General features: G+C 45.8%; 30 protein-coding genes (1 of these 30 cut by a window edge). 29 read left to right on the forward strand and 1 reads right to left on the reverse strand.

Annotated elements, in window-relative coordinates; translation table 11 throughout:
* From ACKTT9_RS07930 to ACKTT9_RS07955, 6 genes are all read left to right on the forward strand, one after another.
* Positions 1–805: the 3' portion of an ABC transporter substrate-binding protein gene (locus ACKTT9_RS07930; RefSeq protein ID WP_407871115.1), read on the forward strand. It extends 524 nt beyond the left edge of the window; the window shows 805 of its 1,329 coding nt (coding positions 525–1,329); the start codon falls outside the window, past its left edge; it ends in the stop codon at positions 803–805.
* A 79-nt stretch (positions 806–884) separates the two neighbouring features.
* A complete protein-coding gene (locus ACKTT9_RS07935; RefSeq protein WP_407871116.1) occupies positions 885–1,772 on the forward strand; it encodes a carbohydrate ABC transporter permease in 888 nt (295 codons plus the stop codon).
* Positions 1,773–2,612: a carbohydrate ABC transporter permease gene (locus ACKTT9_RS07940; protein ID WP_127457608.1), complete on the forward strand. Its 840-nt coding sequence runs from the start codon at positions 1,773–1,775 to the stop codon at positions 2,610–2,612.
* Between the two features lie 9 nt (positions 2,613–2,621).
* Positions 2,622–3,326: a copper homeostasis protein CutC gene (locus ACKTT9_RS07945; RefSeq protein WP_407872988.1), complete on the forward strand. Its 705-nt coding sequence runs from the start codon at positions 2,622–2,624 to the stop codon at positions 3,324–3,326.
* Positions 3,327–3,336: 10 nt separating this feature from the next.
* Complete coding sequence (locus ACKTT9_RS07950) at positions 3,337–4,326, forward strand: ROK family protein (RefSeq protein WP_407871117.1); 990 nt, start codon at positions 3,337–3,339, stop codon at positions 4,324–4,326.
* Between the two features lie 52 nt (positions 4,327–4,378).
* Complete coding sequence (locus tag ACKTT9_RS07955) at positions 4,379–5,113, forward strand: glucosamine-6-phosphate deaminase (RefSeq protein ID WP_407871118.1); 735 nt, start codon at positions 4,379–4,381, stop codon at positions 5,111–5,113.
* 90 nt (positions 5,114–5,203) lie between these two features.
* On the opposite strand, the gene ACKTT9_RS07960 is transcribed toward ACKTT9_RS07955, so the two are convergent.
* Positions 5,204–6,880, reverse strand: coding sequence for a hypothetical protein (locus tag ACKTT9_RS07960; protein WP_407871119.1), 1,677 nt, complete (start codon positions 6,878–6,880; stop codon positions 5,204–5,206).
* A 491-nt stretch (positions 6,881–7,371) separates the two neighbouring features.
* Here ACKTT9_RS07960 and ACKTT9_RS07965 point away from each other — a divergent pair, with 491 nt between their 5' ends.
* The 23 genes from ACKTT9_RS07965 (at position 7,372) to ACKTT9_RS08075 (ending at position 44,965) form a co-directional block, all read left to right on the forward strand.
* Complete coding sequence (locus tag ACKTT9_RS07965; RefSeq protein WP_407871120.1) at positions 7,372–10,929, forward strand: S-layer homology domain-containing protein; 3,558 nt, start codon at positions 7,372–7,374, stop codon at positions 10,927–10,929.
* Positions 10,930–11,231: 302 nt separating this feature from the next.
* Positions 11,232–13,013 carry a histidine kinase gene (locus ACKTT9_RS07970; protein WP_407871121.1) on the forward strand — a complete coding sequence of 594 codons (1,782 nt, stop codon included), beginning with the start codon at positions 11,232–11,234 and terminating at the stop codon, positions 13,011–13,013.
* Between the two features lie 40 nt (positions 13,014–13,053).
* Positions 13,054–14,640 carry a response regulator gene (locus ACKTT9_RS07975; protein WP_407871122.1) on the forward strand — a complete coding sequence of 529 codons (1,587 nt, stop codon included), beginning with the start codon at positions 13,054–13,056 and terminating at the stop codon, positions 14,638–14,640.
* A 171-nt stretch (positions 14,641–14,811) separates the two neighbouring features.
* Positions 14,812–15,717 carry an ABC transporter permease gene (locus ACKTT9_RS07980; protein ID WP_407871123.1) on the forward strand — a complete coding sequence of 302 codons (906 nt, stop codon included), beginning with the start codon at positions 14,812–14,814 and terminating at the stop codon, positions 15,715–15,717.
* A 2-nt stretch (positions 15,718–15,719) separates the two neighbouring features.
* On the forward strand, positions 15,720–16,589 hold the full coding sequence (locus tag ACKTT9_RS07985) for a carbohydrate ABC transporter permease (RefSeq protein WP_407871124.1): 870 nt from the start codon (positions 15,720–15,722) through the stop codon (positions 16,587–16,589).
* 67 nt (positions 16,590–16,656) lie between these two features.
* Positions 16,657–18,243, forward strand: coding sequence for an ABC transporter substrate-binding protein (locus tag ACKTT9_RS07990; protein WP_407871125.1), 1,587 nt, complete (start codon positions 16,657–16,659; stop codon positions 18,241–18,243).
* A 122-nt stretch (positions 18,244–18,365) separates the two neighbouring features.
* The gene (locus tag ACKTT9_RS07995) at positions 18,366–20,399 is read left to right on the forward strand and encodes a beta-galactosidase (RefSeq protein WP_407871126.1); all 2,034 of its coding nucleotides are present in this window, start codon (positions 18,366–18,368) and stop codon (positions 20,397–20,399) included.
* Positions 20,386–22,455 (forward strand): beta-galactosidase, encoded by a 2,070-nt coding sequence (locus ACKTT9_RS08000; protein WP_407871127.1) that lies wholly within the window; start codon positions 20,386–20,388, stop codon positions 22,453–22,455. The genes ACKTT9_RS07995 and ACKTT9_RS08000 overlap by 14 nt, the downstream gene beginning before the upstream one ends.
* 21 nt (positions 22,456–22,476) lie before the next feature.
* On the forward strand, positions 22,477–24,600 hold the full coding sequence (locus tag ACKTT9_RS08005; RefSeq protein ID WP_407871128.1) for a glycoside hydrolase family 65: 2,124 nt from the start codon (positions 22,477–22,479) through the stop codon (positions 24,598–24,600).
* A 32-nt stretch (positions 24,601–24,632) separates the two neighbouring features.
* Complete coding sequence (locus tag ACKTT9_RS08010) at positions 24,633–27,524, forward strand: family 78 glycoside hydrolase catalytic domain (RefSeq protein WP_407871129.1); 2,892 nt, start codon at positions 24,633–24,635, stop codon at positions 27,522–27,524.
* 228 nt (positions 27,525–27,752) lie between these two features.
* Complete coding sequence (locus ACKTT9_RS08015) at positions 27,753–29,357, forward strand: ABC transporter substrate-binding protein (RefSeq protein ID WP_407871130.1); 1,605 nt, start codon at positions 27,753–27,755, stop codon at positions 29,355–29,357.
* A gap of 184 nt (positions 29,358–29,541) precedes the next feature.
* Positions 29,542–30,363 carry a DUF6492 family protein gene (locus ACKTT9_RS08020; RefSeq protein WP_407871131.1) on the forward strand — a complete coding sequence of 274 codons (822 nt, stop codon included), beginning with the start codon at positions 29,542–29,544 and terminating at the stop codon, positions 30,361–30,363.
* A complete protein-coding gene (locus tag ACKTT9_RS08025) occupies positions 30,360–31,475 on the forward strand; it encodes a glycosyltransferase family 4 protein (protein ID WP_407871132.1) in 1,116 nt (371 codons plus the stop codon). The genes ACKTT9_RS08020 and ACKTT9_RS08025 overlap by 4 nt, the downstream gene beginning before the upstream one ends.
* A 37-nt stretch (positions 31,476–31,512) precedes the next feature.
* Complete coding sequence (locus ACKTT9_RS08030) at positions 31,513–32,853, forward strand: sugar phosphate nucleotidyltransferase (RefSeq protein ID WP_407871133.1); 1,341 nt, start codon at positions 31,513–31,515, stop codon at positions 32,851–32,853.
* A gap of 255 nt (positions 32,854–33,108) precedes the next feature.
* Positions 33,109–36,120, forward strand: a complete 3,012-nt coding sequence (locus tag ACKTT9_RS08035) for a glycoside hydrolase family 2 TIM barrel-domain containing protein (protein WP_407871134.1) — start codon at positions 33,109–33,111, stop codon at positions 36,118–36,120.
* 157 nt (positions 36,121–36,277) lie between these two features.
* Entirely contained in the window at positions 36,278–37,948 is a 1,671-nt protein-coding gene (locus ACKTT9_RS08040; protein WP_407871135.1) for a histidine kinase, read from the forward strand.
* On the forward strand, positions 37,930–39,120 hold the full coding sequence (locus ACKTT9_RS08045) for a response regulator (RefSeq protein ID WP_407871136.1): 1,191 nt from the start codon (positions 37,930–37,932) through the stop codon (positions 39,118–39,120). The genes ACKTT9_RS08040 and ACKTT9_RS08045 overlap by 19 nt, the downstream gene beginning before the upstream one ends.
* Before the next feature lie 154 nt (positions 39,121–39,274).
* Positions 39,275–40,612 (forward strand): ABC transporter substrate-binding protein, encoded by a 1,338-nt coding sequence (locus ACKTT9_RS08050; protein WP_407871137.1) that lies wholly within the window; start codon positions 39,275–39,277, stop codon positions 40,610–40,612.
* A gap of 100 nt (positions 40,613–40,712) precedes the next feature.
* On the forward strand, positions 40,713–41,594 hold the full coding sequence (locus tag ACKTT9_RS08055; protein ID WP_407871138.1) for a carbohydrate ABC transporter permease: 882 nt from the start codon (positions 40,713–40,715) through the stop codon (positions 41,592–41,594).
* Positions 41,595–41,613: 19 nt separating this feature from the next.
* On the forward strand, positions 41,614–42,486 hold the full coding sequence (locus tag ACKTT9_RS08060) for a carbohydrate ABC transporter permease (RefSeq protein WP_407871139.1): 873 nt from the start codon (positions 41,614–41,616) through the stop codon (positions 42,484–42,486).
* Between the two features lie 25 nt (positions 42,487–42,511).
* Positions 42,512–43,138, forward strand: a complete 627-nt coding sequence (locus tag ACKTT9_RS08065) for a bifunctional 4-hydroxy-2-oxoglutarate aldolase/2-dehydro-3-deoxy-phosphogluconate aldolase (protein WP_407871140.1) — start codon at positions 42,512–42,514, stop codon at positions 43,136–43,138.
* A 16-nt stretch (positions 43,139–43,154) separates the two neighbouring features.
* Positions 43,155–44,303 (forward strand): galactonate dehydratase, encoded by a 1,149-nt coding sequence (gene dgoD, locus ACKTT9_RS08070; RefSeq protein ID WP_407871141.1) that lies wholly within the window; start codon positions 43,155–43,157, stop codon positions 44,301–44,303.
* Between the two features lie 359 nt (positions 44,304–44,662).
* Positions 44,663–44,965 (forward strand): iron-sulfur cluster assembly accessory protein, encoded by a 303-nt coding sequence (locus tag ACKTT9_RS08075; protein ID WP_407871142.1) that lies wholly within the window; start codon positions 44,663–44,665, stop codon positions 44,963–44,965.
* The last annotated feature ends 111 nt before the right edge of the window (positions 44,966–45,076 follow it).

Consider the following 45,076-nt stretch of genomic DNA (forward strand, 5'->3'; position numbering starts at 1 on the left):
GAAAATCGATACCTGGGACGATTACTTCAAGCTTTCTCAACAGCTAACGGATGCTTCCAAAGGGCACTATGGCATTTCATTCCGTGGCGGCGCAAACGGTATTCTACGAGCAATGGAATACGTGATGGCGGCGACGCACAGCGAGAGTTGGTTCGATAAAGACGGCAAATCGATTCTTTACAAACCGGAAGGGCAAGCGGCATTCAAGAAGTTTTATGACATTTATTTAAACGGTAATTCCCCTAAAGAGTCGATCAACTGGGGCTTTAATGAAATGGTGCAGGGCTTCTTAAATGGGCAGACGGCCATCCTGAATCAAACCCCTGAAGTCATTATTACAGCTCAAAAGAACATGAAGGAAGGCACATGGAACGTCGTTCCGATGCCGAAATCCGATGACGGCAAACGTTATATTTTCTGGGGGTACACAGCTGCCTACGCGATGGCTGCCAACTCCGAACACAAAGATGCAGCCTGGAAGTTTATCCAGTTCTTAAGCTCCCCAGAGATCAATTTGCAATATAGCATTAAAAATTCAAGCATTCCGATTTATAAGGACAATTTGAAAGATCCATTCTTCAGCAAAGGTCCAATTGCCGGATATGCGGGTGCTATGGCGGATTCTAACATTGTATTTGCCGGACCGCCAAGCCATCTGACCAAGCTGGGGCAATTCTCAGGTACATTCGCTGTCCAAGAAACCCAGAAATATTTGAGTAAAACACAATCCCTCGAGGATACCATTAAGCATTTGGCTGATTTCCTGACTAAGGAGCAGCAGGATTATTTGAAAACCAATAAATAATAACATCTAGAAGCAGACAACCGGGGCGGAGTTCTGTACCGGTTGTCTTTTCCTTATCCGATAGGGAGGTGAAGCGGCTTTGAAATTGAGATTGAAACGATGGGAACCTTACTTGCTTATTGCTCCAGCTATCCTGATCCTGTTAGCTTTTTTTGCATATCCGCTGCTCCAAGGCTTGAAATTGGCCTTTATGCACTATATCTTGTTTGAGCCGAACGACATTCGTTTTTCCGGTTTGGAGAACTTTAAAGCCATATTTATGGACAACAATATCGTTCGAATTTTGTGGAATTCCTTGTTGTGGGTCGTGCTGACAGTCGGTCTGCAATTCGTTCTCGGATTTATGCTGGCACAGGCTTTGAATACGAAGTTTAAAGGGAAAAACATCTACCAATCGGTTGTATTTCTACCTTGGGCGGTGTCTGCTTTTTTAATCGGCATGATTTTCAAGTGGATGTTCAGTGAGCAAAACGGTTTGATTAACTATTTGTTAATAAAGCTGGGAATCATCGAAAAAGGCATTTCGTTTTTGGCGCTTCCTGGCATTTCGATATTTCCTATCATTATCGCGATGGTTTGGTATGGCGTACCGTTCTTTGGAATCATGCTGCTGGCCGCTTTGCAATCGGTGCCGAAGGATATTTACGAATCCGCAGATATCGATGGTGCCGGCAGATGGACGAAACTATTTTTCGTGACCATTCCGTTTATTAAATCGACGATCATCCTTACCGTTTTGCTCCGGGTTATTTGGGTGTTCAACTCAGCGGACCTTATTTATATCATGACAAATGGGGGACCAGCTAACACCTCGCATAATCTGTCATCGTACATATTCAATCAGATTTCCTATACGACGGATTTCGGGCAAGCGTCCGCTCTTGGCGTACTCATGTTGATTATCCTAATTCTCTATACGTTAATTTTCCTTCGTGCAACCAAATATGACGATGCAGGTGATTTTTAAATGACTTCCTTCGGACGAAAAACGGCTCCTGAATTAGTTCGATTTGTTGTACTGTTGCTTTTTGGGTTAGGTACGCTGCTTCCTTTTTATTGGATTTTGGTGACTTCTTTAAAAACAAGGCAAGAAATATATAGCGGACAATTGACTTTGTGGCCCAAGGCACTGACATGGGTGAATTATGTGGATACGCTGCAAAATACAAATTTCCCCCGCTATTTGTTGAACAGCTTTACAGTCAGCATGAGTAGTTCAATTCTGGTTCTGCTTGCTTCCATCTTGGGAGGATACAGTTTGGCCAGATATCAATTTAAGGGTAAAAAATTTGTGCTCGTCTCCTTTTTGGCTACCCAAATGGTGCCGGTCATGGTCATCCTGGTGCCTTTGTTTATTACTTTTGGCCAAATTCATTTATTAAATAAGCTGCCTGCATTAATTATTACTTATACAGCGATGAATATCCCGTTTTGCTTGATTACGATGTCCAGTTTCTTTCAGCGTATTCCAGTTTCTTTGGAAGAAGCGGCCATGATTGACGGCTGCAACAAATTCCAGACCATGTCTAGAGTTGTGCTGCCGATGATGCAGCCAGGTATTGTAGCGACATTTGTATTTGCTTTTATTGGTTCTTGGAACGATTTGTTCTTTGGGGTTATGTTCACAAACAGCGAATCTGCCAAGACGGTTCCTGTCGGTCTCAGCAGTTTTGTTCAGAAATTCGATATCAATTGGGGGCAAATGAGTGCGGCAGGCATCATATCACTCATTCCTGTCGTTATTATGTTTGCCATCGTGCAAAAATATATCGTTGCGGGTTTAACGCAAGGAGCTGTGAAAGGTTAGGTGAAACATATGCTGCTCGAAGTTATCGCTACAAGTGTGAGGGACGTTATTGCGGCTGAACAGAGTGGTGCCGATCGGATCGAACTCATCACCGGCATATTGGAAGGCGGACTAACGCCAAGTTACGGACTAATCGAAGCGGCGGTTCAGGCTACCAAGCTGCCCGTTCAGGTGATGATCCGACCTCACAGCTATTCTTTCTTCTATGATCGTCTGGATGTTGCCGCCATGATGACGGACATCCGTATGGTCAAAAAAATTGGGGCTGCTGGCGTGGTGCTAGGTGCGCTGACTCCAGACCGGCGGCCGGATGTTGAAGTGTTGGCGAGATTGTTGGAAGAGGCGGAGGGGCTCTCCGTTACCTTTCATCGTGCGTTCGACGAAGTTCGGGATGTTCAGGAAGCGTTAGATGAGCTGGAGAAGTTCAAGCAAATCGATCGTATCCTTACCTCGGGCGGTAAACCCAATGTTCTGGATGCCGTTCAGGAGATGAAGCATCTGGTCGCTTGGAGTCACAAGACGTCCATTCAGATTTTAGCGGGAAGCGGGCTTACGATTGCGTCCTTGCCTGCATTTGTAGCCGAAACAGGCGTTCAAGAAGTACATTTCGGAAAAGGTGTACGAGTGAATGGCGATCCGCTTGGCCCGATTGATCCCGTTCGGATTCAACAGATGAAAGAACATAGGTACGAGTCTACCAAGACAGATGTATGAAGGAGCAGCTATGACAATTGACGGGTACTTTTTAGGGATAGATATTGGTGGAACCAAAATGTTGGCAGCCTTGGTGGACGCTCAAGGGCGTGTAGTAATCAAAGATCAACAGCCTACTTTAGCCGCTGAAGGTGAGCAAGAAGTTATTAGAAGGCTGATTCTTATGATTGAGTCGTTGCTGTCTTCTGTACCCAATCTTCATGCTCGCAGCATTTTGAGTCTAGGTATCGCAACTGCGGGTATACTTGATATGGATACGGGAACGATTGTTCTTTCAACAAATTTAGGTTGGAAACATGTTGCCTTAGGGCCGATATTGGAACGAAAATTCGGTTTTCCAGTCCGCTTAATCAATGATGCAAGTGCAGCAGCGTTGGGTGAGTGGATCGTTGGTGCAGGCAAAGGAACTGAGGACTGTTTGTATGTAACCGTGTCCACGGGAATAGGGGGCGGTGTCATAAGCGGTGGCCACATGCTGCTCGGTGCTTCGAATAATGCAGCGGAGATCGGCCACATCAGCATTGATCGGAGAGGGCCAACATGCAAGTGCGGGAATAAAGGGTGTGTAGAAATGTACGCCTCAGGCAATTCAATAGCCCGCATAGCCGTTGAAGATATCGTTGCCGGCAAGCCGCAAACCGCGCCTCTATTGGGCTTGGCTGGACATGATCCGAACAAGGTTACTGCGAAGCTTGTGGCAGAAGCTGCCTCAAGCGGTGACCCTTATGCCATCTCCTTACTGAAAGAGGCGGGGGAAGCGCTTGGGACCGCGATGGTGACGTTCATTCATTTGTTCAATCCGGAAATCATCATTTTCGGTGGCGGCGTGTCCCTAAGTGGGGATGTGCTTTTCGAGCCGATGTGGAACACGATTCAAAAACTTGGAATCGAAGATATGGTAAAGGATGTAAAAATGGCCCGCTCATCTCTAGGTGTAGATGCAGGGGCAGTCGGCGCCGCATTATTATGGAAGTATGAAAATCAGGCCGTTACCATTTAAAATGATAATATTGGAATTGTTTACGAGATAACTGTTGGAGAGGAGAATTCGATTGAAAATTGAAGTGTTACCGGCGGAAGAAATTAAAACTAGAGTTGCGGACCTGCTATCGGAACAGATTAAGTGCAATCCCAAATCGGTGCTTGGCATGACCACGGGCTCATCACCTTTAAAGTATGGGATCTATCAAGAGTGGATCCGGCGGGAGGGAGCTGGTGAGCTTTCCTTTCATGAAGCAAAATTCATTAACCCTGATGAACTGGTCGGCATTCCGGCTGATCATCCGGAGAGTTATCGAACCTATATGCAAGAGCATTTGTTTAGTCAGCTTCAGACGCTTCAATACGAGCCGCAAATTCCAGATGGCAGTTCAACGGATCTGAAGGCTGAATGCCTTAGATTTGATCAATTGTTAGCTGATCAAGGTTACGTGGATTGGCAGCTTATGGGGCTAGGCTTAAACGGACATATTGCTTTTATCGAACCAAGCAATCATATACCGGCGAAAACGTATGTTTCACAACTTTTTGTAGAGAACAGACCTGTTCACTCGCCGCATTTTCGTTCCGAAGATGAGGTACCCAAGCAATCGATAACAATCGGTTTGGAGGCCGTTATGAAAGCGCGGAACATCGTTCTGGTTGCTACAGGCGACAATAAAGCCGACATGGTGGCAAAAGCTTTTGCTGGGCCGATAACAACTAGCGTCCCAGCGTCATTTTTACAGCTGCATGCGAGTGCGACGATTATTCTCGATCCTGCGGCTGCTTCGAAACTGTCGTTGTAACTAACCCTTGCTTTTAAGTGCCGTGAAAATTGCGGTTTTTTTAATAAAATTATACTTTGGGGGTAAGCAGAGCTTACCCCTTTTTTTAATTTACTCGATCAGATCCTCCATATGCCGTGTAACACCATTATAAGTAGCGTAGCCATAACTTTGCGGCTTACCATCTGCTGCAGTGCCAAACAACAGCTTGAGCGGGGAAGCTCCAATCATGGATGAGAAGGTAGCTCTTAAGTTCATTTCACCGGGATTTGCACCAGTCAATTGAAGGTTTGTTTCATAGGTAGTTTCGCCCAGATAATTATAATTTAACTTCTCAGAACCATTGTAGAAATTCACACCGTCATTACTATAGTTGACGTACAGCGCCTCCGATTTGCCTGAGTAATAAGGCGTCGTCGTTGAAATGTAGTCGATGTATCCCGATTTTTTTCCGGCGATTTTGCCATGTACATCAGGAGAAGTATTGGAAGATAACTTCGTTAAATCTTTTGTGGCATAAGCGATATCATCGGAAGTTTCTTTAATGGGTACAGTTTTACGCGGTTTATAATCAAGCAGATTCACTTTCTGAAGTCGCTTATGCAAGTCATCGTCAAAGCCTCTAAACCCCTCGATCCACATCGCGCGTTTGCCATCTGGATGCCAGGACATGGGAGAATGATAAACCCAATTTGGATCTGTCGAAAGCTGTATGCCTTGATACCCAGGCTCGTTCATAGAACGGTTAATGTCGATCAATGCCGGACCAATGTCACCACTGCGGAAAGTACGTACGCCAGCTACAGAATAATAATAAAGCATGGCATTAATGCCGCCACCAACAAATATAGGTCTAGGCATGATTCCGAAAATGGCCGGGTCGGTATGCATGGAAAACCGTGTACTCATCACCATCCCCAGTTGCTCATCAGGGGAGAATATGGTGGTTTCATCATAGCCAGGCGTACGTGTGATTTGCGTTATCTTGTTAGAGGTCAAATCCTCTACAACGGAATCGGTCGTTACGTTATCTTTGGCTCCAACAACGGAGATGGCGCTGCCTCCATGGATAAACTGCTTCACCTCTCCACCACGACCTGAGGTAGGCGGGATTATATAGCCCGGGTTACTCGGATCATTTGTAAAAGGTTCGGTTGTGCTGATAAGCTGGACTTTCTCGAGCACATAACTATCCGTTTTACGTGACAGGACACCTACAGCTTGGCCGCCGCCATTATTGGTGGTGAACATCGACCAAGCCATATGTTTATTGTCAGGGGCAATGATGATTTCTGACCAACGCGTGGTTATTGCAGGATTATTGTCATCCAAGCCCACAGGATAGACGATTGGAACTACGTTTGTGCTTTTGCATTTATCCAGATTGGGCATGCATTCAAAGACATAATCGCCGAGCAAAATGCGTTTGTTGTCCTGAAAGGGCATATACCGGATGCCACCTGTTTTTTCTTTTAAAGGAATGACGCCAGAGAAGATGACTTTGAAGTCCGAACCATCATCATTGAGTGTAGCGAAGTTGAAAAAGTTGGTGGTAGTGAGATCATTCGCTGTCGAATAAGAAATAAATACTTTTCCCGAATAGGTGTATGTAGCATCATGTAAGATAACATAATCTGGAAGCGGAATCGTGCTTACCTTTACTCGGCCAATGCCATCACTATGCTTGTCGCTGTTCTTGTCTGAAGATGCGTTCGCAGCGAATGTCGGTGTTGCCATGGACAAGAAGAGGCTCAGCATAAGTAGAACTGAAATGATTCTATTTTTCATAATCGTCCTCAAACCTCCTATATGCATCCTAATTTTGTAACCGCTTTCTAAATGGTGTGTGAAAAGCAAATGTTCTTAGGTTTAACTTATTCAATATCACCACCTATGCTCATCTTATTAGGATTGGGATGTTATGAAACTCTAAGATGGTATACTCTTGGAAAAATATATAACGTTAAATCTGAATGCTCAATGGGTCTAATTTAAGCTTCATCAGGGTCATTTTTAAGGTGCTGTAAACTTGGCGGCACGGTTCTATCGTTTTGGAGATAGTTCTTAAAAATGACCTAGTTGAAACTTAAAATTGCCCACTATAAGTAATTTATGACAAAAGATATAATCAAAAACTGAAAGCGCATACAAAACATGTCATTAGTTAGGAGGATTACATTATCTGAAAGTTTCAACTGATTCACTGCGGATACGCAGGGGGAGAAACTGAACGCAGACTCACTACTATCATTTCAGGTACATAAGGAGGTAAACATCAAGTGTTTACAAATAAAAGAGGTTTATTAGGTAAGGCGCTTAGCTTCATGCTCTGCTTCTCTTTACTAGGCATCTATCCAATAAACCCGCAAGAGGCTCACGCAGCTTCAAATGCAATGGTGTCCGTGGATTTAGCTGCTTCACAAGGTGAACTTGTTAGAAGTGAACAGTATAACAATATATCAGACCATGGCATCTATGCGGATCAAAGGAATGAAGATGCACAGTTTTACAATGAACAGGGTCTTCATGGAAAAGTATACAGAGTGTGGATTCACGAGTATGAAGTATACGATAAAGATAGCGGGACATATGATTACAGCAAATATATGGATTACTTATCGGATATGAGCAAAATTTCCGATTCTCTTATGCTTAATATTCCTGGAGAGGTCATGACACACAAGTTAGGTGCACCGATATCAGGCCTAACGGGATGGGGTTATACACCTGAGCAGGTTAAGCCTGTTATAAAGAGAATGATTAAAGATTTGAAACAAATGTATCCGAAAATAAAGTACATAGAAGTGCTAAACGAGCCTAATGATCCTACCTGGACAGCTAATGGTGTTAATAAAGATAATAATTACAGTTACTATAAGGTTTACTACGAGGCAGTAAATGAAATCAATGCAGAACTGAATCCGACAATTCCTTTGCTGGTAGGTGGTCCTACCCTGTATTTTCTCGATACAACCTGGCTAGGGGCATTTCTGGACGGATATAAGAATGATCCTTCTCCAGCAAAGAGACTTGATTTCATCTCCTATCACGCCTATCTAGGTCCAAGCAGCTCTGGTTTTGTATTGTATAAGGATAATCCGAGTGTGGTAGCTGACCAACGCTCTCAAATAGAAGCCCTATTAAATGAGCGGGGCCTCGACTCCCATATACCATCTTATATAACAGAATCAGGTTTGTATCCCGGGCCTCTAGCGGATGATTTTACTAGCATTCAAACCGATCAATTGAGGCAAGCGGCAGGGGTGGCTTCTCTGCAGTATTGGTTTTTGAACAGTGCTAATAATGTACCGTTTTTCTGGGCATTGCGTCATCAGACAAATGGAAGAAAAGATCAATTGGTTTCTAGAAATGCAAGTAATCAAAGTATGCCATATACAGATAAATTTACGCCTTTCGGAAATATGGTGGAAATGAGATCAAAGATGAAGACAACCAGGGTATCGGCGACCTCGGATTCGATCACGAATGGTAAAGGTGTGTATGTGCTGGCATCCAAAGATAATTCTGGCGCATCTATTATGGTTTGGAACTATCAAGGAGTAGGCACCACGGATTATCAAACTGCCATTCAGGCAACCAATTTGCCGCCAATTTTCAACGGTAAAAATGTAAGGGTAAAAACATATAAAATTAACGCGACAACAAGTAATTATTTCTCAAGTCTAGAAAACAGCAATCTTCAAATGGTTGAGGACAAGATTGTTCCTCATACGGGGGCATATAACACGTCCGTAACCCTTGAATCGAATAGTTTGCAGCTTATCGTGTTGGAGCCAGTCGATAAAAACGTGTTTTTAACAAATACGTTCGACGAAGAGGTTACAGGAGCAAATCCTAGTTGGACAGTGAATGAGCCAGTGGATACGACCGTTTCAATCGCAAATGTACCAGATACCGTCAATAGAAGCGTCTATTTATATGATAACTCAACATCTAATTACGCTGAGATCTCTAAAGAGTTTACAAGTTATAATTCAACGTTGAATGCCGAATGGCGCTTTAAAGGAGAAATGAACCTATCGAATGATAGATTCCAGCTCAAGGGTGGGTCTACAGTGGCGACAGATGTGTACGTAAACGAATCTGGCAGTCTGGTCGCGAATGGCATGGTTATTCAGAATGTAAGCCTGGGTGCGTGGTATACGGTAAAACTGGTAGCTGATCCATCTGCGCAAAAGTATGACCTATATATTAACGATGCATTAAAGGCATCGGGACTTCCATTTTCAGCTTCAGTACCGAGTTTGAATACGATTAGTTTCCGAACAGGTGAAGCTAGTAAAAACGCATTATATATCGATGATGTAACCGTTTATGACACTGCTCCGCCGACATGGTCAAGCAACAAATCACTAGCTTTTACGGCACGTAGTCATAACTCCGTCAGCCTGTCTTGGAGCGGTGCAGACAATACGACCGTAGCCTATAATGTGTACAATGGCTCCACCTTAGCTAGCACCGTTGTAGGTGCGACTTACTCGACCATTACGGGGCTAAGTTCCGGTGTAAATTATCAATTTAGTGTTCAAGCGGTTGATGCTTTTGGAAACGTGAGCACGAACGGTCCGTCGATTGCTGTATCCACGACCTCTTCCGGCAGCAGCTCTGGTGGCGGTACTGCACCAGCTAGTGGAAGCAATTCCAGCACAAAGCTCATGGTTGGCACGGATGGCAAGGTGGACGATAATGCACTTAGATCTGCTCTTTCTTCCTTGAAAAATGTTGAAGTAAAGGTGAATGGCGAAAATGTGATTTTACCGGCATCGGGTCTCATCGAGGCTTCAAAACAGAAGGGCACTTCCGTTACGATTACTTCGGCGAATGGTTCATATGTAATGCCGCTGTCTGTCTTGAAACTCGACGAATTAGCCAAGACGCTGGGTGTAAACATAAGCGAACTTTCCATTAAGGTAACGATTAAGCAGGTATCTGCAGATTCAGCCAAAAAGATTGTCGACACAGCCGCTAATATGGGGGCAACTGTTCTAGTTGACGCTGTTGAGTTCAGTGTGACTGTTCAAAGTAAAGACGGAAAGTCTATGGACGTCAATTTCGGTTCCACTTACGTATCCCGTTCTATAGACGTGAAGAAGCCGGTCGACCCGAGGAAAGTAACGGGCGCACTTTACAATGAGGCCACGAAGAAATTAACTTTCGTACCTTCTACTTTCGAATCGAAAGATGGCCATACGGTGGCTACTCTGAAGCGTAACGGGAACAGCATCTATACTGTGGTTGAATCGGATAAGAGCTTTGAAGACATTTCTAACCACTGGGCTCAAGTCGATATCGAACTGTTGGCTAACAAGCTTGTAGTAGATGGGATAACCGAGAATAAGTTCGATGCTGACCGCAACATCAGCAGAGCCGAGTTTGCTGCACTTATGGTTCGCTCTCTTGGACTCAGTACTGTGAAATCCACTTCTTCGTTCGTAGATGTAAAAGATGATGTTTGGTATGCTGACGCAGTTTCCACTGCTTCCGCAGCTGGCATTATTAATGGCTACGAAAACAATACGTTCCTTCCGAATGCTCCAATTAATCGTGAAGAATTAGCTGCTATGGCCGTTCGTGCAATGAACTACATTGGCGTCAACGCCAATGTAACGGCTTCAGAACAAGCCAGTCTGCTAGGCCAATTCAAGGATTCCGGCAAAATCGTTTGGGCACAAAAGGAAGTCGCTGCAGCCATTCATGCCAAGTTAATTAATGGTCTGGACGATGGGTTGCTCGGTTCTGATGGCCAAGCAACTCGCGCTCAAACGGCTGCCATCTTGAAGCGATTCTTGACGGCAGTCAATTTTATAAATGAGTAGTATCAATTCCTTGTGGTAGTAACCAGCAGGACGGACACGTCAGTGACCATCCTGCTGGTTTTTTGGTGATTGGATAAAATCACTTAAAAATGACCTAGTATAATCTTAAAAATGACCCTTTTAGTTCATAATGTACTTAACGTATAGTGATTGAAAGCGGATACTTAAGCTTACCCAATATATTCCTTCCCGATTACTTTGGTAGCGTCGATGCATCACGGCATGTACAATGGATGGAAACGACGTTGAACGAGGAAGTGCCAGATATGGAGAGCAGCTCATGGAAAAGAAGGGCAGTTTTAATGATAAGAAATATGAAGTTGCAAAACAAATTAATGGCCGGCTACCTTCTTGCCTGCATTATTCCGCTGTTGGTTGTAAGCGTGATCATATTTCATCAATCGACAGCAGGGTTGGAGAATTCCTCCCAAGATTTTGCTAATCTTTACACTTCACAGATACGGACTTCTTTGAATGAATTTGTCAAAGAATATGACACAGTCACGAAGTCAGTACTTGTTGAGAACGAATTTATTTATAAAATCGGAGAAAAGCGAAATAGAACCATGGATGAATTGGTTTCCCAAAAGGTTGCAATCCAGAGGTTACTGATGAGGGTTACGCTGCTTAAACCGGAGATTGGCACGGTGATGTTGGTCAGCCGCGATAACAGTGTCTACCAATATACGACTGCGACGAGCACGGTGGATGAGAACGTATTATTGTCGCAGGATTGGTATAAGAGGATCCGCAGCACAGACGATACTTTTTTTATTACGGGGTTACATGATCGTTCCTATTATGATGATAAAGGGAAGGGGGCGATCGTGACGGTGGGAAGAGTGCTTTTCAGTTCGGACGGGGCATATTCGGGAATGCTTCTCATCGACCTGGATCCATTCACGCTGCTTCAGCTCGATAATGCCTTCGTCTTAGCCAGGGACAAGTATGGCATGCGTGTCATTTTGAGCAATCGCCAAGGGGAAATTGTCTATCATTCCGATGCAGCAAGCGGCCGTATGACGTGGGCACAGGTGCTGGCATCAGGTTCGGAATACTTGAAGGAAGATAACAGTAATGAACGGATTACATTATTAGGAAGCACCCAGTCGAATAATCTGTTTATCCGAACCGAGATTCCACGGGAGAGGTTACTGCTTGAGATCAATAAGATCAAGGGAGTGACGGTCATCGTGATCTTGACGAGCTGTCTAATCATTACTTTCATCTCGCTTGGTTTAAGTTATACAATAACCAAACCTATTAAGGCTCTCCGCAGGAGCATGAAGCAGGCGGAAACAGGACAATATTTGCCCATAGAGAAAGAGCAGGCGAATGATGAGATTGGCAGTCTGGTGCACAGTTATAATAAAATGATTGTCACGATTCGAACTCTGATCGAAGATGTATATATCGCAGAGATCAAGCATCGTAAGGCCAAGTTCCTAGCGTTGCAGAATCAGATCAATCCGCACATGCTCTACAATACATTAGAGTCAATTCGAATGAAGGCGCTAGTGAAAGAAGAAGATGAAATCGCGGGCATGATCAAGATTTTGGCGAGAATGTTCCGGCTTACTTTAGGCAAGGACGGCAAACAACATTCGATTAAACACGAAATCGACTATACCATTAATTATTTGCAGCTGCAGAATATACGCTTTGACAACAGTTTCCAGCTTGATGTTCGTATACCTGAAGAGATGCAGACATGCAGCATCCTTCCTCTCATTTTTCAACCTATTGTGGAGAATAGTATTATTCATGGCTTTAAAGGTTATGAAGGAAATATGCATATCGTGATTGAAGGCACATGGACGGCGGATGGCGAGATTTTGATCCGAATTATGGATGACGGAATGGGTATTTCTCAGGACAAGCAGGAGACACTGTCAGCAATCCTAGAGGATGCGGCGTCGGACAAGTATAAGTTGGACGAGTTGGACGCGTCAGAAGGTGGAGGACTGGGTGTGAAAAATATTGCAGAACGCATCAAGCTCCAATATGGGGACCTCTATTATCTAACGATTCAATCAGATGAAAGCAGAGGAACAACGGTCGAAATTCTCATTCCCAAATACTAAGGTTGTGTTGTTAGCTTGCATGAAGGGGGAGGCTTCTAGGATGAAAATTGTTGTGGTTGATGACGAGAAAGGTATTGTTGACGGTCTCCAAAAAATGATAAGCCGCTATATCCCAGAATGCGAGATTACGGGAGCGGCTTACAATGGTATAGAAGGCCTTAAGCTCATACTAGAGCGTCAACCGGATATTGTCCTTACCGATATTCGCATGCCTCAAGCAGATGGATTATACATGATCCAGAAGCTGCAAGAGAATGGCTGCCAGGCCAAATTCATTTTATTAAGCGGGTATGCGGACTTTGAATATGCCCGAAGAGGTATGCAACTGGGCGTGAAATTTTATCTCAATAAACCGGTGGAAGAAGAGGAACTCAGGGAATGCGTCTGTAAGGTTATGGACGTGATTCAGGAGGAACGGACGAAGCTGCAAGAGGTAAATGAGCTGAAGCAAGAAGTGAACAGCCGTATGATGGAAAGCGCTTTGCGAGACATCATCGATGGAGGCAGTGACAGTACAGTATATGTGGATGAGCTGCTTCATATGGCTCGCATTCCGGCGGATCGTACGCAGGTTATTTGCGCTTTGTTGGAATTTGAAAGCAGTCTGGGTACTCTGTTTGAAAACGGGCTTGACCCCATTTTCCAACATATTGACCGCACACTGGGACTATATAAAGGGGTCTACCGTTTCCGATATTTAGGCTCGCAAGTGGCTGTCATCATTACTCATGATAGCACCATCGAGTATGAGGAGTTAGTCCGGGCCATTCAGCGTCTTAAAGATGCCATATTTCGTGACTTGAAATTGTCCGTAACCGTAGGAATTGGTACCGTGAAAGATCAGCTCGTGCTGGGAATTAGCGCTTCTTTTGAGGAAGCCCGCAGCTCCCTTAGTTACAAGATTGTTAAAGGAACGGGCGTTGTGATTGCCTACCCGCACATCATGGCGCAGCCAGGCAAGCGCCAATCCGTACCAGAAGATATGATTAACAAGTTAGAAGCGGGACTTGATAATATGGATAAAGAAGCTTGTTTCGGTACAATCCGCGAGATCTTTCAGTGGCTGAAAGAAGGACGTGAGCTGAGTCCCGTTGACCTCCAACTCCAGTGTTTAAACATTCTATTATCCAGTGCGCGCAAACTATCCTTGGATCAGTTGCAGCAAAATGACTTTCTGGGACGCCACATCCTTTCCCTCGAGGGTCTCTCTCGAAATCGAACATTGGAGCGTATGGAAGACTGGATGGTTCAAGTGATCAAAGGCATTATTGACTTTAAGTTAGAGCATAATATGTCGAAGAAAAAGGATATTATCGCCGAGATTAAGGACTACGTATCGACGCACTACGCGGAAGCGATCAGTTTAGCGGAGCTGTCCTCTCGTTTTTTTATCAATCCCTATTATTTGAGCCAACTCTTTAAGCAAAAGACGGGAGATGCCTATCTGACTTTTCTTGCACAGACGAGGATTAACAAGTCTAAGGAATTGCTGGAAAAGACGGATTTAAAGGTGTATGAAATCTGTCAAATGGTCGGTTATTCCGATTCGCAGCACTTTGCCAAGGTGTTTGAAAAATTTACGGGTTGCAAGCCTAGCGAATACCGCAAGAATCCCCCAACTGTTTAATTGTTAAAAGTCCTTTCGCCGTTTCTAGGGTGGAAGGATTTTTATTGTTATCTATAAAATGACCTTGTTAAATCTTAAAAACGTCCCTTTGAGCGGCAAGCGCCTGAAGTGTACACTAATGGAAGCGAATACAACGAAAGACAACAACTAGACGCTGAAAGGAGAGTTAACATGAGAAGTCGCTATGTTGAACGAATGAAGGTGTTTTGGCCGCTCTATGTGATGGCCATTCCGGGGATGATCTTTCTTCTCATTTTTAAGTACATCCCCTTACTAGGCTCTATGATTGCTTTTAAGGATTATTCGGTGTTCAAAGGGTTTATCGACAGTCCTTGGGTGGGCTTAAAGCATTTTGAGAAACTCTTCCATTATCCGGATTTTGTCCGTGTGTTTAGCAACACATTGATCTTGGGCTTTTTGAAAATTGTGCTGGTCTTCCCCATTCCGATTCTTTTGGCACTGATGATGAACGAAGTTCGGAAATCCGCGCTGAAAAAAGGGGTTCAAACCGCACTTTATATCCCTCACTTTTTATCGTGGGTGATTGTGTCCGGTATTGTGTTTGACATCTTCTCACTTAGCGGGTTGTTTAACATCGTCTTGGGCTGGTTTGGCCATGATCCGATTCTGGCCATGCAAGATAGCGCTTACTTCCGTCCGGTGTATGTACTCACTGCCATTTGGCGGGATGCTGGCTGGGGAACAGTCGTCTATATGGCCGCGATCAGCGGCATCGACCCGCAATTATATGAATCAGCTATGATGGATGGTGCCTCGCGCTTCAAACAGATTCGACATATTACGTTTCCGTTGCTTCTGCCCACGGTACTGGTGTTGTTTTTGCTGGAAATCGGCAACTTCCTGGACTTAGGCTTCGATCAAGTGTTTAATCTCTTGACGCCGATGACATACAGCGTAGGGGATATCCTCGATACGTATGTGTACCGAACAGGTATTCAGCAGGCGCAGTACAGTTTTGCAACCGCAGTTGGTTTGTTCCAGTCGGTGATTGGTTTCGTTCTGGTGTATATCTTTAATCGGATGTCCAAGAAAATTTCGGATGGGGGGTTGTGGTAAACATGTTTGAATCCAGGGGAGAAAAAGCTTTCGTAGCAGGCATCACAACCCTTCTTCTGCTATTATCATTCATTGCACTTGTGCCGCTGTTATCCGTCCTCTCCATTTCGTTCAGCTCGAAGAGTGCAGTTGTGCAAAATTTGGTGTCCATCTGGCCGAAGCAGATCACATTGGATTCCTGGAGCTATATTCTAGAACGTCCTGATTTGTGGAAATCATTTTTTCTCACGCTAGGCTCAACCGTAATTGGTACCGCAATGGCACTTTTAATAACAGCTTTACTTGCCTATCCGCTTTCTAAGAAGGAGTTCCGGTGGGGTTCTGTGATCATGGTAGGTGTGGTCATTGCGATGATTTTCAAAGCGCCGATCATTCCTTACTTTCTTACTGTACGCGGGATAGGTTTATATAATAATCCGTTGGTTCTGATCGTACCTCATATTCTGAACCCATTTAATCTGATCATCATGAGATCCTTTTTCAAAGAGTTCCCGAAGGAACTCGAGGAAGCGGCTTTCTTGGAAGGAAGCGGCTACTTCCGAATGCTGTTTCAATTTGTCCTTCCATTGTCCAAGGCCGTCCTTGCTACACTAGCCTTGTTCTACGCAGTAGTCATTTGGAACCAATTCCAGACCCCGTTGTTATTTCTCCAGAATACGGACTGGTTCCCGCTGCAGATGAAAATTCGCCAGTTCATCACGGATGATAACACGATTTTGCCTGGAGCAGCTTCCATGGTTGATTTTAACTTCAACGAAAGAACGTTACGATCCGCAACGGTCATCTTCGCCATCATTCCAATCATTGCGGTGTATCCGTTCTTGCAAAAGTATTTCGTCAAAGGAGCCATGATCGGTTCTGTGAAAGGATAATTTCTTTCGGTTTTAAGAAATAATGAGTTTAAGCATAAAAAGGTGACTTCAAGGGGGAAACATGGCAATGGTTATCAAAAAAATAGGGGTGCTGGTAGTAACAGGCGCCTTAACCGTTTCAGTAATGGCAGGCTGCAGCAGCAATACGGACAAATCCGCTGCTTCTTCAGAGCCAGTTACAGGAACAAACGCATCGTCAAAGGCTGATGGCATCGTTGATCTTGAGGTATGGGATGGCAACACGGGCTTTAAACCAATTACCAAAGGCAGCAAGCTTTATGATTTTTATAAGGAAAAGCTGGGCGTTGGCGTTATTCAACCATATGTAGAATGGAACGGAGGCACCAATTATCTGAACCAGCTGAATCTGAAGATTGCAGCGAACGAAATGCCAGACATGTTCCAGCCTGTGCAGGGCATCGAAGACAGCTTGGCTAAAAACGGCGCGATCGCCGATTTAACAGATCTTTTACCCAAGTATGCACCTAATGTCATGCAGGTTATTCCGAAAGAAGTGTGGGACGTGGTTAAAGCCAATGATCCTACCGGACAAGGAAGAATTTATTATACCCCAGGCATATTGGATTATGGCAGAGAAACCGGTTTAATTCGTAAGGATTGGCTGGACAAGCTGGGGCTGCCAATGCCGAAGACGCAAGATGATTATGTGAAGGTGCTTGAGGCTTTCCGAGATAAGGATCCGAACGGCAACGGACAAAAAGATGAGCTTCCGACCGGTGGCCGTGAGCAAGCAGCATGGATGGATCATCTATTCGCCATGTACGGTGTAGCGATGTTCGAAGGCAAGCCGGATTGGGATGTGTACGATGGCAAGCTGACGTACTCCGCCGTAACACCCAATATGAAGGCAGCTCTGGAGTTCATAGCTAAGCTATATAAAGACGGTTTGATGGATAAAGAGTCGCTTTTGAACAATAAGGCGAAATGGGAAGGCAAAAATGACTCCAATGTTGTCGGGAATTACTTTCACTGGGAAGAGTCGGTCTTCGAGCGTCTAGAGAATATTAATAAAAATAAAGGTGTGAAAGGTGACTACTCCGTCCTCCCAATTCCAGAGGTGCCAGGCTTTAAGGGCTTCTATACGGTGAAGAAGATGCAGCCTCCTGCTTGGGTTGTGAAGAACAACAAAGATCAGACGAAACTCATGGCCTCGCTGAAGCTGTTGAACAATATGTACGACAAAAAGATCTGGAATACATTATTCCTTGGCGTTGAAGGCATGCACTATACCATGAAGGATGGTAAAGCCACGAGGCTGCCGGAAGACAAAAGTACACAGGAGAATTTAGCCATCAACCCGTATCTATATGTGGCTACCGCAGATTTCTCAGCGGAATTATATAAGAGCACGACATCGGAAGACAGGAAATGGGCTGTGGATCAAGGGATCCGCAATATCACAGAAGCTCAGAAATATGTCAAAGTCATTGCCGGTGACGGTATGCCGGCGAGCGTCTATGATGGCTTTGCTGATATCAACAATCGTACGCTTTATGTGGAATATGCCACCAAGATTATTCTTGGCCAGTACCCGATTAGCAAATTTGATGAATTCGTAGACAAGTGGAACAAATCAGGTGGGGATGAAGTCACGAAGCGCGCTAATGAGTGGTATGCGAAGGTGAAGAAATAATTATTGGAACAGGAATATAAGTTATGTTCGGAGCAGCTGGTATATCAAGCTGCTCCGCTTATTTTCCATTTTTTACGAAGTAAGTGGAAGTGGATAACAAACTTTTTTGAGGTGAAAATAACATGATTTATGTAGGAACGAATTACCATCCACACGATTGGCCACGCGAAAGATGGCCGGAGGATATCCGCTTGATGAAGAAAGCGGGATTTAATCTCGTACGTCTCGGGCATCTATGCTGGGACAGCTTCGAGCCTTCGGAGGGGAACTATGACTTCGCTTGGTTCGATGAGGTCATGGGTTTGTTCGCAGAAGCAGGCTTTAAAGTCGTGCTCGATATTGCAACCCGGCCGGCACCGACTTGGCTTCATAAGAAATATCCGGCAATTCAGCTCGCTGACCGGAATCGGAATCCGCTTCTGGCCGTGCACCGATATATGGAGGATGTGGGTCATCCGGCCTTTCAGGAATACGCCTACCGGTTCGCTGAAACGCTGACCAAGCGATATGCTGAGCATCCAGCGCTGCACGCGTTTGGCTTGTGCAACGAGGTGGGCAGCGGGATCCCGACTTTCTCGGATGAAGCGTGCCAGCGGTATAGACAGTGGTTGAAGGTCAAGTACGGCAGCGTGGAAGAATTGAATACGGCCTGGGCTGCACAAAGATGGTCACGTAAGCTTAACAGCTTCGAGGATGCGGAGTTCCCGGTCGCTGGGGATATCAACGGAGCTCCGGAAAGAATGCTGGATATGCGGAGGTTTTTCTCGGATGAGCAGCTTGCCTATCTGTACGGTTTAAGCGAAATCGTTCGGAAGAATGCCCCGAACGCACGTGAAACGACGAATCATTGGGGAGAAAATCCAGTGCTCGGCTTCGACTATTTGAAAGGCTATCATCAAATTTTTGATTTGCCAGGAGTTGGATTCTACCCAGGCGTGAACCCGGAGGACAGAAATGCGCTGTTCGGCGCTTGCCTTCATATGAATCACCGCATCAGTGAGAAGGATGAGCCGATTTGGTGTTTGGAATTCCAGACCGGCTCCTTCGGTGCCTATGCACCTCCCAAAGGTGCTCTTCGCATGTATGCGTATTTATCCTTATTATTCCGCTCGGAAGCCATATGCGCTTGGACATGGAGATCGATGTTGGGCGGGGAAGAGCAGTATCTATTTGGGCTGCTGGATCACGACGGTCGGCCTGGAAGAAAACTGGATGAATTCCGCCAATTTGCACTTGAGATGGAGAAGCTGCAATCGATCGGACTACCGTATCTTCCTAAGCCTGAGATTGCGCTTGCTTATTCCTTCGAATCGTTCAAAGTAGCCGAGAATCAAAAGGGATATTACAAAACGCCGTATCTTGAGCAAATGATGCAGACATTTATAGCGCTTGGCGAGGATAATGTGGATTGTAATATCGTGAACTTGCGCCAGATCGAGAAGGACTACAAGCTGTTGCTAGTTCCTGGCCACTGTATCATGGACGAAGCCTCCGCTCAGACGATCAGGGAATTCGTCCAGAACGGAGGAACGGTGATTATGACAGCCTATTCGGCCAAAGTCGATGAGCACAATACGGTTTTTGGCACGACGATGCCTGGCAGACTGAGTGATGTGTTCGGTATTCGCGCTAATGCGTTCGAGCGCCCCGTCTATCATTATTCAGATTCCAATGAGGGTGGACTGCAAAAGCAGAAAATGAATCTTCGGCGTGAAACACCGAAAATTCAGATACAAGATCGTATGTTAGATTTCCCGATTGATTACTACGAAATTCTAGAGCTTTCAACGGCAGAGGTTTTGGCTACTTTCACCAACCTGGAGAGTGAGCTTCCTGCGGTCAGCATCAATGCCTTCGGCAAAGGGCAAGCCGTTTATGTGGCTGTACCCGCTCAAGTGGATCTTATGCAAGCGATACTGAACCATTTTTACACACAGCTTGATGTTAAAAAGGGACCAGAAACACCGCGAGGCGTAACCGCGCGTCAAGTCGGTGATAGTGTCTTATATGTAAACACGACATCTTCGGAGCAGTCGATCTCCCTTGCCGGAGAGGGAGTGAGCCTGCTATCGGGACTTAAGTACGAGACTTCGCTGCAGTTGGAGCCGTATGGGGCAGAAGTCATTGTGAGGGAGAATACGCATGATGGTGCATAGAGGGCAAGGGCAAGAATGGAGAACTGAGCAATTTCGACTTGGTGTATGCTACTATCCGGAGCAATGGCCGGAACAACTCTGGGAAGACGACTATCGCCGTATGAAGGCTCTCGGCTTCTCGATCGTCCGTGTAGCCGAGTTTGCCTGGTCAATCTTCGAACCGGAGGAAGGGCGTTTCGAGTTTGACTTGTTCGATCGGGCGATCGATCTTGCACACAGATATGGCTTGCTCGTCATTATGAGCACACCGACCGCGACCCCGCCAGCCTGGCTGACAGCCAAGTACCCGGAAGTATTGAACGCCAAACAGGACGGAACCGTGTACCAACATGGTCAGCGCCGCCATTTCAACTATAACGCGCCGGTCTATCGCGAGTTGTGTGCGAGGATCGTTACGCAATTGGCGGAGCATTACAAAGACCATCCAGCCGTCGTCGGTTGGCAGATCGATAATGAACTGAACTGTGAGGTCAACACCTTTTACTCAAAAGCTGATCACGAAGCATTCCGCGTCTGGTTGCAGAAGAAGTATGGCAATTTGGATGGCTTAAATCAAGCGTGGGGCGCGGTGTTTTGGAATCAGACCTACAGCGATTGGTCACAGGTTCATTTGACCAGGACGACGCCTACCAATTCGCCGAACCCGCATCAGGCGCTCGATGAGAAACGATTTTTTTCAGATAGTGCGATCTCCTACGCCAAGTTTCAATCGGAAATTCTGCGAGAGAAAGCGCCGAACCATTGGGTCACGACGAACGGTATGTTCGGGCACTTAGACAGTCACCAAATGATGGACGATACGTTGGATGTGTTCGCATATGACTCCTATCCGAACTTCAGCACTATCTTGCCTGATCAAGGTGATCGACCGCTGCTGGACCGCAAGTGGAGCCTGAATCTCAGTGCGGCCCGCGATGTTTCGCCGAATTTCATCGTCATGGAGCAGCAGTCCGGTCCAGGCGGTTGGGTGAACCGCATCGAAATGCCATCGCCGAAACCAGGACAGATGCGGCTCTGGACGTATCAATCGATTGCACATGGAGCGGATATGCTGCTTTATTTCCGCTGGCGGACAGCGACCATGGGAACGGAGATTTACTGGCATGGATTAAACGATTACCATAATCGGCCGAATCGCCGCATCGAGGAAGCTGGCCGTATTGGCGAAGAGCTGAAGCGGATCGGCAAGCATCTGCTGGGCGCTACGTACCAAGCAGAAGTCGCGATACTGAAAGATTACGACAATGAATGGGACGGAGAATTGGATGTTTGGCACGGACCGCTGATGGGGAAAAGCATCATCGGATGGTTCAAGGCGCTGCAGCGCCACCATATCCCTGCGGATACGAAGTATATGCGTTCAACGACGACTTTGGAGGATTTGGCCAAGTATCGTGTGCTGATCTATCCACATCCGGCCATTATGCCGGAGTCAATTGCGGAGCTGCTGAGAAGCTACGTCGACAGTGGAGGGACACTTATTCTCGGTTGCAGAAGTGGCTACAAAGATGCGACAGGCCAGTGCTATATGCAGCCGTTCCCAGGACCGCTGGCCGACTTGTGCGGCATTGAGGTGGAGGATTTTACACGGATCGGGCCGCTGCAACAGGCTCCTGACATCCGTTGGTTCAACGATGAGGTCGTTCAGGGAGATGCTTTTGTAGACATTCTACGCGTCACGTCAGATAACGCGGAGGTCTTGGCCTTATATGCCTCCGATTATTATAGAGATAAACCGGCTATGGTACGGAACTTGTTCGGAAAAGGCACTGCCTATTATTACGGCAGTGTATTTACTGAAGCGGTAGCAGGCAAACTCATTGTTGAGATGGGCTTAATGTCCCCGGCTGCGAAATGGGCCGAGCTGCCTGAAGATGTAGAGCTGGCGATTCGCGCAAATGCCAGCACACAAAAGAGCTATGCAATTCTGATGAACTATGCGCACGAAGCGCGAGAAGTTACCCTTTTTTCACGGAAACGAGATCTGCTTACAGATACCGTCCTTCACGGCATCGTCACGATGAAGCCCTTTGAGGTGTACGTAATTGAAATCTAACTGTGGATGGAGTGGAAAACGTTGGTTCATAAAAATGAAGCTGGAAATGCTAATTTCCTGGACGTAAACAGGCAATCGATCAATCGAGAAGCGTTAGTGCGCCGCCACAACCCAGTCGTTAAGGGTTTCGACAAATTCTCCTCGCTAACGGTGGGAAACGGGAATTATGCGTTCACCGTTGACGCAACGGGTCTGCAAACCTTTCCAGAGATCTACGAGAATGGCGGTGTTGGACTTGGTCACCTGTCCAATTGGGGCTGGCATACCTCTCCCAATCCAATGGGCTACGAGGTGGAGAAGTTTCCGAAAACCTCTTACACGACGTTAAGTGGGAGGGAAATCGGATTTCCCTATATGCCGCGCGAGGAGAGCAGCGAGGAATACAGATGGCTGCGGATGAACCCTCACCGCCTGCATTTAGGGGCAATCCAATTCCTCCTAACTCTCCCTTCGGGCGAACCAGCTGGACCGGAGCAATTACAGGAAATTGAACAAGAACTAGACCTGTGGACGGGTGTGATCTCCAGTAACTTCACCTTATCAGGAACAACGGCCAAAGTGGTGACCTGCTGCCATCCGTTGGAAGACATCCTCGCTATTCGGGTGAAATCCAGCCTGCTTGTGTCAGGTGAGCTTAAACTGGCCTTGCGGTTTCCTTACGGTTCTGCCACCTTTGGCGGATCAGGCGCAGTATGGGACTGTGCGGAAGCACACCGGAGCGAAATCATGGAATCAACGGATCGCTTTGTCCGCTTTAGTCGAACATTAGATCAAGATACCTATGCTGTCACGGCTGCCTGGTCAAATGGCACACTTGAAGGAGATTCGTCTGACCCTCATCTTTTTGTCCTTACTTTAGATAAAGATGAGATCGAATTTGTGATTCGTTTCTCTAAAGAAGAAACAGCCGCTACTCTTCCTGTCTTCGAAGAAGTTCTAACACGTACGACGAATCATTGGCCTGCTTTTTGGAGTAGCGGCGCTGCGGTAGAACTGGCTGGGAGTCAGGATAGCCGTGCCCATGAGCTGGAACGTCGCATCGTGCTCTCGCAATATTTGACGGCCGTGCAGTCGTCTGGATCACTTCCACCTCAAGAGACCGGGCTGACGATGAATAGCTGGGCTGGCAAATTCCATCTCGAGATGCATTGGTGGCATTCTGTTCATTTTGCGCTATGGAACCGTCCGGAACTGCTGTCGAATAGCTTGGGCTTTTATCAAGATTTACTTCCCAAAGCGCAAGAATTGGCGCAGTCGCAAGGCTTCGAGGGGGCACGTTGGCCTAAATGTGTCACAGAAGAAGGCGTCAACGCACCTTGCTTTATCGAACCATTTCTTATCTGGCAACAGCCGCACCCGATCTACTTTGCTGAGCTGCTATACTCGATTGACAAGAATCATGAAACGCTGAAACGGTATAGTGAGATTGTCTTTCAAAGTGCAGCATTTATGGCTTCCTTCGCAGAATGGGATGATAAGACCAAGTGTTATGTTTTGGGTCCGCCCCTTGCTCCGGCGCAGGAAATTTTTGATCATGCCATGACGATGAACCCTACTTTCGAGCTTGCTTACTGGGCTTTCGGCTTATCGACAGCGATCCGTTGGAGGGAAAGACTCGGCTTAACACGCATGGAACAATGGGATCATGTGCTGGAACACTTGTCTCCGCTGCCTGTTTCGGACGGGCTGTATGTGGCCGCCGAAACGGTTCTCGATACATTCAGCGGCCGCACTGGCATCGACGATCATCCGACCATGCTAGCACCTCTAGGCATTTTGCCTGGTTTAATGACAGATACAGAAACGATGCGGCGAACATTTCACAAAGTCTTACGTGTGTGGGAGTGGAAGGACACATGGGGCTGGGACTATCCGATGATGGCAATGACAGCTGCTAGGCTCGGTGAAGGGCATCTTGCCGTTGACTTGCTCCTGATTAATCGGACGAAGAATACCTATTTGCCAAACGGACATAACTTTCAGACCCCTAGACTGCCACTCTATCTGCCAGGCAATGGAGGCCTGTTGACGGCCGTTGCCATGATGGCTGGCGGTTGGTTGAATGGTCCCGATACAGCCGCCCCCGGTTTCCCACAGGATGGGACTTGGACCGTTCGTTGTGAAGGAATAAATCAAATGCTTTAAGTTGACTTTTACATTGGAGAGAGGTGATTACTGTGATCGAGCTACCCTGGAAAGCGAAATGGATCTGGGGCGGAAATAAGGAAAGTCCGCGCAACGAGTGGAGATGTTTCCGCACGACGTTCGACATGGCGGAGAACGACATCATCACAGAGGCGGAGCTTCGTATTAGCGCGGATTCGCGTTATGTGGCTTATGTGAATGGTGTGCGAGTCGGTCGTGGTCCTGTTCGCTCCTGGCCAGCCAAGCAGTTTTATGATACACATCGGATCGGGCATCTGTTGAAGCCAGAAGGTTTGAATACGCTCGCGGTATTTGTGATGCATTACGGTGTGTCCAATTTTTATTATGTGCGAGGCTTGGGAGGGTTGCTTGCGGAGGTTACAATCGGAGGTAAGACGCTTGCAGCGACGGATGAATCTTGGCGGACGGTGAAATTGGCCGCACAATTGTCGTCTTCGCCAAGGCTTTCTGGCCAGCAGGCGTTCTCTGAAGTTTACGATGCAAGAAAATGGGACGAAGGTTGGACTGAGCTGGGATTCGACGATTCATCTTGGTGTTTAGCCCGCGTAGTTGGGCCAGTTGGATCTGGCCCGTGGAAAACGCTAGTGCCCCGAGACATCCCTTTCCTCACGGAGGAGAAGTTGTATCCATCTCGAATTGAGTCGCTGCAGCGTGTCATTCCGCCTGCCTGGACAGCAACAATCGATCTCCGCTATGCGATGTGTCCGAGTTCGGCTGATCATGCTAATCAAGTACATTATCTTGGTTACCTTGCGACAATACTCGTTATGCCAGAAGCAGGGAAGGTCACTTTAGGCTTTCCTAACAGGGCGCGCAATGAACGCATATGGATCGATGGGCAGGTTGCCCAAGATTGGTACGGGGTCTCTCGAGAACGCTTTTTTGACGTTCATTTGGACGCAGGGGAGCATTTCGTTTTAATGGACATTTCTTGGAAGGATCATGGTCATCCGTTCCACATCGCAGCAGATGCGCAGATCCCTTTCTCTTTCCGTTGCCCGATGGAAGACGGGGAGACGCCTTTTATCCTCATTGGTCCATTTGATGAATCTGTTGAGATCGATACGCAGATAATGCGCGATGTAAATGTTCATGATCCGGGTTTCATTTGTGCCGCTGGTACCAAATCAATGCTGGAGTTAACGTCGGTAAAGGAACAAATTCGACCGATTTCAGCTTCAATTTACACAGAGCATGATGTATTTGGAGCCAATGTCTGGCGTCCTGTAGCGGAGCTTTACTCGATTCCGCAACAATTAGGAAGGTGTTTGCTGCCAACACCGGAGTGCGCTGAAATACCACAATTCACAGGCAGTGACACAGAGATTGTTATCGATTTTGGTAAACAATGTTCTGGTTTTCATGGTTTTGAAATGGATGCACCTGAGGGAACAATCATCGATTTTTATGGCATCGAGTATATGAAAGATGACTTTCGGCAGCATACGTATTCCCTCGATAACACGTTCCGATATATAAGTCGAGGAGGGCGGCAGAGATACGAATCACCGGTTCGCCGTGGTTTACGATACGCTGTGCTGACTATACGTGGGGCGGCGGGCCCAGTCAAGCTGTTCGAAACGTACGTCATACAAAGTACGTACCCTGTCGTAGATGCCGGTTCATTCCAATGCTCCGATCCGCTGCTGAACGACATCTGGGAGATCAGTCGGCATACGACGCGACTTTGCATGGAGGATACATTTGTCGATTGCCCAGCGTATGAACAGACTTTCTGGGTTGGCGACAGTCGCAACGAAGCCCTCATCAATTATTACATCTTCGGAGAACTTGATATTGTGAAACGTTGTCTGAGGCTTGTACCTGACTCGAAGGAAATGTCTCCTCTCTACGTTAATCAAGTCCCAAGCGGTTGGACGAGCGTGATTCCAAACTGGACGTTTTTCTGGATAATCGCTTGTTTGGAATACGTTGAGCATACCGGAGATCGCGCGTTTGCTGTGGAAATGTGGCCGAGCATTCGCTACACGTTGGAGCATTATCTTCAGCATATCAATAAGGATGGACTGTTGGAGATACGAGGTTGGAATTTGCTTGACTGGGCGCCTATGGATCAACCAAACAGTGGGATTGTGACACATCAGAATTTGTTTCTCGTTAAGGCACTTCGCCAAGCCGGAGAACTGGCCATGGAGGCCGGTATATCTTCCCAAGATATCGTAAAGTTTGATCAGGCTGCATCATTTCTCGCTAAGGCAATTCAAGACAAGTTGTGGGATGAGGACCGAAAGGCATATATGGATTGTATACATGAAGATGGTCGTCCTTCTCAAATTTACAGTATGCAAACCCAGGTCGTTGCTCTGTTGTGTGGCATTGCTGATGGTGAGCGAAAGGAGATCCTCGAGAGATATGTCGTTGATCCGCCTTCCTCGTTCGTTCAAATCGGCAGCCCGTTTATGTCTTTCTTCTACTATGAGGCACTAGAGGCGACAGGACGCGAGTCACTTATGTTAGAGGACATCAGGGAGAATTACGGGGGCATGATCGAGTACGGAGCAACCACCTGTTGGGAGGTGTACCCAGGCAATGACCAAAATAAAGCAGATTCGCGCCTGCTTACACGCAGTCATTGCCATGCCTGGTCGGCAGGACCCGCGTATTTTTTGGGGCGAAGCGTTCTCGGTGTGAAGCGGGAATCATTCGGTTGGAAAAAAGTGCGCATTGAACCAGTGCCATGCGGTTTAAGGTGGGCTCGGGGGGCAGTGCCGTTGCCGGGCGGGGGCAGCATCGAGGTGGATTGGCGTATGGAAGAGAACGAGATGCTGCTGCGCATCTCTGCTCCAGAGCATGTCGAACTTGATATCCGACTGCCAGAGGGGATAACTGGACGCATCACGACAGTTACAACAAAAAGCTTGCTATCCTATGAATCGTGCTGAAATAAGCAGGAGTTGTGTTGTTAATAAAGCCTGTGCGAGTGGACCTCGTACAGGCTTTTATCATTTTTCTCACAGCTAGAACGCTAAATCCTACCTATAAAATGACCATGTAGAAACTTAAAAATGCCCCTTTGAGGGGTGGACCGCTTAGAGAGTACACTACAAGTATGTAAGCGGATACAATGAATGTTTTTTTGTGAAAGCGAATCAATAAGGGGGAAACAAGATATGGCGATCAAACAAATTGGAGTACTAGCATTAACAGGAGCGCTTGCGGCAACGGTTATGGCAGGCTGCAGCAGCAATACGGACAAAACCGCAGCTTCTTCACCACTAGCCACAGAGCAGAGTGCGACTTCAGGACAGAGCACAGTGCCTAAAGATGAGGGAATCGTTGATCTTGAAGTCTGGGACGGCAATAATGGCTTTAAACCAATTACCAAAGGCAGCAAGCTATATGATTTTTATAAAGAAAAGCTTGGTGTTGGCGTTATTCAACCATATGTGGAATGGAACGGCGGTACCAACTACCTGAACCAGCTGAATCTGAAGATTGCAGCGAACGAAATGCCAGACATGTTCCAGCCTGTGCAGGGCATCGAGGACAGTTTGGCTAAAAACGGCGCCATTGCCGATTTAACCGATCTTTTGCCGAAGTATGCACCGAATGTTATGCAGGTGATTCCGAAAGAAGTGTGGGATGTAGTTAAAGCCAATGATCCTACCGGACAAGGAAGAATTTATTATGTTCCAAGTATTGTGGACTATGGTAGAGAATCCGGTTTGATTCGTAAGGATTGGTTGGATAAGCTGGGGCTGCAAATGCCGAAGACGCAAGACGACTATGTCAAGGTGCTTGAAGCATTTCGGGATAAAGATCCGAACGGAAATGGACAGAAGGATGAGCTTCCGACCGGTGGGCGTGAGCAAGTGGCATGGATGGATCATTTATTCGCCATGTACGGTATCGCGATGTTCGAAGGCAAGCCGGATTGGGATGTTTACGATGGCAAGCTGACGTATTCCGCCGTGACACCCAATATGAAAGCAGCTCTGGAGTTCATAGCTAAGTTATATAAAGACGGTTTAATGGACAAAGAGTCGCTTCTAAACAATAAGGCAAAGTGGGAAGGCAAAAATGACTCCAATGTTGTCGGGAATTACTTCCACTGGGAAGAGTCGGTCTTCGAACGCCTAGAGAATATTAATAAAAATAAAGGTGTGAAAGGTGACTACTCCGTTCTCCCAATCCCAGAGGTTTCGGGTTACAAGGGCTACTATACAATGAAAAAAATGGGGCCTCCTGCTTGGGCTGTGAAGAACACCAAGGATCAAGCGAAACTCATAGCATCAATGAAACTGTTAAACAACATGTATGACAAAAAGCTTTGGAATACGCTGTTCCTTGGCGTTGAGGGCATGCACTTCACCATGAAGGATGGCAAAGCTACCAAGCTGCCGGAAGACAAAAGCACGCAAGAGAATTTGGCGATTAACCCTTATCTTTATTTCGCTACCGCAGACTTCTCAGCAGAATTATATAAAAGCACAACGTCGGAAGATAGAAAATGGGCCGTGGATCAAGGTATCCGCAATATCACGGAAGCTCAGAAATATGTGAAAGACATTGCCGGGGACGGGATGCCTGCCGGTGTCTACGATGGCTTTGCTGATATCAATAATCGTACGCTTTATGTGGAATACGCGAGCAAAATTATTCTTGGGCAGTACCCGATCAGTAAATTTGATGAATTCGTAGACAAGTGGAATAATTCTGGCGGTGAAGAAGTCACGAAGCGTGCCAGAGATTGGTATGCGAAAGTAAAAAAATAAGGGTTAGAAAGAGCTCCGGTGCAGACCGGGGCTCTTTCTATTACTCGTACGCTTCGTCAGATTCAAACGAGAAGAGAATGAGAAATCGTTAATGTAAAAAAGGTCACTTTTTTTCCATATACCCATGCCATTTTTTCCGTCGGACATATGATAATTCATACATTCGGTTAATGGAGATGAGTACATGCTGATGTCAGGAAGCGTCGCGTTGAGTAGTTCAACCCAAATTGATGTGTTAATCCCAGCGATCGAGAAGGATTTGGGAACACTTCCTATGGTGATTGATGCCGTACGGAAGTATGTGAAACATCCTATTGGTGAAATCATCATTGTTGCTCCGCGAAAGAAGAGAATTCTGGACCTTTGTCAGCGAAAGGGGTGCAGGTTCGTTCATGAAGACACGGTTCTCCCTATAACGAAGAAGGATATCCACTATGAATCCAAAACATGGGAGCGATCCGGTTGGCTTTATCAACAACTGCTGAAGCTTAACGGTGATACGCTCTGCACATCCAAGTACTACTTGGTGATTGATGCGGATACAGTACTCATTCGCCCGCATGTTTTTAAAGTGGGATCCAAGACCGTGTTTTATTGTCGGGACTGGAGTCAGAGTGAATATTATAAAACCTATCGAAAACTAATGGGCAGAGGACGCTCGTCTCGTCGGTCGTTTGTTACCCACTATATGCTGTTTGAAAGAGCGAAAGTGGCAAAGTTGAAAAGCACGATTGAAGCGAAGCACAACAGAAGCTGGTATTCGGCTATTATGGCCAGTATGAATAAATCCAAGCAGTTTGCTTTCTCGGAATTTGAAACTTACGGTAATTTCCTCTACGCGTCCGCTCCGCAAAACATGATCTTGAAGTCTGCATTGAACAAAAGTTTAAGCCTGAGCGCGTCTCGCATTTCATCCACGGTTAGGGCTCTTGCGAAGCATTACAGATCCATTTCCCTTCATAAACGCAAGGGGTATGTAAAAGCCAGGAAGGTAAAGTCTCGATGACGTCTTATCGTGTGACCTGGGAAGGACCTGTCCATAGAGCCAGTGGTCTCGGTTATGCGAGTAGAGCCTATGCACGGGCACTTACGCGCCAAGGTGTTGCGGTGAGCTGGGGATTGTCTGGTCCCAAAGGGAGGTCATCTCATGGCAAAAAGGTGCTTATCTATAACCATGTTCCCAATCACATAAATTTCAAGGCGGCGCGAAGCAGATACGATACTATTATTCTGAACACAGTATGGGAGACTAGCAGAACGCCAAGGAATTGGCTGCCGAATATGAACAAATTCGATGCGATCTGCGTCCCCTCCCAGCATAACAAGGTGGCATTGCGAAATAGCGGTGTGAAGGTGCCGATTTATATTGTTCCTCATGGCGTAGATACGAAGGTTTTCCATCCTGATAATAAAAAGCTGTCACTACCGCGTGCGGCAGGAAAGTTTACGTTCGTGTCCGTATTTGGCTTCCAGCATCGCAAGAATCCAGAGGCTTTATTAAGGGCGTACTGGGAAGAGTTTTCGTCTCAAGATAATGTCATTCTCGTTATCAAAACCAGTGGATACGCAGTCTATGAGACAGAGCGATGGATAAAAAAGCAAATTCTGCAATACCAAAAGAGATTAGGTTTTCAAAAGCCGACGGCCCCTGTTGTTGTGATTGCACGCCGACTTCATGAAGGTCAGTTGAGAGGTCTTTACACGCTTGGCGATGCTTTTGTCCTTCCTACTCGTGGTGAAGGCGTCGGCTTGCCTTTTTTAGAATCGCTGGCTAGCGGTGTCCCTGTCATTGCGACCGGTTGGGGAGGGCAAATGGATTTCCTGACGTCTCGTAATTCGTTCCTTCTCCCCTATCGACTCAAAAGTCCTGCGGCTGGTATGAAAAGTCGGCATGCGATCTCGCGATCATTCAGCTATCTGTTTGCTCAGAAAGGACAAAAATGGGCGGAAGCCGATCGGCATGCGCTAAGACGGACGATGCGGCAAGCCTACCAAAACCCTGGGCTTTGCAAGGAGAAGGGACGCCAAGGCCGAAGAGATGTACTTGATTTATCCTGGAATCGAGCAGGGGTGTTAATGAAGCAGGTTATAGAAAAGGTAATTCGTTCAAAGGAATAAGGGGAAGTGTTATGTCTCCCGGAAAGGGGCATTTGACTTGCGGATTGTACTATTGTGCGGAGGTTCTGGTAAAAGGTTATGGCCGTTATCCAACGAGATCCGCTCTAAGGTGTTTCTGAAACTTTTGAAATCGGACAATGGAACGAGAGAGTCGATGATTGGGCGCATATGCCGACAATTGGATGAAGTAGGTTTGCTGCCATTCACGAGCATTATCACGCATAGCAGCCAAGTGGAAATTACGAGAAAGCATGTGGGCGAAAACATTCCTATCATTAGCGAGCCATTTAAAAGAGGAACGTTTGCAGCTGTCGCGCTGGCTTCCTGTTATCTGCATGAGCAGATGCAGGTAGATCCGAACGAAACGATATGTATCCTCCCAGTGGACACTTTTGCGGATTCGTTGTTTTTCGGGAAACTTCATCGCTTTCCGGACATTCTTTCACAGTCGCAGGCGGAGCTTGCCCTTCTTGGAACGAAGCCTCAACACCCCTCTAACCAATTCGGCTATATTGTTCCTGAGCGTTTAATGGAGAAGGATGATTATGCGCTCGTTCGGCAATTCGTAGAGAAGCCTAATGAGCAACTGGCCGGCTTGTTGATTGAGCAGCATGCTTTGTGGAACTGTGGTGTTTTTGCGTTCAATTTGAAGTATATGTTGGACTATGTGGCGAAAAAGGCGCTGCCTATTCAGGTTGACAAGTGGCTAGATTGTTACGAGCAGCTTGCTACGGCAAGCTTTGATCAAGAGGTCGTGGAACACTCTAACCGTGTAGCCGTTATGGGCTATGAGGGTTTATGGAATGATCTGGGAAGCTGGAAGGCGATTACAGGTTATTTTGAGAATCAGGTCATTGGCCCCGGTCGTATATCGGATGATTCCTCCAATACGCATATGATTAATGAACTCCCCTATCAAATTGAAGTGATTGGCGTACCTGATGTGATAGTTGCGGCAAGTTCAGATGGTATTCTTATTGCTGCCAAGGATCAAGCCAATTTAATTAAGGATAAGTTAGATGCAGCACCTCAGTTTCCGAGATATATAGAGAAAAGGTGGGGAACCTGTCGGGTCTTGGAATTCTGGACGGATGAACTGGGAACGGAGGTTATGGTTAAAAGAGTGGAGATCTCCCAAGGGGAGCAAACCAGTTATCATCTGCACCAGACACGGAAAGAGATAGTAACGATTTTAAGCGGTGAAGCAGAAATCTTATTGGATCATAAACGGTACAGGCTTCAGGCGGGCGATGTTAGACAAATTCCTAGTAACGTTGGACATGGCATCAAGGCTATCACCAAGCTCGAGTTGATGGAGGTTCAGTTGGGGATGGCATTGAAGGAGGACGATTGTCTGCGCTTGTTAATGAACTGGTAGCTGTTGGAAATGAGCTTATCGCTGGATGAATCGGCGCATGGGCTCTTTTGTGTTGTGCATCCACATTTTCAAACAAAATAGCGAAAAAATAGAACAAATAGACGATACAAGATAGTTGGATCAGCCTGTCGTACATATTTCGAAAAAGAATGCACCATTTTCAAACATATGTCTGTGCGAAAATAGATGCACTCAAACTAAGATAGAGAGTAGGTTGTAATCGTTTACTAAACACAGGTGAGGAGTCATACTAAAGTGATAAAGATTGAAAAATATTGGGAAAACTTAGACGTTTTGCATATCAATAGAATAGCTCCGCGAGCTTATTATATCCCTTATGCGGATGAGACAAGCGCATTCAATCAAAAGAGAGGGAAATCCCCGTACTATCAGACTCTGAACGGACTTTGGAAATTTCAGTATGTGCGCAGCGTGAAAGAGGTGCAGGATGGATTCTATGATGCCGCTGCCAATGTGAACGGCTGGGATGATTTGATTGTGCCATCCTGCTGGCAGGTGAACGGATATGATCAGAATCACTACACGAATGTCAATTATCCATTTCCGTGTGATCCACCTTTTGTTCCGAATGAGAATCCGGCTGGCTTGTATGTCAGGGACTTCCAAATTTCTGAGCAGTGGGCGGACAAAGAGAAATATATTGTTTTCGAGGGTGTAAACTCCTGTATGTATCTATGGGTGAATGGTGCATTCGTCGGTTACAGTCAAGGCAGCCGAGTCCCAGCCGAGTTCGATATCTCACCCTATCTGAAGGTTGGCAAAAATCGGATGGCGGTTATGGTGTTGAAGTGGTGCGATGGCACGTATCTGGAAGATCAGGATCTGTGGAGATTTTCCGGGATTTTCAGAGATGTCTACCTGCTTGCACGCAGCAAGAACCATATCCGGGACGTGTTCAACCGTCAGGAGTTATCGGAAGATAGGCGACAAGCCACCATTCGTTGTGAGATTACAACAACGGGAGCGTTACCAACGAGAGTTGAATTAAAAGATGCCTCAAACCAACTCATCCAAAAGGGAAGCTTAACCATTGATCGAAGCGGAACTATCGAGCTTCACATAGACGAGCCTAAACTGTGGAATGCAGAGCAGCCTTATTTGTATCAGCTTTACGTATATGCTGGCGACGAAGTGTTGTTGTTTCAAGTCGGGTTTAGAAAAATTGAAATTAAAGATGGTGTATTTTTAATCAACGGCATGCCGGTCAAATTAAAAGGGGTTAATCGTCATGACTCGCATCCGGAGTTAGGGCAAACGATTCCGCTGAATCATATGATCAAGGATTTAATTTTAATGAAGAGCCACAATATCAACACGGTTCGAACGTCGCATTACCCGAACGATCCACGGTTTTTAAACCTGTGTAACGAATATGGATTCTATGTCATTGATGAGGCGGATTTGGAATGTCATGGCGTATTCCACGCAGGTGACTACCATATGTTGACCAAGAACCCGGCTTGGCAGCGAGCTTTCGTTGATCGGGCGGAGCGGATGGTGGAAAGAGATAAAAATCACCCTTCCATCGTGATGTGGTCAATGGGCAACGAATCCGGTTATGACGTGAATCATATGGCCATGGCAGCATGGACGAAAGCCAGAGACCGTTCCAGACCGGTCCATTATGAAGGTATTGATCCTCGGCACAAGGGCAGCGCCGACACGGAAGTGATCGATGTGGAAGGACGCATGTATTCTTCCCCTGCTTATATCGATGCTTACGCCAGTGACGAGAACAGCACCAAACCGATGTTTTTATGCGAATACAGTCACGCGATGGGGAATGGGCCAGGTGATCTGAAAGATTACTGGGACGTCATCTATAAGCATCCCAAGCTCATGGGCGGTTGTGTCTGGGAATGGTCGGATCACGGCATCAAGACGCGTACCCCTGATGGCACGCCATTCTTTGCTTATGGCGGCGATTTCGGCGATCAACCCAATGATGGCAACTTCTGCATTGATGGGCTTGTGGACCCCGACCGCAAACCGCATACAGGCCTTTTGGAACTCAAAAAAGTGATTGCGCCAATTCGGGTAGAAGCTGCGGACCTGCATAATGGAGCCATCACAGTGACGAATCTGTATGATTTTCAGGATCTTGCCCATGTCGTCATGACTTGGAAAGTGGAGAAGGATGGACGAACCACGGAACAGGGTGAGATGAGCGAGGTTCATGCTGGTCCTCATCAGACGCAAACCGTAACAATACCCTATAAGCTGCCGGAGTCATCAGAAAGCCGATATTTCCTTACAGTAAGCTTTAAACTTCGCAAGGATACCGAGTGGGCTGGGGCAGGTCACGAGATTACGTTCGAACAGTTCGAGCTGCCGGTTGTTGTAAGGAAGCTGCCACGGGTCGAGACGAAGGCCACAATTGAGCTGCAGCAGCAAGATCACAGCTTAATTGTTGAAGGATTTGATTTCCGACATGTTTTTGATCTGCATGATGGTACATTCACGAGAATAACCAAGCATGGTGTGAATATGATTGAGGCTCCTCCGAAGTTCAATATTTGGCGGGCGCCAACGGATAACGATCGCAAAATTAAACGCTTGTGGTTAGAAGACAATTACGATCGCGCGCTTATGCACGTGTACAAGGCGGAGATCACCAAGCAGTCACCAACGGATGTGGAGATTACGGTCGATTTTTCACTAGGCGGTTATATTAAAATTCCCCTTCTTCATGGGACAGCCATCTGGAGAATTGACGGTACAGGAGCGATTGCTCTGCGTGTGAACGTGAATGTCAGAGAGGGGCTTACGTTCCTTCCGCGTTTTGGCTTGCAGTTGACGATGCCTGGCGGAACGGAAGAAGTAGAGTATTTTGGACTGGGGCCGCATGAAAGCTATATGGATAAACGCCACAGCGTAAGAAAAGGCAAATATCTGCTGCGTGTGGATGATATGTTTGAGAATTATATTATGCCGCAAGAGAATGGAGCCAGATACGGTACCGAATGGGCGATTGTGTCCAATGAGCAGGGGATGGGCTTGCGCTTTACAAGCAATGGGGAATTCAGTTTTAACGCATCACACTATAGCCCTGAGGACTTAACGCTTGCTTCGCATGATATTGAGCTGGTAAAACGGAAGGAAACGATCGTTCATCTCGATTACAAGATGAGCGGTGTCGGATCGAATTCGTGCGGTCCGGAGCTTCTGGAGCAATATCGATTGGACGAGAGAGAATTTCAGTTCGAGCTGCATATCCTGCCGATTTTTAAAGAAGACGAATCATAATATCAATAAATAGGTATGGAAGTGTCCCCGAAGTTGTTGACCTAGGGGGCACTTGTTTGTCTATTCTCTTTGTTGAATACCATAAACACGATTTTATATGATAAAATAGAGGTACTCGATGATTATTCTTACTCCATGTTGAAGAAGGCTGATAGGGATGAAATCCAAATATTTTCCGTTGCATAAGAGCGTGAACACCAAACTGCTTGTTTTTTTCTTGACGGTAGCGATCTTGCCTCTGCTTACGCTCTGTTATTTTTCAACTAATAAGTCCTCTGAGATTGTGAATAAACAGTTTGGCAATTATGGACTTTACGCAGTAGACCAGCTCAAGCTTCATCTGGACGCCAGTTTAAAACAAATGGATAATATCTCAGGTAATATATTAACTTACCTGATCTCCTCGTCGATCGTTATAGATGATCATGAACCAGCAACGTATAGTGAGTATACGGAGGAAAAGGGATTCAAGCGGTACATGTCCTCTTTTGAGAATACCAATATATTAAGTGTGAATGTAGTAACACCCAGCGGGAAATTCATTGGCAACGATGGGATTGTAACGGAGCGACTGCTCAACTCTGACTTTTGGCAGCAAGCGTCGCTGCAATCAGGTAAGCGTATTCTTATTCATCATCCAGACTATTATTCTTCTGCGCCTGCGGGCGATGTCATCAGTTTAATTCTTCCTATTAAGGATCACTATGGATTGCCTGCACAAAGTAAAATACTGATCGACATGAAAGCGGATTCAATCATGAGTCTGCTAAAGGCATTCGAAGACGACACGAAGAGCCATCTGCAAGTTCGTAATTTGGATGGGGGTATCGTGCTGCAAACATCCGTTTCTTATGTCTCGCATGCGAACGATATCGTATGGTCGAAACAGTTGGAATCGGAGAATTGGGTGGTGGAAGCCAGCATTCCGTATCCTTTATTCTTCGAATCTTCCCGCATTATCTTGAAATATTCGTTATTTATTGCCGTCATGAGTCTGGTTCTTGGCCTCGTGATGGCGGGCTTCTTTTCCTTCCAGATTACGAAGCCGATCAAGAAGATGGCCCAATCTATGCGCAGATTCGGACAGGGCGAGCTTACGATTCAAACACCGGTCTATGCCTCGGACGAATTAGGTTATCTAAGCGAGACATTTAATCGGATGACGGGTCAGATTAGAGATTTAATCGATGAGATCAGCTCGACGGAGAAGCTTAAAAGCGAAGCCGAATTAAAAGCGCTTCATTATCAGATTAATCCGCATTTACTATTCAATACCTTAAACAGCATTCAGTGGAAGGCTCGACTTGCCGGTCAGACAGATATCCTCAAAATGCTGGAGCATCTGGTGGCGGTGCTGGAAGGCAGCTTTAACGTGAAACAAGTGTTGGTGCCTCTGCATACAGAACTTGAGATCATTCATCATTATTTGCAGATGCAGCGATACCGCTATGGGGATGTTTTTACGTATTCCTTACACATCGAACCAGATCTTGAGCAGCGTCTGATTCCGCGCATGGTGCTGCAGCCATTGTTTGAGAACATCTTTTTCCACGGTTTTATTGATGGTCAAGGTCATATCGTATTTACAATTAGTTCGAATGATCATCATATTCATGCAGAGATTGTCGATGACGGCATGGGTATTCGAGCGGAACATATGGCATACGTCTCTTCAGGTCAAGTCATTCCAGGGAAAACGGGTGGACTTGGGATGAGAAATGTGGATGAAAGGTTTAAACATCATTTTGGTGAACCCTATGGATTAGTTATCCATTCGGAAAGAAATAAAGGAACAAAGGTGAAGTTAAAATGGCCGAAAACACTGTAAACGAACCTTACATTAAAGTGCTCATTGTCGATGACGAACAATTGGTCCGCAAAGGACTGCGCCTAACAACGGATTGGGCCAAGCATCAGATGATCGTCGTTGACGACGCGCCCAATGGGAGTATAGGTTGGGATAAATTTCTGGAACACCGCCCGCATGTGGTCATTACGGATATTGTAATGCCAGAAATGGACGGTATTGAACTCTCCCAGAAGGTGAAAGCGGTAGCGCCAGATACCAAAATTTTATTCCTGAGCTGCCATAAGGATTTTGATTATGCCAAACAAGGGATACAGATTGGCATTACGGACTACATCGTGAAGACAAGTCTCGATGAAGAGAAGTTGGATGAGTGTTTGGATCATCTGCACCAAGAAATTGCCAAGCAATTGTCCAAACCAATAGGAATAGCCCCTGATGAGCCCCCAGTGGAGCTTAATGAATTGGATGAATGGCTTATTGATAAGAATCAAACAGTTAGAAATCAGTTCCTGCTGCGATTGGAGAAGGAATGGAAATGGATGACAGAAGGTGGTTACATGGTCCATATATTTCAAGATAGGCATTCACCTCTGAATCGGTCCGATCTATTAAGCGAATTATCCTTTACCATTTCAGAACAAGAGGATATGCTGCTGCTGCAAAGCGAAGAAGAAAGCTATTTCTTGTTTTGTCGAAGTCAAGGTCTTCAGGCTTGCAGTGAGGAACTGCTGCGAAGCAAAATCAACAACCACGCCATCGGGTGGAGGCAAGCAGGACCCATTACAAGCCCCGATCAGTGGATGTCATCCGTACATCGATTGCATCGTTTGAGGCATATTGAACAGGAGTTTGAGCTGGTAAATGATTCGCATAAAGAAGATATCCTAAGCGCGATTGACTATATTGACCAGCATCTGTATCTAGATCTCAGGGCGGCTGATATTGCCAGCAAAATTGGCGTAAGCCGCAGTTATTTTAGCACGATTTTTAAGGAGTCGACGGGGTTCAGCCTCATTTCATTTATTTCCAAACGAAAACTCGAAAGGGCCAAAGCATTGCTGCGGAGTACATCGTTTAGGGCTGATGAAATTGCGGAGAAAGTCGGCATTAATGATGCCAAATATTTTTCCAAATGGTTCAAAAAAAGCGCTTCCTTGACACCTGGCCAGTACCGGATTCAAACAAAATGACGAGAAAACCAGACAAAAATGCACCTGTCCCTGAAGGGGGGCAGGCATTTTTTCGTTTTCGGTAAAGATTGCACTTTTTCCAAACATCCGTCGGTATGAAACCCTTTTCATTTATTTTAACATAAGGATATAAACATACAGGGAGGCGTTCTTCATGAAAAGAAAAAGTTGGTCACTCTTATTGGCAACTTGTTTGTCCGTAAGCTTAATAGGGACGGCTTGTTCCAATTCTTCATCTACAGCAAGTACAGCGGGCGGTGCTGCAAGTCCAGCAAGTTCGGACAAGAAAGTTAAGCTGGTGGTATGGATCTGGGAGTCGGCTAAAGTTGGTTTAGACGCAAACATAGAAGCTTTCAAAAAGGAAAATCCGAATATTGAAGTGGAATATCAAATCATGAAATCCACTGATTTATATCAGAAGTATCTGATTTCTTCCAACACGCAAGATGCAGTGCCGGATATCGTGGGGCTGGAATCTACGAATATGGCGCAGATGGTACAGATTGATTCATTGTTGGATATTACCAAACGTGTCGAACCATATAAAGATAAAATGAACGCCTACAAATGGGAAGATGCGACCAAAGATAACAAAGTGTACGCAATGCCTTGGGATAGCGGTCCAGTGGTGATGTTCTACCGCAATGATATTTTTGCCAAAGCCGGTTTGCCAACGGATCCGAAGGAAGTCGCTCAGAAAATCCAAACATGGGATGACTATTACCAAGTGGCTAAGCAAATTAAGGAGAAAACCGGTGTTCTTATGTTCGGCGACTCTAAGACGAATTCCAGCAACCGTGTTTTTGAATCGATGATGTGGCAGCGTGGTGTCTGGTATTTTGATAAAGATGGAAATGTATCGGTGGAAAAACCGGAGGTCAAAGAAATTGCTGATTATCTGGTCAAAATGCAGAAGGAAGGTCTCGTCTACGATGCGCGGGCTAATACCGATCCTTGGGGGAACGCAATCAAAGAAGGCAAGGTTGCAACTGTAGTTGGCGGTTCCTGGCACGATGCGATTATTGAAGGCCAATATGCGCCTGACGATAAAGGCAAATGGTCCGTAACGACAATGCCAAAATGGTCCAAAGATGATAAGTATACAGGTGCAAATCAAGGCGGATCGAACTTGGCGATTAATAAAAATTCCAAGCATCCGGAAGAGTCATGGAAATTTATTGAATTCATGTTAGGTAAAGAAACATCGCAAATTAATATGATGAAAAAAGCGGGTCTTTTCCCATCTTTAACGACCACTTACAGTGATGCAGCTTTTAATGAGCCATCCGCTTATTTCAACAACCAACCTATCCGTCAGGTATATGCGGAGTCTTTAAAACAAACCTATCCGCTTGCTTATTCTTCGGATTTCCCAATGGCCAATAAACGGATGACGGACGTATGGGCGCAAATTTTCTTGAATAATGTATCAACAGATCAAGCTCTGAAAGCAATGGCAGACGAGCTTCGTCAGAAAACAAAAAGGAAGTAAATCACTTTCGGCATCCTGCCCGATAAACGTATGCCTACCTGCAGCCGTTTATCGGAGCGATGCCTCCTTTTTTCTTTTTACCCTTTAAGGAGGTACATCCATGAGAAGTCCAGGCTGGAAACTGCAGCTTCGTTTAGCCCCCTATTTTTACATATCGCCCTATTTTCTGCTGTTCTTAGTTTTTTCACTGTACCCAATTATCTATTCGTTCTATCTGAGCTTTACCGATTGGAAGGGGTCCAAGGAAAAGAACTTTATAGGCTTCGAGAATTATAAAGTGTTATTAAGCGATCATACGTTTTGGCTGTCCCTGTGGAATAGTGTTGTTATTTTTTTACTCTATGTACCTATTATGTTGTTCTTAGCCTTGATTTTTGCCAGTTTGCTCAATGCCAATTGGATGGTTGGCAAGGGGTTTTTCAGGATGGCTCTGTTTGTTCCCAATTTTGTATCCGTTGTTGCCGTATCCTTTGTATTTGTGCTGTTGTTCAATACACAGGATGGGCTGATCAATACGCTTTTGTCTAATTTACACTGGACCAATACGCCGATCCCTTGGCTAGAATCGCCTTGGTGGGCCCGGATATCTGTCGCGATGATGGTTCTGTATCGATGGCTCGGCTACAATATGCTGCTGGTGTTAACCGGCTTGCAAAGCATTCCCAAGGATTTGTATGAAGCAGCCTATGTGGATGGCGCGACCAAAATAAAAAGCTTTTTCCTGATTACAGTTCCTCTCGTGAAACAGATTTTACTTTTTTGCACGGTATTATCAACCATCGGGACTTTTTCCCTGTTTACAGAACCGTTCATTCTGACCAAAGGCGGTCCGCTTAATTCGACATTAACGCCCGTTCTGATGCTGTTTAACGAAAGCTTCCAAAATTTTAATTTCGGCTATGCCTCTTCCATTGCCGTATGCTTTTTTATTCTAATGATGGTTATTTCTTTAATCCAGATGCGTTTGTTTGATGAAAAATAAGACGTAAGGAGGGAACACTTTGCAAAGTACGGTAAGTCTAAACCGGCCGGTTAGGCGTAAATCAAGCACGGGAAAGACGCGATGGACAGCCACTATCATGTTTATTCTGATGATGTTGGTCTCGGTTCTCATGATCTTTCCGCTGCTATGGTTGTTCGGTTCATCCGTTAAATCCATCAGCGAAATATTCACCAATCCACCGACCTGGCTTCCACATATATGGCAATGGGGGAATTTCACTGAGCTTTTTGTCAACAGAGGCTTTGGAACAGTAGCTTGGAACAGCCTGCTGCTGTCCAGTGTTTTTACAATAGTAACATTATTCCTATGTGGTTTGGGGGGATTCGCTTTTGCGAAGTACCAATTCAAGGGCAAACAAGTATTATTTGTTTTTGTGCTTGCTTCGCTGATGATTCCCCATGAGGCCACGATGGTACCGCTATTTGTTATTTATAAAAATTTTCACTTGATCGATAATCTCTGGGGGGTCATTCTTCCGGATTTGGCCAATGCGTTTGGCATCTTCTTTATGCGCCAATACTGCAGGTCTATTCCTGATGAGATGATGGAAGCAGCGCGCATTGACGGATGCTCCGAATTTACCTTGTTCCGTAAAGTCGTTTTGCCTAATTTGCGATCCGCTTTTGCTGCTCTGGGCATCATTTTATTCGTAAAACAATGGAATAATTTTATGTGGCCCGTAGTCATTCTAAGATCCAAAGAAAATATGACCCTCGCTGTTGCTCTGAAGGCGTTGGAAGACAGCAACAATACGCCCTATCATTTGATTATGGCTGGTTCAGTTATCAGTGTGCTGCCACTTTTAATCATAGTACTTATTTTTCAAAAGCAATTGATTTCGGGCTTAACCGAAGGGGCTGTAAAAGGATAACAGTAATTTGAAGGAGTAGAAGCGCATGTCCATCTTGTCACAGATTCTTGAACACAAAATTATCAGCATTGTGCGGGGGACGGAACCACAGCATATGTTGTCCGTAGCACAAGCGCTGCATGCTGGAGGCATCCGACTGATTGAAGTCACAATGAACACACCAGGTGCTCTAGAGTCAATTCGTCTGCTAAACTCCGAATTCGGCGAGGATATGGCGATTGGGGCAGGCACTGTACTCGATCCAGAGTCGGCACGAGCAGCGCTGCTTGCCGGTGCCTCGTTTCTCCTTTCACCGTCGCTTAACGTGGAAACGATACGTTTGACTAAACGGTATGGCGCAATCAGTATTCCTGGCGCTTATACGCCTACTGAAATCGTGACGGCTTATGAACATGGTGCCGATATCGTGAAAATTTTCCCGGCTGACGCCATTTCTCCGACATTTATCAAGAGCCTGCGAGGTCCGCTACCTCAAATTCCATTAATGCCTACGGGTGGTATAGATTTGCACAATATACGGGCTTTTGTGGACTCCGGTGCTGCTGCCTTAGGGGTTGGCGGATCGCTTGTCCCTGCGAAATGGGATATCCATACCGATTCTTTAGAACAATTAACACATAAAGCAGCCCAATTCGTTAGGGCGACCCAATAGAGAGGAGATAAAATTTATGAAAATTACCGGCTATGAACTATTCAAAGTACCTCCGAGATGGCTATTCCTCAAATTGGAAACCGATGAAGGCCTTGTAGGTTGGGGGGAGCCTGTTATTGAAGGCAAAGCGGCTACAGTGGAAACGGCTGTTCATGAAATGATGACTTATCTGATTGGCAAAGATGCGCTTCGAATTGAAGATCATTGGCAAACGATGTATCGCGCAGGCTTCTACCGTGGGGGGCCGATTCTAATGAGCGCGATTGCCGGCATCGATCAAGCATTGTGGGATCTGAAAGGCAAATATTATAATGCGCCCGTCTATCAACTATTAGGCGGCGCTTGCCGAGATTCGATCCGTGTTTATTCCTGGATTGGCGGAGATCGTCCAAGCGATGTTGGTCAAGCGGCAAAAACAATTGTTGACGCAGGATTCACCGCAGTCAAAATGAATGGGACAGAGGAACTCCAATATATCGATTCCTATGAGAAGATCGATCAAGTCTTGGAACGTGTTGCTGCTATTCGCGAATCCGTTGGCAAATATGTGGGCATTGGCGTTGACTTTCATGGCCGCGTACATAAACCTATGGCGAAGATTCTCGCTAAGGAACTGGAACCTTTCAAACTGATGTTTATCGAGGAGCCAGTATTATCTGAAAATAACGAGGCCTTACGCGAAATTGCCCGGCATACGTCAATACCTATTGCAACTGGCGAAAGAATGTTCTCACGTTGGGATTTCAAGTCGCTTCTGGCCGATGGGTATGTGGATATTATCCAACCGGATCTCTCACATGCCGGGGGGATTACAGAGTGTAAGAAAATTGCTTCGATGGCGGAGGCCTATGATGTTGCTCTGGCGCCGCATTGTCCGCTTGGACCTATTGCTTTGGCGGCATGTCTTCAGGTGGATGCAACAGCACATAACGCGTTCATCCAGGAACAAAGTCTTGGCATTCACTATAATCAAGGCAGTGATCTATTAGATTATATAGTTGATGGTTCTGTGTTTGCTTACAAGGATGGATTCGTCCAAATCCCTCAAGGGCCTGGTTTAGGTATTGAAGTAAACGAAGCGCATGTCAGGAAGATGGCGGCAATCGGGCATCAATGGCAGAATCCTGTATGGCGGCATAAAGATGGAAGCATCGCCGAGTGGTAGGCGAATTCATAGGAGCGAGTAGACCCAGTTCAGCCTAAGTGGACACGATAGTGTAAAATAGCGTAATAACCAGGTAGCAGCACGCCACTTGGCAGCTACTCCCTGGTTTCATTGAAGTAAACAATCCTATTAAGGTTAAAAAATGGCCTTTGTCAGAAAAAAGAGCGCTTCAGTATGATGGGTTTGTCCCGGGTTTAACCCAACACCATCAAGGAGGCGCTCTTATTTATGAAGTTGAAATAATCAGTATTACAAAATCAACGATGTCCCGATTCAAAAAGATGAAATCAATATCTTGACAAAATATACTGTAAAAAATATTATTACAGTATACCAAATTTGAATAGAGGACACAAAACATGAAATGTAAAATCAATCGAAATGCTGCAAACGTATTAAAAGATATGCTTAAAAGTAAAGAAGCGGCTGAAGGGAAGATGATTCGTGTTTTTATAACACAGAATCATGGAGATCATGGGCATTATGATATAAAGCTTGATACACTAACTGAACATGATGAAATCGTAAAAACAGATAAAGACATTGAAATCTTATTAGATAAACGCGAAGCCCTTTTAGATGGAGTTTGGATTCAGTATTTTTATGTGTCTGATGAAGGTTTCTTCATAACAAATCCTTCCACAGGTTTTCATGAAAAATAAAGGCTTGAAAAATATTAATGTTCAAAATGGTAAGCAAAAGAATATTGTATAGCGCAAGAGCTGCCTCAATGCAGCTCTTTTTCGTTTCATCACCGATGAAAAATGACCCCA

This window comes from Paenibacillus sp. P36 (assembly GCF_045866505.1).
GTDB classification, from domain to species: Bacteria; Bacillota; Bacilli; order Paenibacillales; family NBRC-103111; genus Paenibacillus_E; species Paenibacillus_E chondroitinus.

Bases quoted from the DNA above. Each gene is read 5' to 3' on its own strand.
- ACKTT9_RS07940 (WP_127457608.1), top strand. From the start codon at position 1,773: ATGACTTCCTTCGGACGAAAAACGGCTCCTGAATTAGTTCGATTTGTT.
- ACKTT9_RS07945 (WP_407872988.1), top strand. From the start codon at position 2,622: ATGCTGCTCGAAGTTATCGCTACAAGTGTGAGGGACGTTATTGCGGCT.
- ACKTT9_RS07950 (WP_407871117.1), top strand. From the start codon at position 3,337: ATGACAATTGACGGGTACTTTTTAGGGATAGATATTGGTGGAACCAAA.
- ACKTT9_RS07960 (WP_407871119.1), bottom strand. From the start codon at position 6,880: ATGAAAAATAGAATCATTTCAGTTCTACTTATGCTGAGCCTCTTCTTG.
- ACKTT9_RS07970 (WP_407871121.1), top strand. From the start codon at position 11,232: ATGATAAGAAATATGAAGTTGCAAAACAAATTAATGGCCGGCTACCTT.
- ACKTT9_RS07975 (WP_407871122.1), top strand. From the start codon at position 13,054: ATGAAAATTGTTGTGGTTGATGACGAGAAAGGTATTGTTGACGGTCTC.
- ACKTT9_RS07980 (WP_407871123.1), top strand. From the start codon at position 14,812: ATGAGAAGTCGCTATGTTGAACGAATGAAGGTGTTTTGGCCGCTCTAT.
- ACKTT9_RS07985 (WP_407871124.1), top strand. From the start codon at position 15,720: ATGTTTGAATCCAGGGGAGAAAAAGCTTTCGTAGCAGGCATCACAACC.
- ACKTT9_RS07990 (WP_407871125.1), top strand. From the start codon at position 16,657: ATGGTTATCAAAAAAATAGGGGTGCTGGTAGTAACAGGCGCCTTAACC.
- ACKTT9_RS07995 (WP_407871126.1), top strand. From the start codon at position 18,366: ATGATTTATGTAGGAACGAATTACCATCCACACGATTGGCCACGCGAA.
- ACKTT9_RS08000 (WP_407871127.1), top strand. From the start codon at position 20,386: ATGATGGTGCATAGAGGGCAAGGGCAAGAATGGAGAACTGAGCAATTT.
- ACKTT9_RS08015 (WP_407871130.1), top strand. From the start codon at position 27,753: ATGGCGATCAAACAAATTGGAGTACTAGCATTAACAGGAGCGCTTGCG.
- ACKTT9_RS08020 (WP_407871131.1), top strand. From the start codon at position 29,542: ATGCTGATGTCAGGAAGCGTCGCGTTGAGTAGTTCAACCCAAATTGAT.
- ACKTT9_RS08025 (WP_407871132.1), top strand. From the start codon at position 30,360: ATGACGTCTTATCGTGTGACCTGGGAAGGACCTGTCCATAGAGCCAGT.
- ACKTT9_RS08040 (WP_407871135.1), top strand. From the start codon at position 36,278: ATGAAATCCAAATATTTTCCGTTGCATAAGAGCGTGAACACCAAACTG.
- ACKTT9_RS08045 (WP_407871136.1), top strand. From the start codon at position 37,930: ATGGCCGAAAACACTGTAAACGAACCTTACATTAAAGTGCTCATTGTC.
- ACKTT9_RS08050 (WP_407871137.1), top strand. From the start codon at position 39,275: ATGAAAAGAAAAAGTTGGTCACTCTTATTGGCAACTTGTTTGTCCGTA.
- ACKTT9_RS08055 (WP_407871138.1), top strand. From the start codon at position 40,713: ATGAGAAGTCCAGGCTGGAAACTGCAGCTTCGTTTAGCCCCCTATTTT.
- ACKTT9_RS08065 (WP_407871140.1), top strand. From the start codon at position 42,512: ATGTCCATCTTGTCACAGATTCTTGAACACAAAATTATCAGCATTGTG.
- dgoD (WP_407871141.1), top strand. From the start codon at position 43,155: ATGAAAATTACCGGCTATGAACTATTCAAAGTACCTCCGAGATGGCTA.
- ACKTT9_RS08075 (WP_407871142.1), top strand. From the start codon at position 44,663: ATGAAATGTAAAATCAATCGAAATGCTGCAAACGTATTAAAAGATATG.